Here is a 57314-nt window from a genome sequence, read left to right on the forward strand (position 1 = left end):
TATCTCCAATAATCAAAGAAGTATTTTGAAAGAATTTGTTTTAAGGGTTTATTTAAAGAACTCATCCCTATATGGTATCAAACTTGCAAGTACAAAAAAAGCTGCCCGTAGGCAGCTACTTTTTATTGGGATGTAACCTATCTCAGTCTTCATAATAGGGTGAGCTCAAAGCCCAAGCTGGCTGACCTGCAGAATTACTGCTACAGGATAAAGGTGATTCCATGCTCAGGAAGCATTGAGGGATTAGAAAAAGTATCTGCCACAACCGAGATCGGATAAAAAGTTCAGAACCAAAGAAAAAGTTCACCCTTTAAATATACCGTTAAAAGAGTTGCTATTTCAAGTAACGTTCTAATAAGCGGCATAAAAAATACAGTTTCTAAAAAAACGTTGATATTATCAATGATTAAAAACCTGAAGAAGTGGATAATTATTGTCTAGAGAATGGCATTGAGGGTAAAGACATTAAAGCTATAAAGGCTGTAACCATAGCCAAAGACAACAAAAGAAAGAAAAAGGAGGAGTAAGAATGGGTAAAGAGAGTAAAAAGAGGGCCGGAAAAGAAGTAGAGGCAGAGGGGTTTATATTAAAGGAGTATATTATGATGGCCATATCCACAGGAATCATCTTCGTAATAGCACATCATCTAATATAAAGGAGGTGTACAGGATGAAAAAAATATTTTTAGCTTTATTATTTCTCTTAGGGACAGCTGCCCTAGCAAGTTGGAAAGAGGTAGATATCGGTAAATTAGATGAGAACCTTTATAGGGTTAGTTTTTTTCACGAGGAAGATCCTCATTCTTTCAAGCTTAAACTAGATACAACTGACAGCAGCTTCAAAAAGCATAAGCTTTACTTTTCCACTGACGAGGAAGTTCCAGTAGCGCAACTGCAAGGAGTATCTGTAGTGGTTTGGGAGGACGGCCTTGGGGGATATATCTACAGAGAAAAGGTTTTAGAATCCTATTAGGATGGGGTATATACCTATTCAATATCTGCAAGTCCCAACTTGTTTTCAAAGAGAGATTTTCACGCTAAGCCAACTGGTGTACAAGTTATCCCCAGTGTAATGATAAATGATGTCTATGACCTAGGCTTGGAAATTGCTAAGGTTAAAACTAGGATAAGGGAAGGAGCCTACAGTGAGGAAGTTTAGGCTGATATTAATATTTGTTTTAATGATAGGAATCTATTTGGGAGCAGAAGCCCAGGGAGGTAATCCAGAGGGGATGGAGAGGGTGTCATTGGCAGGTAAGAACTATTCAGAGATCCATCAAAGAGGAGAGTATTATATAAACTTGGTTATAGAGACCAAATATAGAAGGGGTATGTATACCGATTTTGGAATTGAGTCCAATACGGGGGCTACAGTTAGAACTTATGGAGATGATACTTCTACCTATACTAACATAGCTTACGGTGTGAGACCTAACGGACTTAAGGACAGGTATAGAGTGAGGATAGATCTTAATCAGAGAAACTATTACACAGGACATGAAATTAGGAGGTTGTAATGAAGAAATTCAGGAAGAATATAAAACCAGTATCGGTTGTATTAGCGGTACTGACTATAGCTCCTCTATTTTTAGAGGCAGGGGAGAATTATAAAGAGGTGGGCTTGATCACAATAGGGTTTCTAGGGGCTTTCTGGGCTTCCTATAAGCTATATGAGGAGGTAGTAGTCAATGCTGGGTTTGCTTGTCGCACTGACAATGAGCGATAGAAGAAAGGATATTACAGAACAGGATTTTAGGTATACAAGGACAGGACCTTTGATTGTGTGGGCAGTCATTATTATGGCGCTGCTGTGCTGGGCAACGTCGGATAACTTTAATGGTTACATAGGATGGGCAGGAGCAGCTATAACTGGAGTGATCTATATGCTGGATAATATTCAAGCAAATAAGAAGTTTTTAAAGTATCTAAGAAGATAAAAGGTCCTTAAGTGAGATGGGAGTAAGGAGGAATCTGCAACCACTTACTTATCAGATCATGGCTTAAGAGGAGCTAAGGATTATATCGGTTGGAAGGATGCCTTGTGTGCTTGGGAGAGTTTGTATGGCTCTTGAAAATATTTTATTTTAATTGACATTATCAACGGAATTGTTGGAAGAATGCTGATAAAATACACCGTAAATTTACTAGGGAGGAGTGGAGATATGTGCAAAAAAGTTAAGAGAGAGGAAATGAACTATAACAAAGCTAAGTGGGTTTGTAGTAATTGTGAGGTGTCAAACAGAGTTGTTGGTCAGAGTTATTATGTTTGCCATAGGATGGCTTAAATTTAAAGGTGTAGATGGTGCAATTATCAAAAGAAGATTGTACCAAAGGAACGACACAAAACAACTATACTTCAGATACAAGGGACAGGCAATGCCCCACTATGAATATTAAGGAGGAAGATGAAGAAATTAATATTAGTGGCGGTGTTTGTATTGAGGGTAACCACTCATAGCAGGTTATTGGTAACCGATATAGAGGGAGAGGAGAGGATATACGCAAGGAACACTCCCCAGGGCACCAGGTACTACCCGCATTTCAGATCGGAAAAACAACTTGCAATTTTAATAGAAGACAACAAGATCCACTACCTCTATCCAAATGATAGAAGGAGGAGACCTGAATATAATATAAGAGCGACCCGAGGTGGTGCTATAGTGTATGAGGGCAGAAGCAGAAATAATCCCCTGCACAATTCAAGAGAGGTTAATGGCGTACTGAGGATCTACACTGGAGGAAATAAGGCAAACCACATTTATACATTAAGGAACAATGGCAATACCTGGCTGCTTTATAGAGGCAGCAGCGTGTCAAACCCAGTGGCAAGGTTAGAAAGGCAAGGAGGGAGACACACTCCAGTACATCTAATGAGTGCATTGGTTCAGGCAGGATACTTAAAAACTTAAGGAGAAGCTTATGGATGATCTAACTGCAGCAATATTAAAGGGAGAAAGGGGTATGACTTGTGGTGTGGTTTTGAATGCAAAGAGGGGTAGACCAGAGGATTGCACTGAATGCAGAAAGAAGGATGTTTTTAGAAGGACATGGGAAGAGAATGAGCTAAAAGGATTGAGGGCTGTCAGCAGATTGGCGAGGAGGGCAGGATGACATTAATTCACAGAGAGATGCAGTTTATAGAGTATAGAGATGGTGAGGCGCTGTTCCTTAACCCTGATGGTGAAGTGCGGTATTTTGGTTATCCCTGTGACAACAGCTGCCCTGGCAGGGAAGAAGAATTAAACCATCTACAATGCTGCCAAGTGGGGAGCAAAGGGGTTCCTTGAGGGAGTAAGGGATGTGGCCGAGGAGATTGTTCATGTAGGCCTTAACCACAGGATGGTAGTCTCAGACCTTATTATCAACAGGAGAAGGTAGAGGTGACTCCTTCCACTCCGGCAGATAGTAGCAGTAAAATTATTATTTAGAGCAGGTCTCTAGAGGCCTGTTTTTTATTTGAAAATATTCCGAGAAGAAAAAGGTTTAAGGATCATAGACCTGTTTTTCTTTTATACAATTGAAAAGGGAGCCCTTTAGGGGCTCCCCTTCAGCAATGAAAAATCATAACAATAAATTAAAACAACCTACTTGATCTCAATATCAATAACCTCATCTTTGGTAACTTTAGACTTCAACTTAGGTACTGATATAGTTAGAATTCCATCGGTATATACGCTTGTAATTTTATCGATGTCAACATCTTCAGGAAGGTTTATGCTTCGACTGAAGGATCTGCTCTGGAATTCTCTTCTGTGATAGTTCTTATCCTCATATACCTTCTTATCACTTTGTTCATAGGAGATTGTAAGGATATTTTTCTGTCTTTGTATCTTTATATTATCCTTCTCAATTCCAGGAGTAGAAACTTCCACAGAATATCCATCTTCGGTTTCCCATATATTAATAGGTGGAGTTATTCTTCTGTGGAAAAAACTGTCTGTTAAAAAATCATCTTCAAAGAAATCTCTAAAGAAACTAGGATTAAAAATTTCATGTTTTTTAATTAGATTTGTCATATCAACCACTCCTTTTTTAATAAAACCAGTGATAATAAAACCAGTATCTTCAAAAGTTAAATTTTCAACTAACTAAACCTATCAAATTTTATTTAAAAAACATGCTATCCCTTATGAGCTTTTTACATCATTCCGGGCATTCCCATTGGCGGCATCTCTTTATTGCTGTTTTTCTCCTTCTTCTCAGCAACAACTACTTCTGTTGTGAGGATTAAAGCTGAAATTGATGCTGCATTTTGAATTGCTGATCTTGTAACCTTTGCCGGATCGATTATACCCTCCTCAATCATATCAACATAGGATTCATTTGCTGCATTGAATCCATAGCCTTCTGGGAGCATCTTTATCTTCTCTACTGCGACTCCTCCATTTAAACCTGCATTTTCAGCGATCTGCTTTAGCGGAGTATGAAGAGCTTTCTTCAATATTTCTACTCCGATTCCTTCTTCACCTTTAAGAGTAAACTCCTCCATGTCTGAAGCAATCTCAACTAATATTGTTCCTCCTCCAGGTACGATTCCCTCCTCTACTGCAGCTTTTGTGGCATTTAAGGCATCTTCAATTCTTAACTTCTTTTCCTTCATCTCAGTTTCTGTGGCAGCTCCTACTTTTATTATGGCCACTCCCCCTGCTAACTTAGCAAGTCTCTCCTGAAGCTTTTCCCTGTCATAATCTGAGTTACATTCCTCCATCCTCTTTTTAATCTGTGTAACCCTTTCATCGATCTTCTGCTGAGTTCCAGAACCATCGACAATAACACTGCTGTCCTTACTTACCTTAACTTTTTTAGCTTGTCCCAGACTATGAAGAGTAGTATCCTCCAGTTTCATTCCCTTCTCCTCGGAAACTACCTCTCCTCCTGTGAGTATTGCAATATCTTCCAGGATCTCCTTTCTTCTATCTCCAAAGGCCGGTGCTTTAACAGCTACCACATTTAAAGTTCCTCTCAGCCTGTTTACCACAAGGGTTGTGAGAGCCTCTCCCTCTATATCATCTGCTATTATGAGAAGGGGGCTAGAGGATTTCATAGTCTCCTCTAAGATAGGTAGGATATCTTTCATGCTGCTTATTTTTTTATCGGTAATAAGGATGTAAGGGTTTTCGAGGTTTGCTTCCATCCTTTCCATGTCCGTTGACATATAAGGTGAGACATATCCTTTATCAAACTGCATTCCCTCTACAACATCTAAGGTAGTTTCAAGGGATTTAGCTTCCTCTATAGTTATAACTCCTGTTTCTCCCACTTTATCCATTGCCTGGGCAATGAGCTTTCCGATCTCTTCATCTGCAGCTGAGATAGATGCTACCTGTTCTATCTCCTCATTCCCTTCAATTCTTTTAGCTCTGGCTTTAAGGTGCTTGACAGCTTCCTTGGAAGCCTTCTCTATTCCTCTCTTTATAAACATGGGATTAGCCCCGGAGCTTACCATCTTAAGGCCTTCCTTGACTATTGCCTGAGCAAGAACTGTGGCAGTAGTTGTACCATCTCCAGCCACATCATTGGCCTTGGTAGCCACTTCTTTTATGAGCTGAGCACCCATGTTTTCAAACTGATCGTCTAATTCAATCTCCTTTGCTATGGACACACCGTCATTTGTTATAAGGGGAGCCCCAAATGATTTTTCAAGGACAACATTTCTTCCCCTAGGTCCCAGTGTAACCTTTACAGCATTTGCAAGGGTATCTACCCCTGCCTCCAGTTTTTTTCTAGCCTCTTCATTAAATTTTAATATCTTAGCCATTGTCTACCTCCTCCAATTACTCTGCTACAGCCAAAACATCTTCAATTTCAAGAATTAAGTATTTTTCTCCAGAATCAATAACCTCTGTTCCTGAGAACTTTTTGTAGATGATTTTTTCACCTAGCTTAACTTCATCGATGCCTCCCAAGGCAACTACCTCTCCCATATTTGGGAGGGTCTTGTTTTCAGAACCTGGTAAAATAATCCCACTAGAAGTTTTTTCCTCCATTTTCAAAGGCTTTACCAGGAGTCTTTTTCCTATTGGTTTGATGTTCATCTAAAACCTCCTCAAATTTTTATTGGCACTCACACTCATGGAGTGCTAACGATTATTTAATACACCTTTTTTTGAAAAAAGTCAAGTTTTTTTTGTTTTTTTCTTAAGAATTATAATATCCCCTCCTCTAAACCCTGAAATAATAGGGCATCTATAAAAAAACATAAAAAAAGTTCCTCCAGACGGGAATGATTAAAACTTAATTCATCCAACTTCCAGAAAAACCCTTCTTGAATCTTCTCCAGGAATAAAAAAGAGGTACTACTCATTTATGACATTTATAATCTCTGAGATATATTGATATATAAATTCTATAACCTTTTCACTTTCAAACTTCTCCAAAACCTTTTCTTCCATCTCCTCTATTTCAGATATATTGTATATCTCATAGTCATTTTGTAGCATATAACGTATTAACTCTATAATCTTGTCATCATCAATCATTATCTTCATATTTCCTCCTGATTTCTTATTGATATGGTGGGAGCTTTTATACATATTATGCAGTAGCAAGATGTCTGTTAACTTCAAACTTCTTGAGAGTTACCAGGCTATATTCAAAGGAAAAGGTTCCTATCTGCTTTATAAAAATCTAATAAAGATTTTTCATAAACACCTCCCTTACTACAGCTATATATGTCTTTCAAACTTAAAAAGCACTTTCCTTTCTCTCCCTCTTAAAGATATAGTTTTTTACACTACTTAATTACCTTATAGTAGAGCACTTTTTTACAATGGCGAATATAGAAAGCTCTGTAGGATTTAATTTGAAAAAACTGTATAAACCTTTGTAGGGTTAATAACTATAGAGCATAAAAGTATTGAAAAGGAGAATAGTAGTTTCATAAAGAGAGGAGGCAGGTAAAAAATGACATACAGACTGATAAGTGATGAGGAACTTGAAAGGCTGGGCTTGGATCCTGATAACTATAGGGAGCCCATATGGTATTTTACAGAGGAAAAAGCCCAGAAGATATATACAGCTTCTATTCCTGATGAGATCTCCCAGGAGGAGGTGGAAGAGTTCACTGACTACCTAAAAGCATTTATAAAGGTAAGTCCGGAGGAATTAAGTGTTTTAGATGATTACCTCACCGCCCTTATAGGAAAAGTGGAAGAGATGTATAAGGATAAATAGTTTCAGCAGAGGATAAATATTTTTTTGAAGATTATATATTCTCTGAGCTTTATAAGAACTATATATTTTATCAAAGGAATTTTATGGATCTCTCTGTTTAGGTTAAATATTTTCTACCCTTCTATTGATTTTTTTGACAAAGTAACCAGAGAGTTAATATGCAATATTCATTTAAAATTTGGAGGAGCTACCTATGATTAAATTTGATGATAAATTTATTGCTGAAATGTCCATGGGAAGATATAAGACTTGGAATGAAGTTAATAGTTTAGCTATAGAAAAGGGGATCTATTTTCAAGATAATTTCTCAGTTGGAATGAGCAATCCATCTGATTCGGATCTAAATGATTTTCTTAGTGATTCATTCCCTTTAATTCTAGATGGAAAACTTTTAGAAGGAAAGGCATTAAATTTAAAAAATATCTATGATTACTACCAAAATGTATGGATTTCTCAAGAAGATAATGAAATTTATGAAATTGTAGTTAATCTTTTCAAATATTTTCTTGAAATAAGCGGTTCTACAGCTGAAGAACTAGAAAAAACAAACGATATAGAGCTTTTGATTGAAAAAACAGTAAAATTAGCAAAAAATCTAGCTGAAAATACAGTTTATGATCAAAATAAATATAATGAACTTATGGAATTGGCTAAAATTTATAAGCCTGATAAAAAGTAATTTTTCAAAATATTGTTTTGATATAAATCTAATATGAGTATTAGGACTAAAATATCTATGATTTTTTTATGTGAGGTGAGTCAATGTATCGACTGAATCAAAAAGAAACTCCTATTTTCAGTGTATTGAAGGATGTGTATGTAGCAAGAAATGTAATTCCCTTCCATGTGCCGGGACATAAGCAGGGGGCTGGTATAGAAAAGGAATTTTATGAATTTATGGGGGCAAATCCATTTAAAATAGACGTTACCATCTTCGAGATGGTAGATGGTCTTCACAACCCAAAAACTCATATAAAGAGGGCTTTGGAGCTGGCTGCAGATGCCTATGGCGCAAAGGAAAGCTTCTTTTGTGTTAACGGAACATCTGGAGGGATTCAAGCCATGATAATGTCTGTGGTAAAAGCTGGAGACAAGATACTTGTCCCCAGAAATACACATAAATCGGTAAATGCAAGCGTTATTCTCAGCGGAGCTCAGCCGGTATATATGGAACCAGAGATAGATATGGAGAACGGGATAGCCCATGGGATAGCTCCAGAGACAGTTGAAAAGACTCTGAGGGAAAACCCAGATGCCTCAGCAGTCCTCATAATAAATCCCACCTATTACGGCGTGGCAACGGATCTGCGTAAGATAGTAAAAGTAGTTCATGATTATGATATTCCCCTTCTCGTAGACGAGGCACACGGACCTCATTTAAAGTTCTCAGAAAAGCTTCCCGTTTCAGCTATGGAAGCTGGAGCAGATGCCTGTGCCCAGAGTACCCACAAGATAATAGGGGCAATGACCCAGGGATCTATCCTTCACATACAGGGAGACAGGATCAGTGGTAGCAGGGTAAGACAGGTACTGAGCCTTTTACAGACTACCTCACCCTCATATATACTGCTGGCTTCCTTGGACTGCGCCAGAAAGCAGATAGCACTGGAGGGAAGGGATCTCATCCAAAAATCAATTGAAAGAGCAGACTACCTCAGGGAAGAGATAAATAAAGTTAGCGGCTTCAAATCTTTTGGCAGAGAGGTCCTTGATGGAAGAGGGAGATACTCCTTCGATCCTACCAAGGTAACTATAAGTGCCCGTGAGCTTGGCTATACAGGATATCAATTGGAAAGGATTTTGGTGGATAGATATAATATCCAGGTGGAGCTTTCAGACTTTTATAATGTACTTTTAGTTACCACCTACGGGGATACAGATGAGAGTATCGCCAGTGTTATATCTGCCATAAAGAATATTTCAGCTGAAATGAAACATCGAGAAGATATTCCAGCTTTTAAGGATATGCCTGAGATTCCAGAGATGGTACAGATCCCCAGAGAATCTTTTTTTAGTAGGAAGACAAGAAAACACCTAAAGGATGCCATAGGTAACATAAGTGGAGAGTTTATAATGGCGTATCCTCCAGGGATACCGATAATATGCCCTGGGGAGAGGATATCTGAGGAGATAATCGATTATGTAGAAGACTTAAAGAATGCCGGTTTGAGTGTACAGGGTTTAGAGGATGCAAATATTGAAAATATAAATGTCATCGAAGAAGAAAATGCAGTTTACATCCATGTAGAGAAGATGCAGAATTTTATCCTGGGGGTCCCCTTTAATCTAGGAGCAGCTGTTACAGGTCCAGAGTTTGCCATAGACTACCTCTTCGGTGAATATCCTGAACTCAAGAACACCATAGAGGTTATAAATCCTTTGCGTGAAGAGGAGGACCTCCTTGACATTAAACGAAAATTTATAAATTCAGTAACTGCTACCGGGAAGGTTGTTTCTCAGAGGGTGAGAGAATTGGTTTCAGATGGATACAGACCTATCGTAATTGGAGGAGATCACTCTATATCCCTGGGAAGTGTTTCAGGGGTCCTTGCAGAAAAGGATGCAGGGGTAATCTGGATAGATGCCCACGGAGATCTCAATACCACAGAAACAAGTCCAAGCGGAAATATCCACGGGATGGTTCTTGCGGCTCTTATGGGACATGGAGATACAAAGCTTACTCGTTTGAATAAAGGAAAGTTTCTGAAACCAGAAAAGGTCTTGCTCTTTGGAGCCAGGGATCTGGACCCTGGAGAACAGAAGTTTATAGAAGCGAATAATGTCAATGTAATTACCTACAATGAAATCCGTGAGCAGGGCTTGGAGGCTTCCTTAGAAAAGGCAAGGGAGATTTTACAGGTAGAGGAACTGCATATAAGTTTTGACCTTGACTCTGTAGATCCACAATATTCTCCAGGAGTGAGTGTTCCTGTAGAGGGAGGATTTAATAAGGAGGAGATATTAGAAATTTTTTCTGCTCTCTTTGAATATTACAAGATAACCTCCGTAGATTTGATGGAGCTCAATCCCCTTACAGATAAAGACGGAATAAGTGTGGACTTTGCAAAAGAGCTCATAGACTTTCTAAATGGAATATAAAAGCAGTTAATGAGGTATTTGCTCTATTGAAAATATTGATAAATATATAGCTGATAAAAAATATATTTGCAAATATTGGGGAGGTTACATGATTAAAAATTATTCTGAAGGAAGGGGAGTTAGGGGGTGTAAAGGATGAAGAACTATAGGGGACGATTTAAGAAAATTAAGACACTTTATGACAATTATACTCAGGATACCTTTCATGAACAGCTTGATGCAGGAATACTGGACAATCAGTTTGAATACATATTTAAAGAGAGCTCATGGCTGGAGAAGCTTAAGAGGGTGTCGGAAAACAAGGATCAAATTAAGCAACTAATGGAGATGCTTTTAAATCTAAAGGAAAGAATAATTGAGTTTTATATCAATTATTTCAAGCATAATAGGTATATAGGAGGAGAACCTGAAAATTTTAATCCAGATATAATAATAGGACTCGGTTGCAATAATTCCTTGGGGCTCCTTGATGAAAGGATAGATAGGATAGGGGAAATATCCAAGATATATTCCAATGCAAAAGTACTTCTATCTGGCGGTGGGTTTGAACTGGATGGAAGTGAAGCGAGTATAATGGCCAGAAAACTTATTAATAATTACTCATTTGATGGAGACAGACTCATCCTAGAAGAAGATTCTATGGATACAGTGGGAAATGCTTTATTTTCAAAGCTTCTTCTCAGGTCTAGGAAGGAGTTAGAAGATATTAGAGATATACTAGTTGTTACCTCTCCCTTCCATGCAGTAAGGGCTAGGGCTCTATTTCGTAATATCTTTGGAAATGATTTCAAAATCTTGGTAACTGGACACCCCTATCACCTTACACAAGAGAACTTTAGTGGATATTGCGATGTGGGTATGAATGAAGGTCATAGAAAACTCATAGAGAACCTGGGAGAAGAGTGTGATATAGAAAATATAAGAAAGACTATTGCAGAACATGAGATAAGGGCTCTTTACCGTTCCAATAAATTTTTTATAAATTTAGGGGAGAACACAGGGGATGAAACTTCTATCTTCTATGAACTTTTTCTTTATGACAGCATATACAGCAACAGGTATGACATACTTAGAAAATACAGGCATGTCCTTGAAAAAATTCTTACTTTAGAGGAGGGGTAGCAGAGATTTAAAACCAGACTTTTATGGAAAACTTTTATTTGAAAAATTTAGTTTAACGTTTCATAAATTTTTGAAATATATTTAGCTGACTTAGGAGTATTCCACGGAGAAGGAAAGATGCTAGATTTATTTATTTATTTATTTATTTATTTATTTATTTATTTATTTATTTATTTATTATGTTGTTTGGATTTATTCCGCTAATCTGCGGAGCAAATTTTCTTGTAGATGGCTCTTCATCTTTGGCTAACAAATTTAATATCCCTAATATAGTAATCGGTCTTACAATAGTGGCCTTCGGTACATCTTCTCCTGAATTAATTGTAAACATATTCAGTTCCATAAACCAAAATCCAGATATAGCCATTGGAAATGTCACCGGCTCTAATATCTTTGATATACTTTTCATACTTGGCTTGTCTGCGGTTATTCAGCCGATCCCCCTAAGGGAAGGTGTAAATTCAGATATACTTTTTAGTTTGTTTCTAAGCTTTATCCTGTTTTTATTTGTATTTACGGGAAGGTGGAGAAAAATTGAAAGGTGGGAGGGTTTTGTTCTAATTACTAGCTACATTGTATACCTAATACACCTTATAGACTGATAATTGTATTTAATTTCGCTACATACAATTAGGTTTTGATTACCTAGTCAGTTATCTACCTCTATTTAGAGACACCTCACAGGAAAACCATTAACCTGAAGGTGTATTATTTATATAGGAAAATGACGATTTATGGAGGAGGTTATTATGAGCTTAATTTTTTTTATACAACCTTTGATTGTAATCTTACTTTCATTCATGGTTTTGTTTTTAACCCATTATTATTTTAAAAAATCAACCCATGATGGTACAAATATAAAATTAAACTCTCAAATCATAATGTCTGCTGAAGTTTTCATTTTCTTGTTTTTATTCATAATACTTCTTCCTCTTAAGGATAACCTCAAGGGACAAATCCTAAGCTTCCTAGGGATTCTTCTAAGTGCCACCATTGCTATAAGCTCAACTACCGTTTTAGGAAATATAATGGCTGGAATTATGCTCAGAAGTATAAGTTCCTTGAAGATGGGAGATTTTATAATAACAGGTGATTATTTAGGAAGAATATCTGAAAAAGGACTCTTTCATATTGAGATTCAAACGGAGGATAGAAACCTTGTCACCATACCAAATATTTTTCTTATAGCTAAACCTATCAAGGTAATTCATTCTTCAGGAACAATAATTTCCTCTGAAATTTCCTTGGGATATGATTTACCACCTGATTTAATAAAAAACCTGCTTATTGAGGCTGCAAAAAATTCTGGCTTGAAGGAACCTTTTGTATACACTGTCAATTTGGGTGATTTTTCAATACTATACAGAGTCAGTGGCCTCCTTTCAGAAGTAAAATATTTAATTTCAGCCAACTCCAAACTAAATGATGAGATCCTCCGTATTCTTCACAAAAACTCCATTGAGATTGTATCTCCCAACTTCATGAATACCAGATCTGTAAATGATTTAAAGTTTATTCCTAAGGACTCTCTTGAAAATGAGGCTCAGAATCTTGAAGTAATTCCTGAGGATACTGTCTTTGGGAAGGCAGACATTGCAGAAAGGTTGGAGGATAAGATCAAGCAGCTCGAAGATATTAAAAATAAAATTGATGAAGTCGAGAAAGTGATGGGATCAGTATCAGAGGAGATAGATAAAAAAACCTTTCAAGACAAACTTAACCGATTAAAGGAGTTTGAAATTCGATTAAATGCAGAAATAGAAAGGAGTAAGAACGATTTGAACAAAGAAGATAGTTAGTTACTGAGGAGGTTTATTATGGAAGCAGATAATAACCACGAATTGATCTTTTCCCTTTTGCTGGATGGAAAGGGAGGAGCTGTAAACTATGGCTGGGATGAGATTAATACCTGGTCCCCTGATAAGGGAACCCTTTGGATGCATCTATCTCTTCCTGAAGATACAGAGGATGGATGGATCGACAAAAAAAGCGGGATCTCAGAAAATATTTCAGAAGCTTTGTTAAGCAGGGGAGACAGGCCTCGGCTTCTAAAGGAGGAAGACAAGCTCTTTCTATCATTGAGGGGGGTAAACTTCAATCCTGGAGAGGATCCCGACGATATGGTATTTCTTCATATCTACATGGAGGAGAAACGGATAATTACAATTCGTCATAGGAAGGTTTTGGCTGTAGACAACATTAAGTCTTCCCTTGAAAAAAACACCGGACCCAAAGACTCCTATGAATTCCTGTTGGAAATTTTAATGAAGATATCCCACAGGATAGGGGAGATAACTCAGAATATCGATGATCAGATAGATGAGATAGAGGAGCTGGTAGTGGATAATGCAGATATTAAGCTCCGATCTGTCCTTTCCTCTCTGAGGAGGCAGGCGATCAATATCCGTCGTTATCTCTCTCCTCAAAGGGAAGTGTTAAACAATTTGGGAGGAATTGAGATATCATGGTTTAAAAGAAAGGAGATATACAAGATAAAGGAACTTACAGAAAAATATATTAGGTACCTAGAAGATATTGACTCAGCTAGGGACAGGGCAGCCATAACCCATGAAGAGATTAACAGTATCTATAGTGAGCAGCTCAATAAAACCATGTATGTGTTGTCCATTGTAGCTACAATCTTTCTGCCCTTGGGCTTTCTTACTGGCCTGTTGGGAATAAACGTAGGAGGAATTCCCGGAACCGATAACTCCCTGGCCTTCTTAATGGTATGTATTATCCTGATACTTCTAGGTGTTGTGGAGCTTTTAATCTTTAAAATTAAAAAATGGATTTAGCCACAAATAATATTTGAATTTAATTATGATAGCAGAGCTATGGAGTTAAATTTACATGGAGCGAAAAAATATGATGTGGTTATAAGGACCTTAAAAATTTAAAGGCAGACCTTAAACAGGTTCTCTATTCAGTACGGGACAGACTTATTCAATGGAATATAATTTACTTGGAAGGAAGTGATGAGTATGATTAGGATTAAAACCCTCATCTTGCTAGTTTTATTGAGTATCTCTTCTCTAGGTAATGAAGAAAACTTGAAAGTCTTAAAAAAATACCAAAATAAGATACCAGATGAAATACAGTTGGAGATTAAATATGAAGGAAGCCTTCCCTCCTTTTTCAGCTATGTATTTCCACAAAAAAACAAAGTCAACTTAAGGGAGAGGCCAAGTTCAAAAAGTTCTTTAAAGGGGATTGCAGATTACTTGGAAAAGATGGCTGTTTTAGAGGTTGTGGAAAATTCTCAAGGTGAAAAATGGTATAAGGTATTAAATCAAAAAGGAGAGGAGGCCTTTGTCCACTATGATATTGTAAAGTTTATGGAGTTTAGATTTGATAATATGAAGGAAGAGATCAATAAACTGGAGGAGTTCATAGAGAGAGAGGTCTCCCATGGAAGAACTCTAAGTGCTGTCGATGCATATCGTCCAAATCCAAGTAATAAAAATGCAAAAAAAAGAAGGGATAGGTATGGAAGTGTAGAGGAGCAGAGCGCAGTAGTATCTTATAAGGGAGAGGTAATATTTGTTCCCGACGGAAGACTTCTTTCTATTTTAAAGAACGATAAAGAACTATCCCTAGTAAAAACCCTTGGAATAGCTGAATCCCCTTTAAAAATAAGCAATAAACTTTTAAATAAAAACTTAAGAATAAGGGAAGTCCCTCAAAAGATTATCGTTGTTGATATTAAAAATCAAAATTTTGGAGTTTTTGAAAGGGTAGCAGGTGAATGGAAGTTAGTTTCTTACTCCTATAGTAAAACCGGCAAAGAGAATCATATTGGATATGAAACTCCCAAAGGTGTCTTTGTGGTATCAGAGGTAAAGAAAGTAATGACCTATACAAATGCTCAGGGAGAGATAGTAGGGTATGCTAATAATGCCCTCCGTTTTTCCGGCGGTGGCTATATCCACGGAACTCCTATTAATTATAAGGATAAATATCTGACTGCCTACCTAAAAGATATAAAAGAGGCTAAAATGGGAACATACCCTGAAACAAGAAAATGTGTCCGAAACACTGTAAAGCATTCTGAATTTTTATTTAAATGGATATTAAATGGTAAAATTAAAAAAGGAAATAGTCAAATACCTGAAAATCCGGCGCTGGTTATAGTAATGTAGAAAGGGGCTCAAAAGCCCCTATTTTTTCATCACAATGGTCCTGTAAGGGTATGGTACCTCTATTCCCTCAGCATCGAAACGTTTCTTTACAGAGTAATTGAGATCCCACAGAAGCTGACGCCCTACTGTGTTGTCCGGTGCCCATACCCATGCTTTCAAGTTGACGGAGGAATCTCCGTAGCCATTAACCTTAACTGTTACAGGGGGAAGGGTACCGTCTCTTATTTCTGCCTCTGTCCTGTTGTCAAAGTAATCCTTATGACTGAGTACTTCCTCCCTTATTATATCAATTGCCCTATCTACATCTGAATCATAACTTATTCCTATCTCAAAAAACTTACACACCTTTCCCTCTATGATGTCTACATTCTCAATAAGCTCATTACTCATAGTGGCATTGGGGATGATGATTCTTTTATTTTCATATGTTCTGATAACAGTATGCCTCAGGGTGATATCCTCCACAACCCCAATTGGAGTTTTTCCCAGAACAGTTATACGATCACCTATTTGAAAGGGCTTAAAGAGTTCTATGAGTATACCGCTTAAGATATTGGATAAGGTCTGCTGAGATGCAAATCCAAGAATAACAGCTAAGATCCCAGATCCTGCAAAGATTGACTGGGAAACACTTTTAAAGATAGGAATAAATGACAGTGCTATTCCCATCCCCAATATATACAGTACTCCTGCAATGGAATATTTAATAAAATTAAATTTTGCAACTTCCTGATTTGCCTTTTTCAGAAGTTCATTGATAATCTTTTTAATTAACTTTACCAGGTAAAAAGTAGTAATCATGGTCAATGCTGCAAAGATGAATGGTGTAAAATGATTAAAAACCTCCATCAAACTCTCCACCCCCTATCTCATCATTTTTTTGAAAAATACTCCTCCTTCAGCCTGTAGTACTCATCCAAATTACCCCCGCACTCCTCTATGTTTTTTCTTTTAAAGTCTGCATAGTTTTTTCTGGCTTCTTCAGAGGTGGAAAGAAGTCTTTTCTTTTCCAGTTTTTTTCTCCACAACCTTCCATTTACCTTAACAACAAGAGCCGTAAAAATCCTTGTACCACTGTCATCCTCCTTTATGAAGAGGCAACGCTCGCTGAGCTCTAGATGATTGATCATTTCACGGTATCCATTGTCCTTTAAAACACGTTTAACATTTTTTATACCTCTATCAAATTCCGTCAGACCTATCATCATATCTATAGTAGGTACGGCCTCCATTCCTACCACAGAGGTGCTTCCAATATGCTCTATCCTTATACCCTCTTCCTGAATTTCATTTAAGAGTTTCTTTCTTTCCTCAATAAATTTTTGATTCCATTCAGGATTGTATGAAACTAAAATATCCGCTTCCATTTCTTTCATAAAATTCCTCCGTTAAAAAATATTTCATAGAACTCTTTCATAAATATATCTTACTTTTCTTTACTATCCTTTCCTTGATCACTGACATTGTTGTTTCTTTTAAAGATGTCCTCAAGATCCTTCAATAAAAAATGGTTAAGAGTAGTTCTGATTGCAATTATTGCTGCCAGCTGCCCTATATCGTCCCAGTTGGGAGTAATGATGGTCTTTAAAATACTGGCACCTATGAGAAAGGCCAATCCCAAGGAGAAGGAGTGCCCTATCTCCAGTCTGCTCTCCTGGATTGCATCTAGAGATTTTTCTCGATATAAGATATCTCTTGCATAGATTAAGATGGCTTTGACTACACCTAATAATATAACTATGGAAGCCAGAAGCTGACACATATTAATAATAATTTGATTGATATCTCCTATAAAGTTTTGCATCTTATTTTCTCCTCCTTTAAGTCATTAAAGAGTGAATACTTTACAAGATATTTATGCAATTCTATTATTCGATTAAAACTTTTAAAATCTTTTTATTTTATGGAGATATCATATATAGAGAGCAAACATTGGAGAGAAGAAGCCACTTTATAAGAGAAGCCTCCTAGTATAGGAGGCTTTGGTTTAATTAATTATTTTTTAGGAGGATTATTACCTCTTCCTCCTCCAGAAGGGTTACCAGTACGACTTGGCAGTTGGGGCTAGACTTTCCTGTATTATTAGGTGCTCTTTTTTTACTCATACTACAGCCACCTTTCAAAATACCCTAATATTCTTTAAAACCTCTTTCTCCTGCTGAGAAGAAGAACATCCTTGAGGTAGTTTTCATTTTTAGCCTTGATCCACTGGGTTTTGAAATGCTTCTCCTGGATGATATAGGCGATGGAAGCCAGAGCCTTCAGGTGAAAGAGGACATTTTCTTTCATTCCAGAGAAGACAAAGATTGCCTTGACCATGGGAGCTTCATCTGAAAATCTTATTCCCTCCTGACACCTTACCATGAGCAGGTTGAACTCGGAAGAGCCTTCCAGGATGACGTGGGGGATGGCTACAAAGTCTGAAACTACACTTGTAGATTCCCGCTCCTTATTTGAAAGGATCTCATAGGTTGTCTTCTTGTCTTGTCCAGTCATTACCTCCAGCTCCTGAGAGATTCTTTCTATGAGTTCCTGGAGTTCTATAGTTCCGTTTATATCGATTACCCTTGCCCTTTCCACAAGGTCGTCAAACTCATCTGTTCCTATCTCATCTCTGGCTTTAATTATCTCCTTAAGCTCGGTTTCCAGGTTGTGGGTGGTCAGGTCCTTATCCAGTATCTTTTCTACTATGTGGAGGAGGGCATACTCCTGTTCAGTCCTCTTCTTACCGTAGAAGAAGTACACTCCCAGGCTAAGGAGGAGCATGGAGATACTTATCTCTGCAGCTTCAAGACCCAGATCTGCGATAAAAAAGGTAAAGATGAATATGCTCACTATCTGGGGCAGGGGATAGAGTGGAGATTTAAAGCTAGGCTGATAGTTTAGTATCTTACTCTCTCTTAAAATTATTACCGAAAGGTTGGTAAGGACATAGGAGGTGAGGACAACTGTTGATGCGATCTTTACCAGAACTTCCAGCGGGAAGAAGAGGGATACCCCTATAAAGATACCTGTGAAAACTATAGAGGTAACCGGAGTGTGAAGCCTGTTATTTATACGACTTATGAAGCTAGGTAAGAGGCTGTCCCTACTAAGGGCCATGGGATATCTGGATGCTGCCATTATTCCAGCAAGGGCTGTGGTTACAAAGGCAAACATTGCAGCCACAGTTATGGCAAGATATCCGAAACCTCCCATAAACCTTCTGCTGGCATCAGCTATGGGAGTCAGGGAGCCGCTCAGCTCCTCTGCCGGAAGAACACCTACGGTAACTATGAGCATAAGGGTATAGATTACAGTTATTACAAATATTGATGAAAGCATTGCAAGGGGGACTGTTTTCTGGGGGTCCTTTACCTCCTCAGCTATACTGGATATATTCAGGAGACCCCCAAAGGAGATGAATATAAACCCTGAGGTTATAAGGATGGTGTTTGGGTTCTCGGGAAGAAGAGGGACAAAAGCACCTCTATCCACAGAAAATGCCCCGAAGAGGATGTAGATCACCATCAATGCAAGAAGCCCCACAACCAGCATTACCTCAAGCTTGGCCACCCCCTTTACCCCCACAATATTTAAAACTACAAAGAAGAGGCAGACCCCAAGGGAGGTCAGGAGAAGGTTTAAGCCAGTGGTGATATAGATCACCTCAGCTATACCAAATATTGCAAAGGCACTCTTCAGTGAGAGGGCAAACCAGCTGAGGAATCCCGCTACCGTTCCTATCATGGGCCCCAGGGTCCTTGAGATATAGTAGTAATCCCCTCCGGCCTTGGGCATGGCGGTGGAAAGCTCAGCCACACTGAGTATTCCAATGAGGGCAAAGATACCAGCTAAAAAATATGATATAAATACCGCCGGGCCTGCATAGGAAAAAGCTATACCAGGAAGAATAAATATTCCTGAACTAATCATGGCTCCCGTGGCTATACTGAATACATCAAAAAAAGTCAGATCCTTCTTCAAGCTCATCTATCTCTCCTCCTTTACAGAAATTCTTATAATGAATTTATAGAAATTTTGGGGTAAAATAATATATTAAGGCAGACAGCCTTAACTAGTTTTAAATACTTTCAAAAGATTAATTTTAATCCCTTAGAAAAATTAAATTTAAGTAACATTGGGAGGTAAGATTGAAGAATATAATTCCTTACTTGGAAATAAATACTATGAAACTGGTGCTTAAAAAAATAGCGATCTTTGGGGGGTTTGATGATGATCAGCTCTATAAGATATTCTCGGTCTTAGAGGAGGCGAGATACAGCAGTGGAGACCTTATCTTTAAGGAGAGAGAAGCTCCCACCTACATCTATCTGATCCTTAAGGGAAGGGTGAGGTTTCAAAGGGGAACCCACAAGATATTTGAGTTTCATGAGGGGGACTGTATGGGGGAGGAGTTTGTCATAGGACTGCAGCCCTACAGCCTCTCAGCTGTAGCTATGGAAGATGTCGAGTTAGCCATAATCTCCAAGAAAGCCCTTCTGGACTTCTATGAAACGGATATGGAGCTCTTTGGACACCTGATGATCAATATCTCCAGGGAGATATCCAGAAAGCTCAGTATGACCAATGAGCTGCTCTTTGAGTGTATGGATAAAGGCAATCCAAAGGATACTACTTTGTAAGCTTTTAAATTTATAGAAGATAAAAGGACTGAGAAACTCTCAGCCCTTTTTTATTTGTTTTAATGCATCGCTTTTATAGGAAGATTTCTTAGGAGAGGTGGGCAGGGTAAGCTCCTCATAGGAGTAGTTCTCCGCATAGTAGTTGTAGTTTACCTCGGCCTCCATGAGACGCCTGTACTCCCTCAGCTTTGCCTTTCTGTCGGCATTCTGGAAGAAGAGGATGGTGAATACCTCCCACATAAACACCCATCCCCCTATAAAGAATCCCTCTGGAAGAAGGGAGAGGTAGATCAGGTGCTCTATAAACTTCTGGAGAGTGAATGCGATCATCACAAGGACGGAACCAGTAAGGGCATATTTTGAGGCTCTTATTCTATGCTTTGCTATATCCCCCTCAACTTTGTAGAGCATATACTTGAAGTAGTTGTTCAGGCCTGCCTTACTCCTCTTCTCCTTCTCCAGATCCCTCATATCAAGGGGCATAAAAAAGTTGATGATGACTTTGTACCTCAGGGGGATCTCTTCGGAACACTCCTCGATAAATAAAACCAGGTCGGTGTCCAGGTCCCGCCTCTTAAAGGGGGAGAAGTCCCAGTCGTTGTATAGGTCCCGGTAGTAGTCTATGGATATGTCTATAATATAGGCATTTTTTTCCCTATTAAATCTATAGAGTTTTCTCAGATCCAGTTTTTCCATCTTAGACTTAAACAGCATATGCATCGCCTCCAGGGGTCATTGTATCTTTAATCTAATATAAGGATACTTTAAAAAAGCACCCCTGTCACTAGAGGGGTGCTCTATAAAGTTAAAATCTATTCAGCTGTCATCTGGAAGAGGACCTTATTCATCCTCTGGATTCCCTCTACGATCTGCTCCTCATCAGCAGCAGCAAAGCTCAGCCTGAAGTGGGTTACCCTTCCTTCATTGAGGAAGAATACATTTCCAGGGAGGATGGAGATACCAGCCTTCTTACAGTTGAGGTAGAAGATATTTCCGTCTATACCCTTTGGAAGGGCGATCCACACATAGAATCCCCCCTCTATATCATAGGTGATGGTGAGGTTGCTGTCCTCTATGGCCTCTCTTACTACCCCATACCTCTTCTTATAGAGCCTTCTCAGCTTATTCAGGTGCTTGTCAAAGGTACCGCTCTCCAGAAACTCTAGGAGTATCCTCTGGTTGAGCCCCGAGGAGGAGATATCCGAGGTAAACTTAGCGGACACGATCTTTTGGGTAAGTTCATCTGGAAGGATCATATATCCAAGCCTGATCCCTGGTACCAGTGCCTTGGAGAAGCTCTTTATGGAGATAACATACTTGTTCTCCCTATCCAGGGACTTTAATGGAAGTTTTCTCTTGTGGAAGTAGAGATCTGAGAGGCAGTCATCCTCTACGATATAGGTGTTGTATCTCTCAGCCAGCTCTATGAGCTTCTCCTTCTTCTCATCGCTCCATGAGATCCCAGTAGGGGACTCGAAATCCATCATGGTGTAGATGAAGGCGATATTCTCCTCCTTGAGGATCTCCTCCAGCTCCTCTAGGTCAAAGCCGTCCCTGTCCATTCCCACGCTGTAGATCTTACACTCCTTCCTGAAGGTGTTCAGGGCTCCGTGGTAGGTAGGCCTTCCCACAACAACCTTGTTGTTCTTCTGGGAGAGGAGAACTTTCAGGATGAGGTCTAACCCCTGCTGGGCTCCTGAGGTTATCTGGAGGTTTCTCTTGGAGATAAAGATATCTCTGGACTTAAGCCTCTCGGTGATGTGGGCCCTCAGCTGATCATATCCCCTGGTGTTGTGGTAGGTAAGGAGGTCTACACCGTCCCTTTCCAGAAGTTTTATGGAGATATCCTTAAACTCATCAAAGGGAAGGATACTCTTAGAAGGAGTTCCGCTGACAAAGTCGATGGTGTCCTGTACAACAGTTTCCCCTCCCTTAAAGCTCTCAAGTACATCCTTTGGAGGCTCAAAGTAGAGGGAAAGCTCCCTCTTTTTTACAAAGACTCCCGATCCCTGCTTCTTATAGATATACCCCTTGCTTTCCAAGAGGTTGTAAGCCTTGAGGATAGTGAGGTTGTTTATCCCCAGCTGCATAGAGAGCTGCCTTATAGAGGGAAGCTTGGTATTCTCAACAAGCTCCGCCCTGTCTATCCTTTCCTTTATCTCCTTGTAGATCTGTTTGTAGATAGGTGTTTTATCCGATGGATCAATATTTATGAGGTTCTTCTTCATATCTCCTCCTTAAATGTTCTGAAATTAAAATAATTGTGTTTTTAAAATGCATAACTGTGGTATAACACTTTTTGAAATATAACATTGACATAAGTGTTATATGAAGTTAAAATAAACATATATTATAAAACAGTTACGAAAGTGTTGTATAACACTATTATAACTGTTATTTGAAAAAAATCAAAATTAAATTTTATCGAGATGCTTAATTTTTTACGAGGTGAGAAAAGATGACAATAAATAATGAAACTATCGAGAAGGTATTAACTATATTAGAGGAGGAGATTGTACCTGCAGAGGGCTGTACAGAGCCTATTGCCATAGCTTATACAGCAGCTAAGGCAGCACAGGTGCTTGGAGCTACTCCAGACAGACTGGATATCTATGTATCTGGAAACATGATAAAGAACGTAAAGAGTGTTATCGTACCAAACAGTGGAGGTATGGTAGGAATCGAAGTATCAGCTGCAATGGGAGCTATTGCAGGGGACGCAGAGGCTGAACTTCTTGTAATCAGTAATGTAGAGAAGGAGAAGCTGGCTGAAGTAAGAGAGTTTATGGAAGCTGGAAGAGCCCACGTATACCACGAGGACAACGATGTAAAGCTTTATGCTAGAATCGTAGCTCACGCTGGAGAGGAAAGTGCAAGTGTTGAGATAAAGCACGTACACACAAACATTACTACTATTGAGAAGAATGGTGAGGTACTTGTAAGTCAGCCATGTAACGATGCAGACTTTAACTCAGCTCTTTCAGACAGAGAGATGCTAAGCATAGAGTTAATCTACAACCTGGCTAAGAATATAGATATCTCTCTAATTGAGCCTATCTTCGGAAAGATAGTAGACCTTAACTCTTCAATTGCAGAGGAGGGACTGAAGGAAACTTACGGTGTAAATGTAGGATCTATGATCAAGGAAAACATAGCTAAGGGGATCTATGGAGACGACCAGAGAAATAGATCAGCAAGTTATGCAGCAGCTGGATCCGACGCCAGAATGAGCGGATGTCCACTGCCTGTAATGACTACATCTGGATCTGGAAACCAGGGAATGACAGCATCACTTCCTATTATCAGATACTGCATGGACCAGGGGCTTGACAGAGAGGCTCTTATAAGAGCACTATTTGTATCCCACGTATCTACAATCCATGTAAAGACAAATGTAGGTAGACTATCTGCTTACTGTGGAGCTGTATGTGCATCTGCAGGAGTAAGTGGAGCTCTTGCATTCTTAGCTGGAGGAGACCTTCAGGCTGTGGGAGATGCTATTACAAATACTCTTGCAAACGTATCTGGACTTATCTGTGACGGTGCAAAGGCTTCATGTGCTGCTAAGATCGCCACTGGAGTATACACTGCATTTGACTCTTGCATGCTTGCAATGAACAGCAGAGTATATGCTTCTGGAGACGGAATTGTTGGAGAGGATATAGAGAAGACTATTAAAAATATCGGTAGATTAGCTCAGGAGGGAATGGCAGGAACTGACCAGACAATCCTAAAGATAATGACTGGAAGATAGGAATATGGAGGAAGGTTTATATAAACCTTCCTCTTAATTTATTGAGAGAATTGAACTCTGGAAAATGAATGTGAACTTATGATAAATATTATTTTTATTAAAGAGGGAGATCTTCTAGACTATTCTTCATTTCTTTTTACACCAAAAAGAAACGAAGCAAAGAAAAGGTGTCCCTCTTTATAATTTCTTATGAGTAGAATTATTAATCTACGGCCTTTTGAAGCTACAGTCCTCCCTTTTGATGTAATACTTATGGCTTATCGGTGCGGAACTTATCTTGTTGTACGGCCTAGCTAATAATCCAAGTACAAAGCTAGATCGATATAAAAGAGGGAAGTAGGATATAGGTAGAGGTATAGGGTTTTATAGCTAGTGACTATAGATTCCATTTTTAAATTGTTATAAATGATTTTCTGGAAAGACTTATTATTATGTATAGAGTTAAGATTAAAATGCCAAGAGGCATTTTTTGAAATCTGTTAAGTTATCAGGTAGCATTTAATAAAAAAGGGGGAGAGAGATGAAGACTATAGGTTTAATTGGTGGCATGAGCTGGGAGTCTACCCAGGAGTACTATAGGTTTTTAAATGAGGGAGTCAAGGAGGAGCTGGGAGGCCTTAATTCAGCCAAGATACTTCTCTACTCCTTCAACTTTCAGGATATCGAGAAGCTTCCGCACAGAGGTCGGTGGGAGGCCTTGACCCATGAGATGGTAGAGGCAGCCAGGAAGCTTGAGCAGGGGGGAGCAGACCTCATAGCTATCTGCACAAATACCATGCATAAGATGGCTCCAGAGATAGAGGAAGCTCTAGATATTCCACTGCTTCACATAGCCGATGCTGCAGGAAGAGAAATAGAAAGAAGAGGTCTTAAAAGAGTTGCCCTTCTGGGGACTAACTTTACAATGACCGAGGACTTTTACAGGGGAAGACTTTTGGAGAAGTTTGGGATAGAGGTGGTAGTTCCGGAAGAAGGTGATAGGAAGCTTGTTCACAACATAATCTATGATGAACTCTGTAGAGGGATAATCAGGGAGGAATCCAGAAGGGCCTATATGGAGATAATAGAGGGACTTAAGGGTAGAGGTGCTGAGGGGGTTATCCTGGGGTGTACCGAGATTCCTCTTCTCATTGGAGACGGAGATGTTTCTATCCCGGTCTTCGACACCACAAAGATCCACTCTGCTGCCCTTGTGGCTGAAGCAACAAGATCTGAGGACTAAAAGAAAAACCCATTACACGGCTTCTGCCATGTAATGGGTTTTTAATAAATTAGAAGTTTTTAGCCTGAATCTTAAAGTGAGCTTTTGGATGGTCACAGACTGGGCACATCTCAGGAGCTTCAGTTCCCTCGTGCAGGTGTCCGCAGTTTCCACACTCCCAAACTACCTTCTCCTCCTTGGCAAATACCTTCTCCTCTTGAAGGTTCTTAAGAAGCTGCAGGTATCTCTCCTCGTGCTCCTTCTCGATCTTACCAACAGCTTCAAAGAGATAAGCTACCTTATCAAAACCTTCAGCCTTTGCTTCCTTGGCAAAGGTTTCATACATATCAGTCCACTCGTAGTTTTCCCCGCTAGCAGCATCCTTTAAGTTTTCCTCTGTAGAAGGTACTCCGTCGTGAAGCAGCTTAAACCAGATTTTAGCGTGGGCCATCTCATTGTGAGCAGTTTCCTCAAAAAGGGAAGCGATCTGGTGGTAGCCGTCCTTTCTAGCTTTAGAAGCATAGTAAGTATACTTGTTTCTAGCTTGCGACTCTCCAGCAAATGCTGCCATTAGGTTTTTTTCTGTTTTTGTTCCTTTTAAATTCAATATTCTACCCCCTGTTTTATGTAATAAAAGATTGACCTATTTTAACATAGAATAAGTAAGTTTTCAAAATCCTGGATCATTTTATAAGCCTCTATAAAAAAAGATTAATTAATCTATAAGCTTTCTTTCAATAAATAGAAATGGATCTACAAAGGTATTTCCCACACTCATTGTAAAGTGGAGGTGGGGTCCCGTGGAGAAGCCGGTATTTCCGCTCCTTCCTATAACTTTCCCCTTCTCAACTATATTACCTGTCTCTACTTCTCTGCTGTCCATGTGGGAGTAGCTGGAGTAGAGGTTTAACCCGTGATCTATAATAATAGTATTCCCCGTGGATTTGAGGTACATGGAAAGAACCACCCTGCCCCTGTTGGTAGCCAGGACAGGAACTCCCACAGGAACGGCAAAGTCCACTCCTGAGTGGTAACCGCTTAACTTGTTGTTTACATACCTTGTGGCTCCAAAGGAAGTGGTTATCCTTCCATTAAGGGGATAGATAAACTCTCCCTCCCAGAGCTTTATCTGGGAGGAATCCTTCCTTGCCTCTCTGGCATAGTTCACCATGACCTCTACATTTTTCTTGGACTTCTTTTTTTTGGTAGCAGAGGTCACTCTGATATAGCTCTTTTCAAACTCCCCATCCTTAATCTCTACCTCTTCCTTCAGAAGAAACTCTCCATCTCTCTCTACTTTAAGGGGATAGCTTCCTGGAGGAGTTGAGTAGTGAACCGGTACAAAGGCAATCTCATAATCCTCCCTGGGAAAGGTTCTTATAGGTGTCCTCCCCTGGGGGAAGGTAATCCGATAATCTCCTGTCTCAGGAAGAGTTAGGATAAAAAACTCCCCCTGCTTTACCTCCTTAGAGGAGAGCTTAGGTTCCCTACCAAAGAGAGTAGAGGTTAAAATAAGAGACAGGATCAGGATAATACTCCTCACAGGAAAACCTCCTTTACTTTGAAACAACGGTTAAATTTAGGAGTTCAGGATGAGCTCCTTGAGCTCCTCTAGGGACCTCACCTCATAGGTAGGAGTTATTCCCCTTGTATTTTCCTTGGCATTAGGGTTGTACCAGCAGGTGTCGATTCCGTAGTTGATCCCCCCCTGGATATCCGATACCAGGCTGTCACCGATCATGAGCACCGATGATTTATCTCTGTGGTTTATCCTCTCCATTGTTAGCTGAAAAATTTCCGGGTCCGGCTTAACAATATCAACCTCCTCGGAAACTATGATCTCCTCAAAGTGGTGACTTATAATAGACCCCCTTATCCTCTTATCCTGTACCTTGGAAAGACCGTTGGTGATTATTGCCATCCTCGTACTTCTGCTGAGCTCCTCTACTACCTCCTTGGCGTTGTCTAGAAGAAAGGATCCCTTTCCCAGGGATTCCATGTAGATATTGGCAAAGTCCATGTGGTCAAACTCCACTCCCAGCCTGTCAAAGTATCTTCTGAACCTCTCAGTTTTTAGCTTTTTAAGGGCAATTTTTCCCTCCTCCAGCTCCTTCCAGATCTTACCGTTTATCTCCTTGTAGTGGGAGAGATGGAAATCTCTCTTATAATCTATCCCTATCCTTCTCAGGGCGTCCTCTAGGGCAAACTCCTCTGTCCTCTTAAAGTCAAAGAGTGTGTCATCAGCATCAAATAATAGTACCTTATACTTCATCCTACCTCCATCTATAGGTGGTTTGTGAGCCACCCCTTAAATTCTTCCTTGGGAAGCTTCCCTCTTATCTCATCTATCTTAACTCCATCCCTATAGAGAAAGATGGCGGGAACCCCCATTACCTTGTGCTTCCTTGCAAGGAGTGCACTTTCCCTTGCATCTATCTTTACAAACTTAATCCTTCCCTTGAAGGTTTTAGCCAGCTCTATTAACTCCTCACCGAGGGTTACACAGTGGGGTCAGGTATCTGCAGAGAAGATGACTCCCACAAGACCGGTCTCCTGGAGAACCTCCTTCTCAAAGTGAAGCTCCCCAATATTAAGTGGCGAGTCCAGGATAGTGAGTCTTTCCCTGCAGTGTCCACAGTTCAACTTTGAGTCTATATTCTTAAGGGCAATCCTATTTTTCTTACCGCACCTCCGGCATCTGATTATAGTAGTGTCCATAGTACCTCCTTACTTTAAGAGTAGTGTATACAGTCTCTTCTCCAGGTGAAGGATCTCCTCATCATAGAGGTTTCTCTCCTCCTTGGGAATATGGATGTCAATTGTATCTGCAATCCTCATGGGATCCTTCTCCATAACGTAGATGGTGTCAGCCATAAGGAGAGCCTCCCTGATATCGTGGCTGATAACTACCATGGTTTTTTTATACTCCTTTAGAGCGGTGTTGATCTCCTCTATAATCTTTAGCTTAAGGGAGAGGTCCATAGATCTCAGAGCCTCATCCATAAGAAGGGTGTTGCTTCTGTGAAGAAAAGCCCTGGCTATGGAAAGCCTCTGCTTCTCTCCGCCGCTGAGATCCCTGGCCATGGAATCTCTCCGATGACTCAGGTGAAACTTTTTCAGAATATTCTCCAGGGCATTCCTATCTCTGCTCTCTCTATCCTGGACTAATTCCAGGTTCTCCCTTGCTGTGAGCCACGGGATGAGTCTGTCCTCCTGAAAGATATAACTCACCCTGTTGTCTATGGAGATCTCTCCCCTATAGTCTCTGTCGAGACCTGAGAGAATATTGAAGAGAGTTGTTTTTCCGCACCCGGAGGGTCCTAGGATTACAGAGGTTTTACCTGCTGTAAACTCTATACTGAAGTCTGAGATTATTTTCCTCTCAAAGGATTTAGAGAGGCCTCTTACCTGAATCATAGATACCTCCTAAAGGTTTTTGACATAGCTGTGGAGATACTATCCTCCACTATATTTGTAAGGAGGACCAGATAGATGGTCCATGCCAGAAGGGAAGCTGTATCTATATTCAGCCATGCATTGTTCATGCTGCTTCCCATTCCCTCTGGCAGCCTTCCCACAATCTCAGCGGTTACCAGCACCTTAAGGGCTGAGTTGGCTGAGATCTTCATACCTGCTCTCAGGTAGGGAAGGGCAGAGGGAAAGTATATCTTGGAAAAGGTATCCCTTCTGCTGAATTTATACACTCTGGCCATCTCAATTAACTTTTCATCGGTGGCTGTGAGTCCCTCATACATATTTATAGTGATGATGGGAAAGATAAAAACCCACAGTACAAAGAAGGGAATAAACCCCGAGGAGAACCAGAGAAGGGCCAGGAGGATCCAGGATATTACAGGAGTGGCCTGAAGAGAGGTGATAACAGGCCATATTCCATTCCTTATCCCTCTATACCTAAAGGCTACGACTCCCATAAGAACTCCAGAGGTCACAGAAATAGTGTAGGAGGATATAAATCTTCCCAGGGTCTCCCAAGTTTCCATAAGCCCTCCCAGGGTGAGGATCTCATTCTTAAACACACCAGCTACCTCCACCGGTGATGGAAGGATGAGGCTGCCCACTCTGGCTGAGAGGAGGGCCCATACTCCCAGAAGAATGACATATGAGATCCTACCAGGCATAGAAGTCATCCCCTACCTCTATATTCAGCTTCTTCAGGTAGTTGTCCATACTCTTCCTGTCCCTTTCAAAGGTTAGGTTCATATACTCCAGAGAACTTTTGAACTCCTCTACACTCATCTTAAGGTTGAATTCATCGATGGCTCTCTCTATATCCTCTGTGGAGATGGATTCTAGAGCTTCTTTATATCCCTCTATGAATTCTATTACCTCCTTCTCCTTGGTCTCCAGGGAGCTTCCCAGGACAAATATTCCCACCTGGGGGATGGCCTCTCCCGGCCACAGATCCTTTAGTTCCTCTACCCTCTGAATATTTGGATTCTTGGCAAGAACCATAGTTGCCAGGGGTTCAGGAAGGATAGCGTTCTGAATTCTTCCTGTGATAAGAAGCTTGGCTATCTCTGGGGAGGATCTGTAGAGGATATCCGCCTCTATACCCCTCTCCTCCATGATGGTTCTTGTGATTACATCGGGAGATGACCCCTGTCCCCCTATATAGAGCTTTTTACTTTCCAGCTCTCCAAGATCCTCTGCCTCAGAGGAGAGGAGAGAGAGAAGCCCCTCACTGGTAGCCCCAAGAAATTTTATGTCAGCTCCCTTGTTGTAGAGCTTGGCTCCTACATTAACTGGGAGGATGTAGATATCACCCCTTCCCCTTACTATGGCAGGGATTCCCTCTGTGGAAACATCCTGATAGAGGGTGAGGTCGATATCCATTCCCAGCAGTGGTATGCTGGGAGGGGCTTTTGGGGCAGCCACCTGAATAGCCCAGATGTTAAGCTGCAGAAAGGTAAAGGTTAGAAGTATTATCTTTTTCATAGTATGCCCCCTCTTAGGGACAGGTATTCTGTCCCGGTTCTATTTTTTAAGGGTAAAGTAGAACTCTACACCCTCGTCTAAGTTTTTTACACCATAATCTGAATCGTGCTTCTCCAGTATCTTGGCGACTATGGAGAGACCAAGGCCGGTGCCTCCATACTTTCTGTTACGTGATTCCTCTATCTTAAAGAAGGGCTTCCAGATGGCTTCCAGCTTCTCTTGGGGAATCCTTTCACCGTTGTTTCTTACTACTACCCTTACTCTGTCTCCCTCCTGTATTCCCTCGAGATCGATCCTTCCCTCTACAGGGACAAAGTTCACTGCGTTACTGATAAAGTTTTCCAGCACCCTCTCTATGAGTTTTATATCTCCTAGAACTGTGAGGTTATCTATCCGGAAGTTAACATTAACCTTCTTTTCTACAAAGTCCATTCTGAACTTGGAGAGAACCTTCTTTCCCAGCTCGGTGAGGTCAAAGGCTTCTATCTGGGGCTTCTTATACCCTGCATCTATCTCTGAGAAGTAGAGAAGCTCCTTGATTATCCTCTCCATGTTCTCCACTTCCTCCACTATAGTGGCACAGTAATCCCCTATCTCCTCTGGCTCAGCTACCCCCTCTGTTATCCCTTCAGCATATACCTTCATAATAGTCAGGGGAGTCTTCAGCTCGTGGTTAACACTGGAGATGAAGCTCTTTCTCATCTCCTCCAGCTTCTTCTCCTCTATGAGGTCTGCATGGAGTTCCCTGTTGGATGCCTTGAGGTTTTCAATGGCCTCCTCCAGCTTCCTGGACATGAGGTTGATGCTCTCTCCCAGACTCTCGATTTCATTTCCCGTATGGAGTTCGATCTTCTCGCTGAAGTCCAGCTCGGAGAGGCTCTTGGCCTTTTTATCCAGTTCGATTATAGGTATACTTACCCTTCTGGAGAAGATATAGGATATAACCAGTGAGAGAAGGGCCATGATTATAAAGCTGTAGAGGTAGAAGCTCATACTTACCTTTACCGCGTCCTCTACCGAGGATACAGGGGTGGTGATAATGAGGTAAAGGTTTCCTGTGATCCTGGTTATATTCATAAGAAGGCTTATCCCCTGTCCCTTCTGATAGGTGATCTGTCGGCTCTCTCCCAGCTTTATACCGTCCCAGTAGGTGTTGTCCAGGGCTCCTCTGATGTCCTCGTCCAGCTTGTAGCTGTATTTGTTGTCCTTATCAAAGAAGTAGATCTCCACGTTCTTTTCCCTCTTTATTCTGGGGATATCCCCCTGTCCCGATCCTTGGGTAAGGGAGTAGGAGATCCTGTCAAGCTCCTTCCACTTCATCTTGATGGAGTAGCTGTCAAGAAGGGTCACGTTTAGGAGGTATATAATGATAATGGGAGCCAGAGCTACCACAATCATATACTTAAATATATCTGTACTCAGCTTTGTCTTCATCTACTCACCCTCAAATCTATACCCGATACCCCTAACAGTCTTTATATACCTGTTATCCAACTTCTTTCTCAGCTGCTTCACATGGGTGTCCACAGTTCTCAGGTCCCCGTAGTAGTCGTAACCCCATATTTGGTTGAGGAACCTCTCCCTTGTAATGGCAGTGTCCTTGTTCTTAACCATAAAGAGGAGCATCTCATACTCCTTTGGAGTGAGGTCCAGTATCTCCCCCTTGTAGGTTATCCTGTGACTCTTCTCATCGATGTGGATATCCCCTATGATGAGGCCACCTCCGTCTCCCCCGGATTTCCTCTTTAGGAGGGATTTGATCCTTGCCAGAAGGATCTTCAGACTAAAGGGCTTTGTGACATACTCGTCGGCTCCCAGATCGAAACCAAAGAGCTCATCGTCCTCTGTACTCCTTGCAGTAAGCATGATGATGGGCAGATCCGATTCCTTCCTTATCATCCTGCACAGGGTCCAGCCGTCGATTTTTGGCATCATTACGTCTAAAACTGCCAGGTCAAAGTTCCCGGTTTCAAAGGCTGTAAGCCCCTCTTCACCGTCGGCAGCTTCAGTGACCTTGTACCCCTCCTTTACAAGATAGTTTTTTATTATTTTTCTCATTTTATCTTCATCTTCAACTAATAATATTTCTTTCATATGGCCTCCTATTTTCCTAATAATTATATAATAGAATGAAACCTCTTGCAAAACTTCTTTACAGAATATGTAAATAATTTTAAAACTTTATTTTTGTTTACTTTTAAATCCTTGTGAAATTAGAGTAAAAACTATAAAAAATTACAATAGATAGAAAATCCCAGATCTTTCAAGTATAATAGAAAAAAATCCAGGAGGTATTTAATAGATGAAATTTTCAAAAAAGGAACTTTTATATATGAACATCTCCTTTTTTATATTTTCACTCATCCTTATGGGAGCCCTTCTTACCCTTGAGAAAAGCTACCTCGATGAAACTCTTGAAAGGTCCAACCTTCAGATGGAGAGCATCCTTCCCAAGGACTATCACTACAGATTCCACCTGCCCGCAGGGATCTCCAAGGTGGAGTACAGAAGTCTGTTGGCAGAGGTAAGAAAGTACTGCACCATAAAGAAGGTCGATCTCTTCTGGATTCTGGAGGTAAGGGATAAAAAGCTTGTAAAATCCATGTGGCTTCCAAAATCAGACTTTGAAAAGCTCAATCCCTATACCAGTCTCTACTCCAGGGAGGTGGAGAATGAGAGACTTCTGAATATGAGTATGGACCTTGTAGCCTCAAGGAAGATAGGTTCACGGAATGAGGGCTATATCCTTGTGGAGGGGGAAAAATATATTGTGAACCTGACCTACAACAGGGATTACTTTGGCAATGAGTATATCCTGGGAGTAGGGCGATCCTTCAAGAGATTTCTTTTAAAGGGTATTCGAAGAACTCTCCGTACCTTTGCAGTGGTCCTTGCTGTTGTTGCACTGAGCGGAGCAGGAACTGTTCTTCTTATGAAGAGGGTAAAGGAGAAGGAGATCCTCTCTGCAAGGGACGAGCTTACAGGTTTCTATACCAGAAGGTACCTCAAGGTAATCGAGGAAAGGATCAGAAGATCGGGGAGAAGCTGCTGGGGATTTATATATACCGATCTGGATAACCTGAAGGTTGTAAATGATCGTCTGGGTCATGAAGCAGGAGACAGGTACATACTCTCCTTTACCCGTCTCTTGAGTACCTCCTTCAGAAGGGATGAGGACTACCTGGTCAGGATGGGAGGAGATGAGTTCCTTGTGGTAACCCTCCTGAAGAACAGGGAGGAGCTCTCCCTTCTCACCAAAAGACTCAAGGGTAGAAAGTCCAGGGAGCTCATGTTCTCCCTGGGAGCAGCATATATTAAGCCAGAGGAGGCCTCTACCTTTACCTTTGACCATCTTCTAACTGTGGCAGATAAAAAGATGTATGAGGATAAGAAAGGAAACAGGAATAAGGCCTTTAGGCTCTGTCCTGCAACTCTTAAAAACACTTAAAGGGAGCTCTAATAAAGGCTCCCTTTTTGTTAGTTTAAAGCTGAGTGGATCCTTAAACTACGATATGCAATTCTTCCCTTTAACCTTCCGATCTCGTTTGTTATCTCCTCCAGCTCATCCAAGCTTCTTGGTAGTTTTGCCCACTCATCTGCCCTTTCCTGAAGAAGAGCCAGATCCCCATAGAGCTGTTCCAACTCAGGGTCTCCCAGTTCCCTTACCTCATCTATGACACAGATACCCTCTATATTCTTCTCATAGGCAGACTGAAGGTCATCCATCTCCTCTCCCGACTGAATAATCTCTGCAGCGGAATTATTTTCAGTTACTTCTGCAACCTCTACCATGGTTCCCTCCTGGGAAGGAGTCTTTCTAACCTCCTCCTTCTTCCCACCACATGCAGTTAGCGAAGCTATTGCCAGTAGTATAAATAATGCTTTCTTCATCGTAAACCTCCCTAATTAATTTCTAGATAATATAATGTACTCCAGCTCACCCTTAAGCTCTCCGCCTTCCAAAGTTAGTCTCTGTATCTCATCCCAGTTCTTGTCTTCCCTGTTGTACTCCTCTTGGAGCAGGTTTTCATTTTCACTTATCCTCTGGATGATATCCTTTACCTCATTTTGAGGATCGGAGTCATATCTTTCAACAATCTTTGGGGTACATACAGGGATATCGCTGCTAAGGTTGAGATCTCCCCCTGCAAAGGCTACGCTACCCAACATTAAAGCTCCGATAAATAGTATTCTCTTTTTACTCATAACTTTGCCTCCTTCACTTGTATATGGGGATAGAATACTCCTCCAGTGTGATGGAAGTTTGATGTTTTTTTAAGGTTTTAGCTTTTTATTTGTAAAATCTCTCTTTTTCTTATAGAATATAGGCAAGAGAACTAGGAGGATAGATTATGAGATGGATAGTTAGCGTATTTTTGCTGGTAATGACTGGATGCATGAGCCTTACCCCAGAAAGAGGGGAGAAGGATGAGACGAAGAAGAGGATAGAAACCCAACAAGTAGAGATGGATAAAAAATTAAAGCTGGATAACAGCTACAAGATAGATGGAAGATATATTTATTTTTACTCGCCCCAAAAGAAGCTGGTAAAAAATATAGATGTTCTTACAAGAAATGAGTTTTACTTTGATGAGGATGAAAGGCTTATAGAGAAGAGGTACCACCCAAAGAGGGAGGTTAAGAGTCTGGGAAGGGGAATGGCCTTCCAGGAGAATGAGAACTACTACAACACCCTGGCTCTTCTTACAAGGAGTGAGGTATGGATGTACGGTATATACAACAACTCGGTAACCTATACCTACGATAAACTTCTGAGGCTCACTGAAGAGGTGTATAGAGATGCCAAGGACAAAGTATACACTATTAAGAAGTACTCCTATAAGGACAGCTTCTATATAGATAAGGTCTCTACCTACGATGGAAACAATAAGCTTGTAGAGGTAGAGGAGTACAGCTACAACAGGGGAAGGATAACTAAGGTAGTCTATAGAGATGGCAATGGAAAGGTGAAGAGACAGGAAAAGTATACCTACCAGGGAGACAGGGTGGCAGAGAAGTCCTATGGAACCACTGTGGAGAAGTATATCTACGAGGGAGATCTCCTTGTGAAGATGGAGGAGTATGAAAATCAGGTTTTAAAGGCATATGATGAGCTAACCTATGATAAGAGCGGAAGAGTTGTGAAGAGGGATACCTTTACCAGTGAGGGTGTTCTTACCATGAGAAATGAATACAGATATTAAATAAAATAGGTGTGCCTTTAAGCACACCTATTTATATTTTTTGATTTAGGAAAGTGGAGAAAAGCTTTTAGTTTAGAAATTGGAAAGAATGGTTTTAAAAGCTCAGATTACTTCTAACTTTTTTTAGACCCCTGTTTATTGTGTTCATTTCTTTTGTCACCCAAAAGAAACGAACCAAAGAAAATGTGCCCCTCTTTATAAATTCTCACGAGAAGAACTGTTAATCTACGGCCTTTGTAAGCTACAGTCCTCCCTCCTGATGTAGTGTTTATAGTTTATCGGTGTGGAACTTATTCTGTTGTACGGCCTAGTTAATATGTGGGTTTAAAGTTGAATCGACATAAAGAGGGGAGGCTTGTTCTTACTTTATATGAATTAGTGTAGTACTGTAAATGAAGTAAAGAAGTTCCTTCGGGGAAGTCGCCACTTTTATTAAGGATAAATTTTAAATAAGTATATATCTTCTCTTAGAGTTGTCTGATGACATCCTCTAGGGGCTTACGGGGCCTGGCATCAGGAGCTTCGTCGGGGTATCCCAGGGATACAGCAGCGACCATTTCTCCCTCCTCACCCAGCCAGGTGCATAGCTCCTCATAGGCATAGAAGATATTGCAGATCCAGAGGGAGCCAACTCCCAGTTCCTGGGCAGCTAAAAGCATATTCTGTATAGCTGCTCCTGCAGACTGTATATCCACAAGGTTTTCAAAGCTCTCCCTTACAGAGTGTGGCAGCCATGGGGCCTTGCCATAGGGGTTGAAGATAAATATAGTAACAGGAGCCTCCTCCATTATATCTGCAGACCTCTCGCTGCTCCCTACATCCATCCCAGATTCCTTCATCTTGGATATTCCCCGACGCATGGTATCCACCATTTCCCTCCGCTTATCCTCCCTTACAAGAATGAACTTCCAGGGCTGGCGATTCTTACCAGAGGGAGCCTGGGTTGCTGCTTTCAGTATTATATTTAGCGTCTCCTCTGGCAGGGGAAGATCCTTAAACTTACGAATGCTTCTTCTTTTTGAAATTACTTCCAGTGTATTCATCTTACCTCCTAATCTAAAGTTGTTAAAGGTTACTATCTAAGACTTCACTATAAACTCTTCCTTGTCAAGAGGGAGTGCTTTTCATCGTGAGTTTAAGGAGTAGAGAAGTAGCAAAAATTCATGGGATAACTAAAAAAAGCACTGTGGAGTGCTTTTTTAGAGGGGTTTTACTCTGAAGATGATAATCTCATTTTCCTCGGGAGTGGTGCTTATAAAGTCCAGGGTATTGCTGTCCTCATACTTTACTCTGGTGACTCGACCTATAAACTTACTCTGATTATCCAGGGTGATGACAAGAAGGTCATCTATCTCCTCTACCCCATTGACAATCCCCACAGAATCAAACTCCAAGAGCTCCCACTTTCCCTCGATAAGAACTCTTCTTCCCTTTAAAAGTTCTCTCAGCTCATTTAGATTCATACTCCACCTCCTTGTATAAACTTACTATCCAAAGGGTTTAAATCCTTTTTAGTTACTTAGTGAAGAAGATTCTTTAGGTATTTCATGCAAAAACTAAACAGAGTTAGAGAACCTAAAATGGTCGACTGCAGATGGTCGTCCCACGTCACTTATTATCTCTGCTTCGTTTCGTCATACAGAATAGGTTCTATCCAGAGCCCACAGAAGAAACGGAAAATAAGTTGTACTCTCTAAGACTATTATCGGAAGTCTTGATCTTTTAGGTACCTTTTGTATCAAGATAAAAGGTACAAGGAGTAATTTGTAATTAGAGTTAAGGTTTGAGGTTAACTTTGAGATCTCTCTAATAACTTGAAGCAAATAAAAAAGCACCCATTTGGGTGCTTTAACTTTATTTTATTATGCAGATACTGCCTGAGGAGCCTTCTTATAGAATACAAGTCCTCCAAGAGTTGCTGCTATAGAGATCAGCATGTAGCTTGGGTTTGAGATAGTAGCATAGATTCCTATGGAAAGTCCTCCGATAATTGCCAGGATAGGAATTACTGGGTATAGAGGAACCTTGTATGGTCTCTCTAGGTTTGGCTCCTTCTTTCTCAGGATAATTACACCCATAAATACAAGGGAGTAGAAGACCCAGAAAAGCGCCACTGGAACATCTCCAAATACATCTGCATTACCTGTAACAAACATAGCTGCCAGGTAACCCATTACCAGTATAAACATAAGTCCGCAAGATCTCATAGGCTGCTCTGTAGCCTCATCTATCTTTGAGATATACTCGCTTGCAGGGAAGTGTCCCTCACTTGCAAGGATATATGGTACTCTTGTAGATACAAGGGTAAATCCATTAAGTCCTCCAAAGGCTGATACCATGATTCCCAGGAATACAAACTTTGCACCAATAGGACCAAGAAGCTGATTAGCTACTCCGAACATTCCCTGTTCCACAAGCTGCTCAGCTGGGAATACCTTTAAGAGAGCTATATTAAGTAGTGTATAGATTAAAGTGATGGATCCAAGTCCAAGGATGATGGCCTTAGGGAGATCCTTCTTTACATTTTTAAGTTCTCCAGAGATGGTACCTACATAGATCCAACCGTCGAAAGCAAACATTACAGGTACAAGAGCCATACCAAATAGTAAAAGCGGAGACTCTGTAGAAGTTTTTGCTGCTTCAGACATTGCAAATACACCCTCTGGGTTGTTGTTTGACATAAATCCAAATATAGTTATAACTGCAAGGGGAACAATCTTAGCTGCAGTAGCTATAGTCTGCACAATTCCACCAGCTTTTTTTGTAAATGTGTTTGTGGCAAATACAACAAGTATCGCCGCCACAGAGATTCCCATATGAAGGGTAGTAGTTGCTTCTACTCCCATGAACTCCATGGTAAATACTGCAAAGTAGTATGCCAGGATAGCTACAATTGCAGGACAGTAGATAACAGCCTGAGCCCAACCTACCATATATGCTACCTTATCACCATAAACTCTTCTTATCCATGCAATGATTCCGCCCTTTTCAGGAACTGCTGCACCAATCTCAGCTGCTGTAAGTCCTGAAAGGATTGAGATAACCCCTGCTGCAACCCAAGCGGCTACTGTAATCTTAGGATTCATACCTGAAGCCACGATTACCGGTGCTGCCTTAAAGAAGATTCCGATACCAATTACAATTCCTACTACCATTGAAAAAGCTACAGAAAATCCGTACTTTCCCTTTAACTTTTCTGCCATACTTCCATCCTCCCATATTCTCTTTTAAGTAACTACCTACCCTGGTTCAACATCTGACTTCTTCTCTACTTGTCACCTCTGTGACGCTACACTATCATTATAGATGTTGACCTGCAAAATAAGTATTGTAAATTATTTCTACAATATTATCATAAAAGCTGGAAAAAATCAAGAAATAGCATTTAAATTATTCATAGTTTCCAAGTACAACCATTTAAAAAATTAATAACATGTTTATATTACAGACAGTTAAATAGAAACGCTTGTTCGGAAGCTGGAGATAAAAATATTTGTTGTTGTAATATCAGAGGGGAGTGCTATAATCATAGCCAAGGTTAGAAAGTTATTTTTAAGGAGGAAGGATGAAAAGAGTTATTTTGATGTTGGCGATGGTTGTATTGGGAGGGTGTATGAGTAGAAATGCCGTAGACACCAAGGAGGCCGATATAGTCATTAAGAATGGAACGGTGCTTACTATGAACGGAGAGAGAGAGGTAATATCAGAGGGAGTAGTTGTAGTTAAGGGGAACAGAATAGTTGAGGTAGGGGGAGCGGACCTTGCCAAGGAGTACTCGACTAAGGAGGTAGTAGATGCAGATGGGGGAATAATAATGCCTGGAATGATAAATACCCATACCCATGTATCTATGACGGTATTTAGAAGTCTGGCTGACGATGTCCCTGACAGACTAACCAGATATATCTTCCCACTGGAAAATATGATGGTATCAAAGGAGATGTCATACCTGGGAGCCCTTCACGGAAGTATAGAGATGGCCAAGGGGGGAGTAACTACCATGGTAGATATGTACCTCTATGAGGAGAGTGCTGCAGAAGCTGTAAAGGAGATCGGCCTTAGGGGAATAATGACACAGAATATAATAAAGTATCCTACAGCTGACGGTAAGGATGGTGCTGCTAAGATAGAGCTGGCTAAGGAGTTTATAGAAAAGTATAGAAATGATGAGCTTATTACTCCGGGATTCGGTCCCCATGCACCACACACTGTAACCAAGGAGGATCTGGAGATCATAAGGGATCTTTCCAAGGAGTACAACCTTCCAGTTTCCATGCACGTAGCTGAAACACAGAAGGAGTTTGATAAGTTTAAGGCGGAATACGGTATGACACCGGTAGAGTACCTGGATTCCATAGGTCTATTAAATGAAAGGTTTATAGCAGCTCACTCGATCTTTGTGACGGACTCGGATATAGAGCTTATGAAGAAGAGGGATGTGGGGGTAGCTCACAACATGGTTGCCAATATAAAATCAGCTAAGGGAGTATCTCCGGCACTTAAGATGCACGATGAGGGTCTAAGGGTTGGTCTGGGAACAGACGGTCCTATGAGCGGAAATACACTGGACATAATAGGGCAGATGGGATATGTGGCTAAGGTGCATAAGCTTGCAAACAAGGACAGATCTGTAATGCCTCCTTTAAAGGTAGTGGAGATGGCCACAATCGGAGGAGCCAGAGCAATCCACAGAGAGGATGAACTGGGGTCTCTGGAGAAGGGGAAGCTAGCAGATGTAGTTATAGTAGAGACAAAGTCGGCTAATATGGTCCCTATCTACAACCCATACTCAGCACTAGTTTACTCAGCTAATGCCTCCAATGTAGATACAGTTATTGTAAATGGTAGGGTTGTAGTGAGAGGGAAGGAACTTATTACATATGATGAGAGAAAGTCCAGAGAGATGATGAAGGAGTTTAGTGAGAGGGTAGAGAAGATAGCTGAAACTCTTTAGTTAACTTCTTCTTATCCTTAATAGAGGATAGAAAGATTGGAAATAAAAAGGTCCGGAGATTATTCTCCGGACCTTTTTGGTTGAGTGTTTATTTTTACATATTTTGAATAAATTCTACTTATCGGTTTTTATGGCAATTCTCAGGCAGAAGGCAAAACCACCCCAAAGAATAGACATACTTATAAGAGCTGTTATAACTGCATCGGTACTCATAGACTTCCTCCTCTATATAAAGAATTAATTTTAGTAGTGATTTAAATCTCCCTTCCCAAAGGGTCGGTAGCAATACTCTCCTCAAACTTCTGGGAACCCTTTTTGGCTGTAAGGACAAAGGCTCCTATAATCATAGCTGCCATTACACCCACGCCGTAGATTCCGAGAACCGTCCATGAATATCCTCCATAGGGACTCTTCACCTCGTTGACTATCTTAAGAATTAACATAACACTCAGGATAATCGAAGCAATTCTTATACAGATAGTCCACCACTTACCCACACCAAAATCCGAAAGGTTGTTGGCATATTCTCTGATGCTCTCTGTGTTAAAGAACCACCCCAGAATAACAAGCTCTATGATTCCCGCAATGATGATCCCATATTGGTTTGTGGAGTAATCCACTACATCCAGAACGTAGAGACCTCCCTTTGTGGCAACTATAAGGGAAAGAGGAGCAGCCAGGGCGATAAATCTCACAAGGGCCTGCTTCCTTGTAACGTTAAACTTATCTGAGATAGCTGCAGTTATTGGTTCCATTATAGAGATGGTGGAGGACAGACCTGCAAATATCAGAGACATAAAGAAGGTAACCCCTACAATGGTACTACTGATGCCAGGAAGAGCATTGATAGCCTTAGGGAAAACCACAAAGGCAAGACCTACCCCTGCAGAGGAAACTTCTGCCACACCCACACCCTGGGAGTAAGCCATATAACCAAGGATACTGAATACTCCTATACCTGAGATGAGGCTGAAACTACAGTTTCCTAAGGCTGTAATAAAGGCATTGTTAACAATATCCGAGTCCTCTGGAAGGTAGCTTGAGTATGCAAGCATAATTGAGAAGCAGATACTGAGGGAGTAGAAGATCTGCCCATAAGCTGCCAGCCATACCTTGGGATCGGATAGCTTTGAGAAATCAGGCTGAAAGAAATACTGAAGACCATCTACAGCTCCCGGCAGTGTAACTCCTCTCACTACAATGATCAGCAGGGAGATAACAAGGAGGGGCATAAATATCTTATTGGCCTTTTCCAGTCCGTCCTTAATTCCAAGTTTTAAAACAATATAGTTGATACCCCAGACAATTAAAAGGGGTATAAGGATCTTAGTGTTGATCCCTCCCAGGTGGAGGGGTGAATCTGTCAGCTGAAGATAGTTATTAAATAAAAAACCTTCTGGGTCCTGACCCCATGCTTTTTTTAGGGCGAATGCTGCATAACTCATTGCCCAGGCTGCAATTACCACATAGTATGTGGAGATGAAAAAAGTAATAAGGGTCTGAAACCAACCTAAAACTTCATACTTCTTGTTTAGCTTTTTAAATGCCCCTGGTGCACTGAGCTTAACCCTGTGTCCCATGGCAAATTCAAGGATAAGGATGGGAATACCTGCTGTTAAAAGGGCTACAAGGTAGGGAATGAGGAAGGCTCCTCCTCCATTGCTTGCGGCGGTATAGGGAAACCTCCAGATGTTACCAAGACCAACTGCTGACCCGATGGCTGCAAGTACAAAACCAGTACGGGAACTCCATTCACTTCTGTTTTTACTCATGACAAATCACCTCTTCTGTTCTTCTATTGGTTGTATTAACTATGGGTAGTGAAAATAGTTAATATTTTTTATAATTTTATAAACGTTAAATACGTTTAGTTTACAAAATCTATAATCAAATAATTTATTAAAAATAAAATTCAATTAGTAATTATTGTTAACTTTAATTAAACTTTAGAAGAGGATACTACAAATTTGATATAAATGTAACCATAAAAAAGTATTGAGTTTTTTTTAGTTCGGTTATATCGAACAAATTAATGTTGATATTATTTAATTAAATCCTTTAAAATATAGTATTTATATAATAAAAAACCGAACATATTTTTTAAAATATTGGAGGGTAATAACTTCTTGAGTTTCCTGAAAAATTGTTATAAAAGTCCAGCATAGGATGACAGAAAATAAAAAAAAGACCCCCACCCTAGGTGAAAAGGTCTCTCTAATTTTAGTGGCAGTGCCCCTCAACGTGAACGTGTCCGTGCTCTAGCTCCTCCTGAGTAGCCTCTCTTACATCAGCTACCTTTAGGTCAAAAGTGATAGTCTTTCCTGCAAATGGGTGGTTACCATCAGCAACTACAGTATCCTCCTTTACCTCGATGATAGTCAGAGGAATGATCCCTTCGTCGGTTTCAGCCTGGAAATCAAGCCCCTCATAGATATCCTCGAACTCAGCAAAGTCTGACTTTGCCATCTCGTAGATAAGCTCCTCGGAGTAATCTCCATATCCCTCCTCAGGGGTAAGGGTAAATTTAGTTTCATATCCCTTTGTCTTTCCCTCAAGAATTTCCTCTACCTTTGGAATGAAATCTCCCATTCCGTGGATATATGCAAAATCTCCTACTTCCTTTGTATCCTCAAGGATCTCTCCCTTTTCATCTGTAAGAACAAAGTTCAGAAATACAACTTTACCTTCTTCAATTTTCATCTTTTACTTCCTCCTTTTAGGCATTTACTAATTCCTATTAATAGTAGCATATCCTGGACTATTTTCATATTTAAATTTGCCCCAAGGACAACTATAACTATTTACCTTCCCTCTCTGTGAATCCTTTATTTTTCTCCCCTCTTTTACGGGAAGGAGAGAGAGGTGTTTTATTATAGGGGGAATTTATAGTATAATAGAAGAAAGTATCCCCAAGGGGAAGTTCTACTTTTTAAAGAGAGAGGTAAGGCAAGGGCTTGAAGGAGGCAAATATGAAGGCAGCATTTTTTGATATCGACGGGACTATATACAGAGACTCCCTTTTAAAGGAACACTTTAAAAAGCTTATAAAATACGAACTGTTTAATATACAGGAGTATGAGAACAGGGTAAAGGAGTCATTTAAAAAATGGGATGAGAGAATGGGAGACTACGACATGTACCTCATGGGAATGGCGGAGACCTATGTAGATGCCATCAGAGGACTTTCACTAAAGTACAATGATTTTGTGGCAGACCAGGTGATGGAGCTCAAGGGCAGCAGGGTATATACCTATACCAGAGACAGAATAAAGTGGCACAAGGAGCAGGGGCATAAGGTGATCTTTATCTCGGGAAGCCCGGATTTCCTTGTATCCAGAATGGCTGAGAAGTGGGAAGCAGATGATTTCTGTGGTTCCAAGTACCATGTGGAGGAGGGAAAGTTCTCTGGAGAGATATCTCCCATGTGGGATTCGGCAAACAAGATGAAGGCCATAAACAAGTTTGTGGAGAAGTATGATCTGGATCTGGCTGGTTCCTATGCCTATGGAGATACCATGGGGGATCTGAGTATGATGAAGCTTGTGGGGCACCCTACAGCTATAAACCCTTCCAAGGAGCTTATAGAGGTTCTTAGAGAGGATGAGAGCCTGAAAGAGAAGGTCGACATCATAATAGAGAGAAAGGACGTTATCTATAAGGTGGATCCAAGTGTGGAAGTGCTTTAGGATAGGTTGAAGATAAAAAAGATAGAAGAGCTATAGAGGTTTAGGAGCAGCTGTATTTTACAGCAGCTCCTTTTTTATATCTATGTATTAATTTCTACCCTCAGGTAACCCCAGGTTATCCCTTATTATATTCATAGGGAAGTTTTGGTAGATATTCCCCTTGGTCAATGGAGTGATATTAAAGCACACTAATTGCGATATAGTGTATTCGGATAATGGGGCTGAAGGATAATTGGTGTAGTGGTATACCAGAGGAAGAGTAGGTAAAACTTCAGAGGAGTTCTTTCAACAATATAACAGGGGGTATAACAGCCGCTTCGTGAAGTCCGTTGTAAAAAGACAGAGTTTGCTGTAGCAGGATTATTTGGTGGGTAAGAAGGTGTTAAAGGCAGATGGATTGTGAAGTATATGATGTTTTAATTATATTTTATATCAATTTACGATCACTTTTATTAATAAAAGAACATAAGTCTCCTTAGATGGACGCAAAAAACTTAAAAAACTCAAGTTTTTTTTAGAGCCTGAAATTCAAGGGCTAGAGAAGTTTTTAGTATACTGTGGTTTAATTTTTTAAGAAAACGGTGTTGACACATTGTTCACTTTGTCATATAATTCACTCAAGTTCAATAACAGAACGAAAATTATTGATTTCAAGACAAAACAAACAGTTACAACTCGAGAGGTTTTTTGGGAGATTAAGAGAGAACACTAAATAGAACAGTTCTACTTGCACACATAAGACTTTTTTGGTGGTACTTTAATTTTAAGGATGGTGGATGAAGTGAAAAAAACAAAATTTGATTGGTTGGTAATAGGGTTGGCATTGTTTTCAATGTTCTTTGGTGCAGGAAATCTGATATTTCCTCCTAGTATAGGTCTTGCTATGGGAGAAAACTGGATAACTTCAGCCATGGGATTTGCTCTTACGGGAATTGGTTTACCGGTACTTGGTGTTCTTACTATGAATAAGGTTGGTAACTTTGAAAACTTTGCAGGAGGGGTATCTAAGTTATTCTTCACTATGTACTCTCTTCTACTTATGGCATCTGTGGTATTTACAAATACTCCAAGAACAGCAGCTACAGCTTATGAGCTTGGATTACTTCCAAACCTTGGAGGTTTCCACATAAGCCCTGTAATCATATCGATAATATTCTTTGGTGTGACACTGTATATGTCTATCAATCCTTCTAAGGCTATAGACAGAGTTGGTAAGATCCTTACTCCTACAATTGTTACTATTGTACTGGCTATGATATACCTAGGAGCTACAAATAAGATAGCTGCTCCGGGAACCCCTCATGTAAGCGATAACGCCTTTGGATTTGGATTCTCACAGGGTTATCAGACGATGGACGGAATCATGGCAGGACTATTCAGTATGGTTATACTTGCAGAGTTAACTGTAAGAGGGTATAAGAAGCAGGAGGAGAGAGCTTCTATCATCAAGAAGGCAAGTATCGTAACTGGAACGGGACTTTCAATTATCTACCTTGGACTTTTCTACCTGGGAGCAACAGCAAACCAACACTTCCCAGCAGATATTTCAAGAGCAGCTCTTGTTGCTAACTTCGTAACACTATTCCTTGGAAAGTATGGAAACCTGATCTTCGGAATCTGTGTAATAGCAGCTTGTCTATCAACTGCAATAGCTCTTACAATGGTTGTATCTGAGTTCTTCTCAAAGACATACAAGATGGACTATAAGAAGGTGGCTGTAGTATCGTGTGCACTGTCTGCATTCATGGCAAACTTTGGAGTAGATAAGATAGTAATAATCGCTGAGCCGATTCTTGGAATTCTTTATCCAATAACAATAGTTCTTATCTTCCTAGGAATCCTTGGAATTGATGTACAGGCTGTAAGACGTAGCTGTGTAACTGTAGCTGGAATCCTAGCTTTACTTCAGATCATTGTTGATGGTACAGATATAGCTGTAATGGAAGCAATCTACAGAAGCATTCCACTTTCATCACAGGGATTTGTATGGGTGGTACCTACAGTAGCAATTGGTGTAGTGACTCACATTATGACAAGAAAGCAGGCAGTACTTGCAAGTGCATAGTTAGATTAATAGGTAGAACCCCTTCGGGGGTTCTTTTTTTATTGCTTAATTATTCATTTCTTTTGTCACCCAAAAGAAACGAATCAAAGAAAATGTGCCCCTCTTTAATAATTCTCATAGGGTGATATTGTTAATGTTCGACCTTGGTAAGCTACAATCTCCCTTTTAAGAAGTACAACATACTGTACAGCAGTCGATAAACTTAATTTGTGTGGCGGCCTAGTAGATGATTGAGTACAAAGCTATATCGATTTAAAGAGGGGGGAGTAAGGATTAGTGTAATTCATGACTGGTTTAAAGAGAATCTCTGTAAAACTTTGAGGTCGCTGTATTTTGTGAGGGATGCCTCTTTTCATGTTTTCTTTCTGACTGAGTAGAAATAGAAGGTAGAGGAAGGAACGATAAATTAAAATAGGTGACTGCAGGTGGTCGTTGAGCTTCACAGTATATCTTGCTTCGTTTCGTCATACAGAATAGGTTCTATCTAGCGCCTATAAAAAGAAACGGAAGCTCTGACGCCGCTAAGGAAGACTATTACTGGAGGTCTTGATCTTCTTTGGTTCGCTTTACCTTTATTCTTAGTTTGCTTTAGTAAACTTTAGAAAAATGGCATATCAAGACAAGAAATGAACGTAGATGACCTTAAACTTTTATTCCGAAAAAAGAGAAGGAAAAGTTAAGTTGAACAAATCAACCTATAAAAGTATACTTTGTACAAGAATTAATGAGGGAGGGATTTGTTATGAGTAGCGAGGCACTTAATGTAAAGGGGGCTGAAAGGAGCAGGGTAAGCGGCTGGGAGTTTTTTCAGAGTCTAGGTAAGACATTTATGCTTCCAGTGGCACTTCTTGCAGCCATGGGGATATTGCTGGGAATAGGAGCTGCATTTACTGGAGGAACAACTATAGAGATGTTTCCCTTTTTAGGGAATCCAGTACTACAGTTTATATTTAATTTTATGATCAAGGTGAGTCTGGTTGCCTTTATATTTCTACCACTGATGTTTGCTGTGGCTATCCCCTTGGGAATGGCAAGGGAGAATAAGGAAATAGCAGCCTTTGCAGGGCTTATTGGATATATATCTCTTCAGCTGGGAGTGAACTTTCACCTTACAGCCAGAGGAATTATGGATGTAACAGATAAAAAGATGATAATGGGAATTGAGAGTATCGATACTGGAGCTCTGGGTGGGCTTATAGTTGGTATACTGGTTTACTTTATCCACGAGAGGTTTCAGTATATAGAGCTGCCAGATGCATTCTCCTTCTTTGGAGGAACGAGGTTTGTAGCAATAGCAACTGTAGTGGTAATGTCGGCAGTGGGGCTTACAGTACCTCTTATCTGGCCATACTTTGCAGCAGGAATAGGAGCAGTGGGAGCTGGGATACAGAAGGCAGGGATCTTCGGACCATTCCTCTTTGGAGCGGGGGAGAGGCTACTACTACCATTTGGACTTCACCACATCCTGGTGGCTACAATAAGGTTTACTGAGGCAGGAGGACAGATTATTACAAGCAGCGGAGAGACAATATCCGGGGCACTGAATATCTTCTACAATCAGTTTGCTCAGGGGCCGTCCCACGTATCGCCAGAGTATACTAGATTTCTTTCCCAGGGGAAGATGCCTACCTTTATCTTTGGTCTGAGCGGAGCAGCACTGGCTATGTACAGATCAGCATTTGCTGAGAACAGAACTAAGGTCAAGGGACTTCTAATATCAGCAGTTGTAGCAGCAGCAGTAGGGGGAATAACTGAGCCTATCGAGTTTATCTTCCTCTTTATTGCACCGGCACTCTACCTCTTCCATACGGTGATGACTGGTCTTGGATTTATGGTGATGGGACTGCTGGGAGTAGCCATCGGAAATACAGACGGAAATATCATAGACTTTCTTGTGTTTGGGGTACTTCAGGGGATGTGGACAAAGTGGTATCTAGTGATTCCAGTGGGAGGAATCTGGTTCGGGATATACTATACGGTGTTTAAGTGGTATATAGAGAAGTACAATATCCTCACTCCTGGAAGGGATAACTCGGATCAGGCAAGTAATGCTGTGGACAGCGGGGATATGGCGGGATATACAGCTAAGATCATGCTTGAAGCCCTGGGAGGAAAGGAAAATATAGTAACGCTGGATAACTGTATCACGAGATTAAGACTTGTGGTAAAAGATGCAAATGTAATACATGTAGAGGCTGTTAAATCAGCTGGTGCTGTAAATGTGGTAAAACTTAGCGACACCAATGTTCAGGTAATTATCGGTACCAAGGTACAGGTAATGAAGAAGCAGATGCAGAAGCTCATCTAAAAAGAAGGAGCAGTTAAATAGAAGTAGAATAAGCCGCTGATTGAAGCTAATTTTGGAACTGAGTGGGAAAGCTTTAATGCTCATCCCTTGAGGAGTTCGAAAAATTAGTGGAGATTGGTGGCTCATTTCTTTAAAGGAAGGATCAGATGGGTAACGGAGGAAGTAATGAATTTTGACAAGGTGGTAGACAGAAGGGGTACCTATTGTACCCAATGGGACTATATAGAGGACAGGTTTGGAGAGGGAAGTGGTGACCTTATCCCTTTCACTATTTCAGATATGGATTTTGAATCTCCCAAGGAGATTGTAGAGGAGCTGGCAACCAGGGTGGATCACAGGGTCTTTGGTTACTCCAGGTGGAATCACACCGAGTATAAGGGATCTGTAAGGGGCTGGTATGGCAGCAGGTGCGGAGCGGAGGTAGAGGAAAGCTGGGTGGCTTATTCACCCTCAGTACTCTACTCTGTGAGTCTTCTTTTAGAGATGATACTAGGTAAGGGCGGCAAGCTTATGACCCATACTCCAAGATACGATGGTTTAACCAAGCTGGTAAAACCCTATGAGCTCTATGAGGTGGAGTTGAAGGAGGGAGAGAAGGGAAGGTTTGAAACGGACTTTGAGAGGATAGAGGAGGGATTTAGAGAGGGGGCTAAGGCTTTTCTTCTGTGTAATCCCCAAAATCCCACGGGAAAGGTATGGAGCAGGAAGGAGCTTCAAAGGCTGGTGGATCTCTGCAAGAGATACGGTGCCTATCTTATCTCAGATGAGATACACATGGATGTGACCAGAAGGGAGTTTACCTCGGTGCTGAACGTAGATACTTCGGTGTCCATAGTAGCCTCATCCCCATCAAAAACCTTTAATATTCCTGCCCTGGGCGGATCCTATGTTATCATTCCCCAGAGGAGAATAAGGGAGGAGTTTGTGGAACACACAAGAAGTATAGATGGTGTATCTACAGCCTCAATATTTGGTGTGTTGGGAACAATTGCAGCCTATAACAGGTGTGAATACTGGCTAGACGGTCTCAATGATTATATCAATGAGAATCTGAGGGAGGTAGCTGAGGAGTTGGATGGCTACAGGGGACTTGAAGTATATATCCCAGAGGCTACCTACCTTATGTGGATAGATTTTAAAGGGACGGGACTTGAACCTGAAGAGTTTCAGAAGCTTTTAATCGAGAGGGGGCGTGTGGCCATAATGTCCGGGGAGCTTTACGGAGATCCCTACAGGATAAGACTCAATGTGGGATGCAGCAGAGAGAAACTCAGAAGGGGAATAGAGGGAATAAAAAAAGCCCTGGATACAAAAAAATAGTGTATAATCCCTCATAGGGGGAGAGATATGGGAGTGAAAAGAAAAGAGATAGATATACTTTTGAATATAGTGGATACCCCACTTACTGTAAGGGAGCTCTCAGAGAAGTTGGGTGACAGCGAGAGGAACCTCAGGTACAGTGTAGAGAACCTGGACTACTACCTGAAGAGATATACAGGTATGGAGATAATGAAAAAAAATAAGAAGCTGTCCGTCTCTCTTACAAGGGAAGAGGCGGATGGTTTTTTGTGTTCCCTGGAAGATGGGGAGTATATATATAGTAATGAGGAGAGAAGAGAGCATATAATGAATACCTTTCTCTTTAGTGAAGAGCCTAAGCTCAGCTACCTGGAGAGGGAGCTGGATGTAAGCAGGACGACTATTAAGAAGGATATGTCGGAACTTCAGAGGGAGCTGGAGAGGTATGGCCTCTCCTTTGAACATGAGGGCAACAGGGTGTTCATAGGGGGGAATGAGAAGAAGCTGAGACACCTTATGATGATGAAGATGATGAAGTATCTGGATAGGTCTGAGAGTTCTCCCTATCCTTTGGAGAAGAGAATAGTAAAGTTGATAGAGGGTAGGAGGAGAGGGCTTCAGAAGAGGGCTCAGGAGGTACTGGAGAGGATAGAGGGGGAGCTTCAGGAGGAATTCTCCTCTGAGTTTAAGAGGATAATGAGGTACTACCTATGGGCTACCCTCTTTAGAGTGGGGAAGGGCAGGTATATACTCAGGAAGCACAACAGTGAATTCCTCAGGAAAACCAGCCAGTTTACCGAGATAGAGAAGGTGATGAAGGAGTATATAGGGGAGGGGTTGGAGTATGAGACCCTTCACCTTACAGAGTACTTTTTGAGCGGGTCCTCCAAGGGGGATTACTATGAGGAGAGAGTAGCCATAGAGCTCTTTACCCTGGGACTCTTGAGGGAAGTGGAGAGAAGTTTAGGTGAGAAGATCTTCTGTGAAGAGGTCTTCAGAGAGATAACCGGTTACCTCACATCTGCCCTCTACAGGATGAAGAATAACTTTGTTCTGAAGTCTGAAGGGGACTTCGCACCTGTGGGGGATGTTGGAGAGATTATCTACAATGTATGTAGGGAGGATGAACTTCTCAGCGAGAGGCTGAGGGGGGAGGAGATGACCTATATCAAAAACCTTATAGAGGATCAGCTAGAGCAGGTGGGTCACAGGGTTATTGAGCTGGAAAAGCTCATGGATATAATTAAGGGAAGTGCAGAGAAGGTGGATGAGGGGAAGCTCGCTCATGAACTTTTAAGGGAGTATGGCAGGTGGATCATACCTTACAAGTCGGAGGAGATGGTGAAGCTGGAGGACCTCCTTCTGGAAGAGAAGGTCTCTGGAAAGAGTGTAGAGGAGGTAGTGGAAGCAGGGGGCGGTATCCTTGCTGAGAAGGGGGTAATCAGGAAAAGAGTAGATTTTTCCTGTTATATCAAGGCCAATGCATTTAAGGGAAGGGAGCTCTCCTGCTACTATATAGGGGATGAAAATATCGTGGTGAAAAGCGGGATACTGATAACTCCTCTCAGGGGCGGGGAGGAGAACGTGATTATCCTGGCTCTCAGGGATGAAATTACCTACCTGGATGCCCTGTGGAAACTGAAGAAAACAGTGGAAAGGGACCTGGCAAAAAACCTCGTTAAGCGTTGAAAATTAAGTACTTGACACTGTATAGATAAATATAGTAAAATTTCTCGTTGATTGTTGCAAAATCATTTTTATATGGTTGTTCAAAAGACCTATAAGAATGATTTTTTTATCTTAAAAGTTTAATAATATTAAATTTCAAAATTGATTTTATACGAGGTATAAATCCCATATAATTGATATTTAAGTGTTATGTTTTGAAGGATCGACAGTTTTTTTTAATTTTAAGTTTATAAATATTAATCTTAGAGGTTAATTTTATATTAGTTTGGAGGAAGAATTATGGGAAAAGGAAATATAAGGATAGATTCTGTAAGGAAATCCTTTGACGGAGTAGAGGTACTAAAAAACGTAAGTTTTGAGATAAAGGGAGGGGAATTCTTCTCTATACTGGGACCTTCTGGGTGTGGTAAAACTACTCTTCTTAGGATGATAGCAGGATTTATAGAGGCGGACAGCGGAGCTATATATCTTGGAAAGGAAGATATTACCCACCTCAGCCCCAATAAAAGAAATGTGAATACGATCTTTCAGACCTATGCACTTTTTCCTCACTTAAGTATATATGAAAATATAGCCTTTCCCCTTAGACTTAAGAAGATAGCTAAGGAGAAGATAGACAGAGAGGTAATGAAGTATCTGGAGATGGTAAAGCTCTCGGACCACGCTAAGAAGTATCCCCACCAGCTTTCTGGAGGACAGAAGCAGAGGGTTGCCATAGCAAGAGCCCTTATCAACAAGCCAAAGGTTCTTCTTCTGGATGAGCCACTTTCAGCTCTGGATGCCAAGCTGAGACAGCACATGCTTATCGAACTGGATACAATCCACGATGAGGTGGGGATCACCTTTGTATTTGTAACTCACGATCAGCAGGAAGCTCTCAGTGTGTCGGACAGGATAGCTGTAATGAAGGATGGAAACGTACTCCAGATAGGAACTCCAAATGAGATCTATGAGAGCCCTGCTTCAGCCTTTGTGGCGGACTTTATCGGAGAGACCAACTTCATCGAGGGAGAGGTTGTAGAGATAGAGGAGGAGTTCGGTTATATGGAGTCTCCTAACTACGGGAGGATAAAGTTTGAACTGGATAAGAAGGTAGAGGTAGGAAACAGGGTGAAGCTTACCATAAGACCGGAGAAGGTCAAGATATCCAAGGCTAAGCCGAGATATCTTGACGGGAACGACAATATCTTCAAGGGGAGGGTAGAGGAGGTTATCTACTCAGGATTCCAGAGTAAGTTCTTTGTTACAGTTGGAGAGAAGACCTTTAATGCCTTTAAGCAACACGTAGACTTCTTTGAGGAGGATGCAGAGACTATCCACTGGAAGGATGAAGTATATGTGGTGTGGGACTCTGCAGACAGCTTCCTTGTAGAGGTGATGTAGATGAAGGAAAACAAGAGGACAAGCTTTGCCTACTCTACTCCCATAACTCTGTGGCTGACCACACTCTTTGTGCTGCCAACCTTAATTGTAGTAGCATACAGCTTCCTTAAGAAGGGGCTCTACGGTGGAGTGGAGTGGATCTTTTCAGTAGAGGGGTATAACTTCTTCAAGAGTTCATACTTCCTTAAGATAACGTGGAATACCCTGGAGATATCTGTGGTGGCAACGGTTCTTACTGTGCTTATAGCTATACCGGTGGCTCTCTATATAGCCACATCTAAGTATAAGCATATGCTTCTCTTCCTTATAATAATACCCTTTTGGACAAACTTTCTTATAAGGATATACTCCTGGATAGCTCTTCTGGGAAACAATGGACTGCTGAACAACCTTCTTATGAGGCTTGGATTTGAGCAACATCAGTTTTTATACAATAAGTTTGCAGTGGTGCTGGTAACGGTATATGCCTACCTCCCCTATGCTATATTGCCCCTCTACTCTACAATAGAGAAGTTTGACTTTTCCATTATAGATGCAGCGAGGGATCTGGGAGCAACAAGGTGGGAAGCCTATATGAAGATATTTCTTCCCAATATAAAACCGGGAATAATAACGGCGGTACTATTTACATTTATACCTGCCCTTGGTTCCTATGCCATACCACAACTTGTGGGAGGGAATGACTCGCAGATGCTGGGAAATATAATTGCAAGGGAGCTGACAATTACGAGGGACTGGCCTAAGGCAGCTGCCATATCCACAATTCTTATTGTGGTGACTATAGGTCTGATACTCTACTTTGCAAAATACGACAAGGAACATCAGGAGGTGTAGGATGAATAAGAAAAAGTTTTCAATGACTATGTTTATACTGACCATAATATTCTTCTACCTGCCCCTTGTGGTACTGGTGGCCTACTCCCTTAACGGTGGAAGGGGAGTAGCATGGGAGGGATTCTCAGGTAAGTGGTATGAGGAGCTCTTCCTTCACTCTGAGAGACTGTGGACCTCCTTTAGATACAGTATTATAATTGCCCTTACATCGGCGGGGCTTTCAACAGTTATAGGTACCCTGGGAGCGATAGCTCTTCACTGGTATAACTTTAAACATAAGAAGTACCTTCAGGTAATATCCTACCTGCCCCTGGTACTTCCAGATATAATAATGGGGGTATCCCTCCTGATACTCTTCAGTACTGTGAAGTTTAAGCTGGGACTTATGAGTATCTTCCTGGCTCACACTACATTTAATATCCCTTTTGTATTGTTTATAGTGCTGTCCAGACTCCATGAGTTTGATTTCGCTGTGGTGGAAGCAGCCTATGACCTTGGAGCTACTGAGAGGCAGGCTCTGACAAAGGTGATACTACCTACGCTGATGCCTGGAATAGTTTCAGGATTCCTTATGGCTATTACACTATCTCTGGACGATTTTGTAATAACCTTCTTCGTGGCTGGGCCTGGATCATCTACACTGCCGCTGCACATCTACTCTATGATTAAGTTTGGGGTGTCGCCGGTGATCAATGCACTGTCGGTGATTCTGATTGCAGGTACTGTGGGACTGGCACTCTCAACAAAGAAGATACAGAAGTATATGTTGAGTTAAGTTCATTTCTTGTCATGACACAAGAAACGAACCAAAGAAAGTCTAGTCCTGCGCAATGTCTACTTAAGCAAGTTGTTAATATACGACCTTTGAGAGCTACAATCTTCTTTTTAAGAGGTACAACATATTGCGTAACAGTCGATAAACTTAATTAGTTTAACGGTCTAGTAGGTTTAAAAAGTACAAAGCTACATCGACTACTTCGGACATCTTAAAAAAATATAATCTCTAATAAAAATGTGATGATTCTTAGGTTTATAGAGAAGTATTTGAATGGCCGACTGCAGATAGCTTTTAGGATAGACAATTGAAAATTAAAGAAGAAAAAATAAAGAATGGAGGAAAAAGATTATGAAGAAGATATTATTGGTACTATTTACCCTTGTTCTGCTTACAGCGTGTGGCGGAAGCAAGGAGAAGAAGAATGAGCTTTACCTGTTTAATTGGTCGGACTATATCCCAGATGAGCTGATAACTAACTTTGAGACTGAGACTGGGATCAAGGTTATAACGGACTACTTCTCATCCAATGAGGAGATGTATGCCAAGGTAAAGGCCGGAGGAGCTGGATATGATATCGTGGTTCCGTCTACAGACTACGCAGAGATCATGATGAACCAGGGGATGTTAGAGAAGCTGGACAAGTCTAAGCTGTCTAATATAGATCAGCTAAATGAGGAGCTGGCTTCCAAGATCGTATTTGACAAGGAACACGACTATGTGATTCCTTACGCTGTGGGAGCTACTGGAATAGCTGTAAATACTAAGTATGTAGAGGACTACCCTAAGTCATTTGATATCTACAACAGAGAGGATCTTAAGAACAAGATGACTCTTCTAGACGACATGAGAGAGGTAATGGCAAGTGCTCTTATTATTGCAGGACACTCACCAGAGTCTTCAGACCCTGTAGACCTTGCAGATGCCAAGGAGATCATTTTAGGATGGAAGAAGAATATCCTGAAGTTTGATACTGAGAGCTTTGGTAAGGGGTTTGCCAACGGAGAGTACTGGGTAGTGCACGGTTACTATGAGAATATCATAGCTCACCTAACAGATGAGCAGGCTGAGAATGTGGACTTCTTCCTGCCGGAGAAGGGAGCTCAGATGTATATCGACAGTATGGCTATCCTTAAGGGTGCTAAAAACGTGGAGAATGCCCACAAGTTTATCAACTACATCCACAGACCAGATGTATATGTACAGATAGTTGATTACCTTGAGACTCCGTCTATCAATAAGGGAGCAGCTGAGATAAGGGAGACTACACCAGTTTATACAGTAGAGGATCTGGCTCATGCAAGTCTTATGAGGGACCTGGGAGAGGCTCTTGCGGTTCAGAGTGAGACATGGAATGAAGTTCTAACGCAGTAAAGCCCCACATATATTAAAAAATCTAAAGAAGTCTTAGTGATAAATAAGAGTAATAAATGTTGGTTGATAGAAAAAAAGATGTCCTTTGGGGCATTTTTTTTGTAATAAGGAATTATTGAAGATATACTTTCGATTACAGGAAGTGCTAGAATAACACAGAAAACAATAAAAAAATGATAAAAATGAACTAAATATACAAAATTATAGATGGAAGAGAGACATAAAATAATAGAATTAAATTTTAAATCATAGTGAAAAAATATGATGAAGCGCAATATTTTCTTTAAAGTAAAGAGGAGGGCAAAGGGGCTTAGTAATAAAGTGGGTGACAAGATTAAAAAATTGAAAAAACGTGAAAGGTGAATAGGTGAGATAGTTGCCTTTATTGGAAATAAAGGTTTAAATAGAGAATTGAGTAGAATAGAAACTCATTTTTAGAATATTATAGTTATACCTTAGAGGTTTTGAACGGATAAAAAACAAAAAAAGGTTCTAGACAGTTTTGTACTTAAAAATACATTAAAAGTTTAGAATATTAGAAAAAATAGGCTGAAGAAGGGGAAAATAAATTTTGTAATAGAGGAGTTTTCTGATAAAATATTAAGGTTAAGTAAAATATAGAAGAATTAGCTATATAAATGTAAGTAAGGGAGGGATAATATGGGGGAACCTTTAGTTAGTATTATAATGCCATGTTATAATGTTAAAAAGTTTTTAGAGGAAGCGATTGTAAGTGTATTGGAGCAGACCTATAAAAATTATGAACTGATTGTAATAGATAATGGGTCTACAGACGGAAGCCTTGATATTATTCACAGGTATGAAATAGAACATGAAAAAATAAAGATCTTTAAGGCAGATAAGAATCGAGGGGTAGTGGGAGCAAGGAACATAGGTATAAGAGCAGCTCAGGGGAAGTATATTGCTTTTCTTGACTCAGATGATGTTTGGCACTCAGATAAACTTTCCAGACAGATAGGATTCATGGAGGAAAATGCAATCAACCTAAGCTGTACCAACTATAATATTATCTCTGAAGAGGGGGATGATATTTTGGATTTTATCCTGAGGGTTAAAGAGATAGATCATAAAGAAAACCTTAAATATAATCATTTGGGGTGTTCCACGGTAGTTTACAATCAGGAGACGCTTGGAAAGCAGTATTTCTTCAAGAAAGCAAAGTATAAAGAGGATTATGGATTGTGGCAAAAAATACTAAAAAATGGAGAAAAAGCTCATGTATGTGAGAAACCACTGGTAAAATACAGGTTGAGGGAGAATTCAATATCGGCCGACAAGGTGAAGATGGCAAGGGAGCAGTGGAGATTTTACAAGAGAGTAGAGGGGTTTGGGAATGTGAAAACGGGCTACTACTTCTCAGCTTACACTCTTAAGAATATAGGAAAGAATCTAAGTATAAAATTTAAAAATAGATTTAATGGAAAGGGATAATTATGTTAAGGACAGTTAATAGATTTATAGGGGATTTAAAAAAATATAAGGAATATATAATTTATTCAACAAAATCAGATTTAAAAAGACAGGTAGCAGGAACACTATTCGGATATTTGTGGTGGCTGCTGGATCCACTTCTTCATATGTTTGTATATACTATCTTAGTTACAATTATTTTTAGAAGGGACCAGCCAGCGTTCCCTCTCTTTGTATTTTG

General features: G+C 40.6%; 61 protein-coding genes and 1 pseudogene (1 of these 62 running past the window's edge). 34 read left to right on the forward strand and 28 right to left on the reverse strand.

Translation table 11 applies throughout. From position 1 onward, the window contains the following. The first annotated feature begins 529 nt into the window (after positions 1–529). The 9 genes from QMG11_RS11230 to QMG11_RS11270 all read left to right on the forward strand — a co-directional run bounded on the left by QMG11_RS11230 (position 530) and on the right by QMG11_RS11270 (position 3286). On the forward strand, positions 530–655 hold the full coding sequence (locus tag QMG11_RS11230; protein ID WP_281836041.1) for a hypothetical protein: 126 nt from the start codon (positions 530–532) through the stop codon (positions 653–655). Positions 656–669: 14 nt separating this feature from the next. After that, positions 670–972 (forward strand): hypothetical protein, encoded by a 303-nt coding sequence (locus QMG11_RS11235; protein ID WP_281836043.1) that lies wholly within the window; start codon positions 670–672, stop codon positions 970–972. Positions 973–1144: 172 nt separating this feature from the next. Beyond that, positions 1145–1516 (forward strand): hypothetical protein, encoded by a 372-nt coding sequence (locus QMG11_RS11240; RefSeq protein ID WP_281836044.1) that lies wholly within the window; start codon positions 1145–1147, stop codon positions 1514–1516. Further along, a complete protein-coding gene (locus tag QMG11_RS11245) occupies positions 1516–1725 on the forward strand; it encodes a hypothetical protein (RefSeq protein ID WP_281836046.1) in 210 nt (69 codons plus the stop codon). The genes QMG11_RS11240 and QMG11_RS11245 overlap by 1 nt, the downstream gene beginning before the upstream one ends. Next, on the forward strand, positions 1688–1936 hold the full coding sequence (locus tag QMG11_RS11250; protein WP_281836047.1) for a hypothetical protein: 249 nt from the start codon (positions 1688–1690) through the stop codon (positions 1934–1936). The genes QMG11_RS11245 and QMG11_RS11250 overlap by 38 nt, the downstream gene beginning before the upstream one ends. Before the next feature lie 307 nt (positions 1937–2243). Beyond that, complete coding sequence (locus QMG11_RS11255; RefSeq protein WP_281836049.1) at positions 2244–2396, forward strand: hypothetical protein; 153 nt, start codon at positions 2244–2246, stop codon at positions 2394–2396. Positions 2397–2404: 8 nt separating this feature from the next. Further along, positions 2405–2908 (forward strand): hypothetical protein, encoded by a 504-nt coding sequence (locus tag QMG11_RS11260; protein WP_281836051.1) that lies wholly within the window; start codon positions 2405–2407, stop codon positions 2906–2908. A gap of 10 nt (positions 2909–2918) precedes the next feature. Continuing rightward, entirely contained in the window at positions 2919–3110 is a 192-nt protein-coding gene (locus tag QMG11_RS11265; RefSeq protein ID WP_281836055.1) for a hypothetical protein, read from the forward strand. Further along, a complete protein-coding gene (locus tag QMG11_RS11270; protein ID WP_281836057.1) occupies positions 3107–3286 on the forward strand; it encodes a hypothetical protein in 180 nt (59 codons plus the stop codon). Before QMG11_RS11265 ends, QMG11_RS11270 begins: the two co-directional genes overlap by 4 nt. Before the next feature lie 297 nt (positions 3287–3583). On the opposite strand, the gene QMG11_RS11275 is transcribed toward QMG11_RS11270, so the two are convergent. The 4 genes from QMG11_RS11275 to QMG11_RS11290 all read right to left on the reverse strand — a co-directional run bounded on the left by QMG11_RS11275 (position 3584) and on the right by QMG11_RS11290 (position 6487). Continuing rightward, positions 3584–4015, reverse strand: coding sequence for an Hsp20/alpha crystallin family protein (locus tag QMG11_RS11275; RefSeq protein ID WP_281836058.1), 432 nt, complete (start codon positions 4013–4015; stop codon positions 3584–3586). Between the two features lie 122 nt (positions 4016–4137). Beyond that, complete coding sequence (gene groL / locus QMG11_RS11280) at positions 4138–5757, reverse strand: chaperonin GroEL (RefSeq protein ID WP_281836060.1); 1620 nt, start codon at positions 5755–5757, stop codon at positions 4138–4140. 16 nt (positions 5758–5773) lie between these two features. Continuing rightward, complete coding sequence (locus QMG11_RS11285; protein ID WP_281836062.1) at positions 5774–6034, reverse strand: co-chaperone GroES; 261 nt, start codon at positions 6032–6034, stop codon at positions 5774–5776. A 261-nt stretch (positions 6035–6295) separates the two neighbouring features. Next, the gene (locus QMG11_RS11290) at positions 6296–6487 is read right to left on the reverse strand and encodes a hypothetical protein (RefSeq protein WP_281836064.1); all 192 of its coding nucleotides are present in this window, start codon (positions 6485–6487) and stop codon (positions 6296–6298) included. Between the two features lie 415 nt (positions 6488–6902). Between QMG11_RS11290 and QMG11_RS11295 the strand changes: the two genes are divergently transcribed. From QMG11_RS11295 to QMG11_RS11330, 8 genes are all read left to right on the forward strand, one after another. Further along, on the forward strand, positions 6903–7172 hold the full coding sequence (locus QMG11_RS11295) for a hypothetical protein (RefSeq protein WP_281836065.1): 270 nt from the start codon (positions 6903–6905) through the stop codon (positions 7170–7172). 193 nt (positions 7173–7365) lie between these two features. Beyond that, complete coding sequence (locus tag QMG11_RS11300) at positions 7366–7851, forward strand: hypothetical protein (protein WP_281836066.1); 486 nt, start codon at positions 7366–7368, stop codon at positions 7849–7851. An 83-nt stretch (positions 7852–7934) separates the two neighbouring features. Beyond that, positions 7935–10271, forward strand: coding sequence for an aminotransferase class I/II-fold pyridoxal phosphate-dependent enzyme (locus QMG11_RS11305; protein ID WP_281836067.1), 2337 nt, complete (start codon positions 7935–7937; stop codon positions 10269–10271). 135 nt (positions 10272–10406) lie between these two features. Further along, the gene (locus tag QMG11_RS11310; RefSeq protein ID WP_281836069.1) at positions 10407–11393 is read left to right on the forward strand and encodes a YdcF family protein; all 987 of its coding nucleotides are present in this window, start codon (positions 10407–10409) and stop codon (positions 11391–11393) included. A 179-nt stretch (positions 11394–11572) separates the two neighbouring features. Then, a complete protein-coding gene (locus QMG11_RS20050) occupies positions 11573–11995 on the forward strand; it encodes a sodium:calcium antiporter (RefSeq protein ID WP_373877231.1) in 423 nt (140 codons plus the stop codon). 147 nt (positions 11996–12142) lie between these two features. Further along, positions 12143–13192 (forward strand): mechanosensitive ion channel domain-containing protein, encoded by a 1050-nt coding sequence (locus QMG11_RS11320; RefSeq protein WP_281836071.1) that lies wholly within the window; start codon positions 12143–12145, stop codon positions 13190–13192. Positions 13193–13210: 18 nt separating this feature from the next. Then, positions 13211–14191, forward strand: coding sequence for a zinc transporter ZntB (locus QMG11_RS11325; protein WP_281836072.1), 981 nt, complete (start codon positions 13211–13213; stop codon positions 14189–14191). 186 nt (positions 14192–14377) lie between these two features. Next, positions 14378–15535 (forward strand): L,D-transpeptidase family protein, encoded by a 1158-nt coding sequence (locus tag QMG11_RS11330; protein ID WP_281836074.1) that lies wholly within the window; start codon positions 14378–14380, stop codon positions 15533–15535. Positions 15536–15553: 18 nt separating this feature from the next. On the opposite strand, the gene QMG11_RS11335 is transcribed toward QMG11_RS11330, so the two are convergent. The 4 genes from QMG11_RS11335 to QMG11_RS11350 all read right to left on the reverse strand — a co-directional run bounded on the left by QMG11_RS11335 (position 15554) and on the right by QMG11_RS11350 (position 19507). Continuing rightward, a complete protein-coding gene (locus QMG11_RS11335; protein ID WP_281836076.1) occupies positions 15554–16384 on the reverse strand; it encodes a mechanosensitive ion channel family protein in 831 nt (276 codons plus the stop codon). 23 nt (positions 16385–16407) lie between these two features. Then, positions 16408–16911, reverse strand: coding sequence for a GrpB family protein (locus QMG11_RS11340; RefSeq protein WP_281836078.1), 504 nt, complete (start codon positions 16909–16911; stop codon positions 16408–16410). 50 nt (positions 16912–16961) lie between these two features. Beyond that, the gene (locus QMG11_RS11345; protein ID WP_281836080.1) at positions 16962–17339 is read right to left on the reverse strand and encodes a DUF1622 domain-containing protein; all 378 of its coding nucleotides are present in this window, start codon (positions 17337–17339) and stop codon (positions 16962–16964) included. 335 nt (positions 17340–17674) lie between these two features. Beyond that, entirely contained in the window at positions 17675–19507 is a 1833-nt protein-coding gene (locus tag QMG11_RS11350) for an amino acid permease (protein ID WP_281836082.1), read from the reverse strand. Positions 19508–19668: 161 nt separating this feature from the next. Here QMG11_RS11350 and QMG11_RS11355 point away from each other — a divergent pair, with 161 nt between their 5' ends. Beyond that, positions 19669–20160 carry a Crp/Fnr family transcriptional regulator gene (locus tag QMG11_RS11355; protein ID WP_281836083.1) on the forward strand — a complete coding sequence of 164 codons (492 nt, stop codon included), beginning with the start codon at positions 19669–19671 and terminating at the stop codon, positions 20158–20160. Between the two features lie 39 nt (positions 20161–20199). Here the strand turns inward: QMG11_RS11355 and QMG11_RS11360 are convergent, their stop codons facing one another. Further along, positions 20200–20874: a hypothetical protein gene (locus QMG11_RS11360; RefSeq protein ID WP_281836085.1), complete on the reverse strand. Its 675-nt coding sequence runs from the start codon at positions 20872–20874 to the stop codon at positions 20200–20202. A 98-nt stretch (positions 20875–20972) separates the two neighbouring features. Beyond that, a complete protein-coding gene (gene pdxR, locus QMG11_RS11365; protein WP_281836086.1) occupies positions 20973–22388 on the reverse strand; it encodes a MocR-like pyridoxine biosynthesis transcription factor PdxR in 1416 nt (471 codons plus the stop codon). A gap of 230 nt (positions 22389–22618) precedes the next feature. On the opposite strand from pdxR, the gene QMG11_RS11370 reads away from it, so the two are divergent. Beyond that, entirely contained in the window at positions 22619–23914 is a 1296-nt protein-coding gene (locus tag QMG11_RS11370; protein WP_281836087.1) for an L-cysteine desulfidase family protein, read from the forward strand. A 520-nt stretch (positions 23915–24434) separates the two neighbouring features. Further along, positions 24435–25136, forward strand: a complete 702-nt coding sequence (locus tag QMG11_RS11375) for an aspartate/glutamate racemase family protein (RefSeq protein ID WP_281836089.1) — start codon at positions 24435–24437, stop codon at positions 25134–25136. Positions 25137–25185: 49 nt separating this feature from the next. Here QMG11_RS11375 and rbr read toward each other — a convergent pair whose 3' ends face one another. From rbr to QMG11_RS11425, 10 genes and pseudogenes are all read right to left on the reverse strand, one after another. Continuing rightward, positions 25186–25722 carry a rubrerythrin gene (gene rbr, locus QMG11_RS11380; protein ID WP_281836091.1) on the reverse strand — a complete coding sequence of 179 codons (537 nt, stop codon included), beginning with the start codon at positions 25720–25722 and terminating at the stop codon, positions 25186–25188. A gap of 108 nt (positions 25723–25830) precedes the next feature. Continuing rightward, positions 25831–26658 carry a M23 family metallopeptidase gene (locus QMG11_RS11385; protein WP_281836092.1) on the reverse strand — a complete coding sequence of 276 codons (828 nt, stop codon included), beginning with the start codon at positions 26656–26658 and terminating at the stop codon, positions 25831–25833. A 36-nt stretch (positions 26659–26694) separates the two neighbouring features. Then, positions 26695–27387 (reverse strand): YjjG family noncanonical pyrimidine nucleotidase, encoded by a 693-nt coding sequence (locus QMG11_RS11390; RefSeq protein ID WP_281836093.1) that lies wholly within the window; start codon positions 27385–27387, stop codon positions 26695–26697. Between the two features lie 11 nt (positions 27388–27398). After that, a pseudogene (locus tag QMG11_RS11395) lies at positions 27399–27611 on the reverse strand (thioredoxin family protein); the annotation flags it as partial. Between the two features lie 15 nt (positions 27612–27626). Next, entirely contained in the window at positions 27627–27833 is a 207-nt protein-coding gene (locus QMG11_RS11400; RefSeq protein WP_281836095.1) for a hypothetical protein, read from the reverse strand. A gap of 9 nt (positions 27834–27842) precedes the next feature. Beyond that, positions 27843–28532 carry an ABC transporter ATP-binding protein gene (locus QMG11_RS11405; protein WP_281836097.1) on the reverse strand — a complete coding sequence of 230 codons (690 nt, stop codon included), beginning with the start codon at positions 28530–28532 and terminating at the stop codon, positions 27843–27845. Next, positions 28529–29254 (reverse strand): ABC transporter permease, encoded by a 726-nt coding sequence (locus QMG11_RS11410; protein WP_281836098.1) that lies wholly within the window; start codon positions 29252–29254, stop codon positions 28529–28531. The genes QMG11_RS11405 and QMG11_RS11410 overlap by 4 nt, the downstream gene beginning before the upstream one ends. Continuing rightward, positions 29244–30071 (reverse strand): ABC transporter substrate-binding protein, encoded by an 828-nt coding sequence (locus QMG11_RS11415; protein ID WP_281836099.1) that lies wholly within the window; start codon positions 30069–30071, stop codon positions 29244–29246. Before QMG11_RS11415 ends, QMG11_RS11410 begins: the two co-directional genes overlap by 11 nt. 39 nt (positions 30072–30110) lie before the next feature. Next, on the reverse strand, positions 30111–31505 hold the full coding sequence (locus QMG11_RS11420; protein ID WP_281836100.1) for a sensor histidine kinase: 1395 nt from the start codon (positions 31503–31505) through the stop codon (positions 30111–30113). Further along, a complete protein-coding gene (locus QMG11_RS11425; RefSeq protein WP_281836104.1) occupies positions 31506–32165 on the reverse strand; it encodes a response regulator transcription factor in 660 nt (219 codons plus the stop codon). Between the two features lie 208 nt (positions 32166–32373). Here QMG11_RS11425 and QMG11_RS11430 point away from each other — a divergent pair, with 208 nt between their 5' ends. Beyond that, complete coding sequence (locus tag QMG11_RS11430) at positions 32374–33519, forward strand: GGDEF domain-containing protein (RefSeq protein WP_281836105.1); 1146 nt, start codon at positions 32374–32376, stop codon at positions 33517–33519. 29 nt (positions 33520–33548) lie between these two features. On the opposite strand, the gene QMG11_RS11435 is transcribed toward QMG11_RS11430, so the two are convergent. Next, positions 33549–33962, reverse strand: a complete 414-nt coding sequence (locus tag QMG11_RS11435; protein ID WP_281836106.1) for a hypothetical protein — start codon at positions 33960–33962, stop codon at positions 33549–33551. A 15-nt stretch (positions 33963–33977) separates the two neighbouring features. Then, the gene (locus tag QMG11_RS11440) at positions 33978–34277 is read right to left on the reverse strand and encodes a hypothetical protein (RefSeq protein ID WP_281836107.1); all 300 of its coding nucleotides are present in this window, start codon (positions 34275–34277) and stop codon (positions 33978–33980) included. A 146-nt stretch (positions 34278–34423) separates the two neighbouring features. Between QMG11_RS11440 and QMG11_RS11445 the strand changes: the two genes are divergently transcribed. Continuing rightward, positions 34424–35275, forward strand: coding sequence for a hypothetical protein (locus QMG11_RS11445; protein ID WP_281836108.1), 852 nt, complete (start codon positions 34424–34426; stop codon positions 35273–35275). Between the two features lie 467 nt (positions 35276–35742). Here QMG11_RS11445 and QMG11_RS11450 read toward each other — a convergent pair whose 3' ends face one another. The 3 genes from QMG11_RS11450 to QMG11_RS11460 all read right to left on the reverse strand — a co-directional run bounded on the left by QMG11_RS11450 (position 35743) and on the right by QMG11_RS11460 (position 38478). Further along, positions 35743–36318, reverse strand: coding sequence for a nitroreductase family protein (locus QMG11_RS11450; protein WP_281836109.1), 576 nt, complete (start codon positions 36316–36318; stop codon positions 35743–35745). Positions 36319–36474: 156 nt separating this feature from the next. After that, positions 36475–36738, reverse strand: a complete 264-nt coding sequence (locus QMG11_RS11455; RefSeq protein WP_281836111.1) for a hypothetical protein — start codon at positions 36736–36738, stop codon at positions 36475–36477. Positions 36739–37137: 399 nt separating this feature from the next. Next, the gene (locus QMG11_RS11460; protein ID WP_281836113.1) at positions 37138–38478 is read right to left on the reverse strand and encodes an APC family permease; all 1341 of its coding nucleotides are present in this window, start codon (positions 38476–38478) and stop codon (positions 37138–37140) included. A 362-nt stretch (positions 38479–38840) separates the two neighbouring features. Between QMG11_RS11460 and QMG11_RS11465 the strand changes: the two genes are divergently transcribed. Then, positions 38841–40229, forward strand: coding sequence for an amidohydrolase (locus tag QMG11_RS11465; protein ID WP_281836115.1), 1389 nt, complete (start codon positions 38841–38843; stop codon positions 40227–40229). Positions 40230–40343: 114 nt separating this feature from the next. On the opposite strand, the gene QMG11_RS11470 is transcribed toward QMG11_RS11465, so the two are convergent. From QMG11_RS11470 to QMG11_RS11480, 3 genes are all read right to left on the reverse strand, one after another. Beyond that, positions 40344–40442, reverse strand: a complete 99-nt coding sequence (locus QMG11_RS11470; RefSeq protein ID WP_281836116.1) for a MetS family NSS transporter small subunit — start codon at positions 40440–40442, stop codon at positions 40344–40346. A 41-nt stretch (positions 40443–40483) separates the two neighbouring features. Beyond that, complete coding sequence (locus tag QMG11_RS11475) at positions 40484–42001, reverse strand: sodium-dependent transporter (protein ID WP_281836118.1); 1518 nt, start codon at positions 41999–42001, stop codon at positions 40484–40486. A gap of 448 nt (positions 42002–42449) precedes the next feature. Then, entirely contained in the window at positions 42450–42929 is a 480-nt protein-coding gene (locus tag QMG11_RS11480) for an FKBP-type peptidyl-prolyl cis-trans isomerase (RefSeq protein ID WP_281836119.1), read from the reverse strand. Between the two features lie 269 nt (positions 42930–43198). Between QMG11_RS11480 and QMG11_RS11485 the strand changes: the two genes are divergently transcribed. From QMG11_RS11485 to QMG11_RS11535, 11 genes are all read left to right on the forward strand, one after another. Continuing rightward, a complete protein-coding gene (locus tag QMG11_RS11485; protein ID WP_281836121.1) occupies positions 43199–43915 on the forward strand; it encodes an HAD family hydrolase in 717 nt (238 codons plus the stop codon). 781 nt (positions 43916–44696) lie between these two features. Beyond that, entirely contained in the window at positions 44697–45980 is a 1284-nt protein-coding gene (gene brnQ / locus QMG11_RS11490) for a branched-chain amino acid transport system II carrier protein (protein WP_281836122.1), read from the forward strand. Positions 45981–46722: 742 nt separating this feature from the next. Beyond that, positions 46723–48288, forward strand: coding sequence for a maltose/glucose-specific PTS transporter subunit IIBC (gene malX, locus QMG11_RS11495; protein ID WP_281836124.1), 1566 nt, complete (start codon positions 46723–46725; stop codon positions 48286–48288). A gap of 165 nt (positions 48289–48453) precedes the next feature. Then, positions 48454–49608: a MalY/PatB family protein gene (locus QMG11_RS11500; protein WP_281836125.1), complete on the forward strand. Its 1155-nt coding sequence runs from the start codon at positions 48454–48456 to the stop codon at positions 49606–49608. Between the two features lie 27 nt (positions 49609–49635). Then, positions 49636–51276, forward strand: a complete 1641-nt coding sequence (locus QMG11_RS11505; protein WP_281836126.1) for a helix-turn-helix domain-containing protein — start codon at positions 49636–49638, stop codon at positions 51274–51276. 279 nt (positions 51277–51555) lie between these two features. Continuing rightward, positions 51556–52659, forward strand: a complete 1104-nt coding sequence (locus tag QMG11_RS11510; protein ID WP_281836128.1) for an ABC transporter ATP-binding protein — start codon at positions 51556–51558, stop codon at positions 52657–52659. Further along, positions 52660–53493 carry an ABC transporter permease gene (locus tag QMG11_RS11515; RefSeq protein ID WP_281836130.1) on the forward strand — a complete coding sequence of 278 codons (834 nt, stop codon included), beginning with the start codon at positions 52660–52662 and terminating at the stop codon, positions 53491–53493. A gap of 1 nt (position 53494) precedes the next feature. Further along, the gene (locus QMG11_RS11520; RefSeq protein WP_281836132.1) at positions 53495–54268 is read left to right on the forward strand and encodes an ABC transporter permease; all 774 of its coding nucleotides are present in this window, start codon (positions 53495–53497) and stop codon (positions 54266–54268) included. 351 nt (positions 54269–54619) lie between these two features. Continuing rightward, positions 54620–55642 (forward strand): extracellular solute-binding protein, encoded by a 1023-nt coding sequence (locus tag QMG11_RS11525; protein ID WP_281836134.1) that lies wholly within the window; start codon positions 54620–54622, stop codon positions 55640–55642. 660 nt (positions 55643–56302) lie between these two features. Continuing rightward, positions 56303–57094: a glycosyltransferase family 2 protein gene (locus tag QMG11_RS11530; protein ID WP_281836138.1), complete on the forward strand. Its 792-nt coding sequence runs from the start codon at positions 56303–56305 to the stop codon at positions 57092–57094. 2 nt (positions 57095–57096) lie between these two features. After that, positions 57097–57314: the 5' end (the start) of an ABC transporter permease gene (locus QMG11_RS11535; RefSeq protein WP_281836139.1), read on the forward strand. 571 nt of this gene lie beyond the right edge of the window; only the first 218 of its 789 coding nucleotides appear in the window; it begins with the start codon at positions 57097–57099; the stop codon falls past the right edge of the window.

Source organism: Propionigenium maris DSM 9537, from assembly GCF_027925155.1.
Lineage (GTDB): Bacteria > Fusobacteriota > Fusobacteriia > Fusobacteriales > Fusobacteriaceae > Propionigenium > Propionigenium maris.

What these genes read in the sequence shown, in the direction of transcription:
- pdxR (WP_281836086.1), bottom strand. Translation starts at nt 22,388, where the DNA reads ATGAAGAAGAACCTCATAAATATTGATCCATCGGATAAAACACCTATC.
- QMG11_RS11260 (WP_281836051.1), top strand. Translation starts at nt 2,405, where the DNA reads ATGAAGAAATTAATATTAGTGGCGGTGTTTGTATTGAGGGTAACCACT.
- QMG11_RS11435 (WP_281836106.1), bottom strand. Translation starts at nt 33,962, where the DNA reads ATGAAGAAAGCATTATTTATACTACTGGCAATAGCTTCGCTAACTGCA.
- QMG11_RS11350 (WP_281836082.1), bottom strand. Translation starts at nt 19,507, where the DNA reads ATGAGCTTGAAGAAGGATCTGACTTTTTTTGATGTATTCAGTATAGCC.
- QMG11_RS11420 (WP_281836100.1), bottom strand. Translation starts at nt 31,505, where the DNA reads ATGAAGACAAAGCTGAGTACAGATATATTTAAGTATATGATTGTGGTA.
- QMG11_RS11345 (WP_281836080.1), bottom strand. Translation starts at nt 17,339, where the DNA reads ATGCAAAACTTTATAGGAGATATCAATCAAATTATTATTAATATGTGT.
- QMG11_RS11445 (WP_281836108.1), top strand. Translation starts at nt 34,424, where the DNA reads ATGAGATGGATAGTTAGCGTATTTTTGCTGGTAATGACTGGATGCATG.
- QMG11_RS11325 (WP_281836072.1), top strand. Translation starts at nt 13,211, where the DNA reads ATGGAAGCAGATAATAACCACGAATTGATCTTTTCCCTTTTGCTGGAT.
- QMG11_RS11275 (WP_281836058.1), bottom strand. Translation starts at nt 4,015, where the DNA reads ATGACAAATCTAATTAAAAAACATGAAATTTTTAATCCTAGTTTCTTT.
- QMG11_RS11470 (WP_281836116.1), bottom strand. Translation starts at nt 40,442, where the DNA reads ATGAGTACCGATGCAGTTATAACAGCTCTTATAAGTATGTCTATTCTT.
- QMG11_RS11440 (WP_281836107.1), bottom strand. Translation starts at nt 34,277, where the DNA reads ATGAGTAAAAAGAGAATACTATTTATCGGAGCTTTAATGTTGGGTAGC.
- QMG11_RS11245 (WP_281836046.1), top strand. Translation starts at nt 1,516, where the DNA reads ATGAAGAAATTCAGGAAGAATATAAAACCAGTATCGGTTGTATTAGCG.
- QMG11_RS11520 (WP_281836132.1), top strand. Translation starts at nt 53,495, where the DNA reads ATGAATAAGAAAAAGTTTTCAATGACTATGTTTATACTGACCATAATA.
- QMG11_RS11530 (WP_281836138.1), top strand. Translation starts at nt 56,303, where the DNA reads ATGGGGGAACCTTTAGTTAGTATTATAATGCCATGTTATAATGTTAAA.
- QMG11_RS11270 (WP_281836057.1), top strand. Translation starts at nt 3,107, where the DNA reads ATGACATTAATTCACAGAGAGATGCAGTTTATAGAGTATAGAGATGGT.
- QMG11_RS11295 (WP_281836065.1), top strand. Translation starts at nt 6,903, where the DNA reads ATGACATACAGACTGATAAGTGATGAGGAACTTGAAAGGCTGGGCTTG.
- QMG11_RS11500 (WP_281836125.1), top strand. Translation starts at nt 48,454, where the DNA reads ATGAATTTTGACAAGGTGGTAGACAGAAGGGGTACCTATTGTACCCAA.
- QMG11_RS11235 (WP_281836043.1), top strand. Translation starts at nt 670, where the DNA reads ATGAAAAAAATATTTTTAGCTTTATTATTTCTCTTAGGGACAGCTGCC.
- QMG11_RS11515 (WP_281836130.1), top strand. Translation starts at nt 52,660, where the DNA reads ATGAAGGAAAACAAGAGGACAAGCTTTGCCTACTCTACTCCCATAACT.
- QMG11_RS11465 (WP_281836115.1), top strand. Translation starts at nt 38,841, where the DNA reads ATGAAAAGAGTTATTTTGATGTTGGCGATGGTTGTATTGGGAGGGTGT.
- QMG11_RS11330 (WP_281836074.1), top strand. Translation starts at nt 14,378, where the DNA reads ATGATTAGGATTAAAACCCTCATCTTGCTAGTTTTATTGAGTATCTCT.
- QMG11_RS11370 (WP_281836087.1), top strand. Translation starts at nt 22,619, where the DNA reads ATGACAATAAATAATGAAACTATCGAGAAGGTATTAACTATATTAGAG.
- QMG11_RS11335 (WP_281836076.1), bottom strand. Translation starts at nt 16,384, where the DNA reads ATGGAGGTTTTTAATCATTTTACACCATTCATCTTTGCAGCATTGACC.
- QMG11_RS11265 (WP_281836055.1), top strand. Translation starts at nt 2,919, where the DNA reads ATGGATGATCTAACTGCAGCAATATTAAAGGGAGAAAGGGGTATGACT.
- QMG11_RS11475 (WP_281836118.1), bottom strand. Translation starts at nt 42,001, where the DNA reads ATGAGTAAAAACAGAAGTGAATGGAGTTCCCGTACTGGTTTTGTACTT.
- QMG11_RS11505 (WP_281836126.1), top strand. Translation starts at nt 49,636, where the DNA reads ATGGGAGTGAAAAGAAAAGAGATAGATATACTTTTGAATATAGTGGAT.
- QMG11_RS11410 (WP_281836098.1), bottom strand. Translation starts at nt 29,254, where the DNA reads ATGCCTGGTAGGATCTCATATGTCATTCTTCTGGGAGTATGGGCCCTC.
- QMG11_RS11400 (WP_281836095.1), bottom strand. Translation starts at nt 27,833, where the DNA reads ATGGACACTACTATAATCAGATGCCGGAGGTGCGGTAAGAAAAATAGG.
- QMG11_RS11300 (WP_281836066.1), top strand. Translation starts at nt 7,366, where the DNA reads ATGATTAAATTTGATGATAAATTTATTGCTGAAATGTCCATGGGAAGA.
- QMG11_RS11510 (WP_281836128.1), top strand. Translation starts at nt 51,556, where the DNA reads ATGGGAAAAGGAAATATAAGGATAGATTCTGTAAGGAAATCCTTTGAC.
- QMG11_RS11290 (WP_281836064.1), bottom strand. Translation starts at nt 6,487, where the DNA reads ATGAAGATAATGATTGATGATGACAAGATTATAGAGTTAATACGTTAT.
- QMG11_RS11285 (WP_281836062.1), bottom strand. Translation starts at nt 6,034, where the DNA reads ATGAACATCAAACCAATAGGAAAAAGACTCCTGGTAAAGCCTTTGAAA.
- QMG11_RS11485 (WP_281836121.1), top strand. Translation starts at nt 43,199, where the DNA reads ATGAAGGCAGCATTTTTTGATATCGACGGGACTATATACAGAGACTCC.
- QMG11_RS11405 (WP_281836097.1), bottom strand. Translation starts at nt 28,532, where the DNA reads ATGATTCAGGTAAGAGGCCTCTCTAAATCCTTTGAGAGGAAAATAATC.
- malX (WP_281836124.1), top strand. Translation starts at nt 46,723, where the DNA reads ATGAGTAGCGAGGCACTTAATGTAAAGGGGGCTGAAAGGAGCAGGGTA.
- QMG11_RS11320 (WP_281836071.1), top strand. Translation starts at nt 12,143, where the DNA reads ATGAGCTTAATTTTTTTTATACAACCTTTGATTGTAATCTTACTTTCA.
- QMG11_RS11460 (WP_281836113.1), bottom strand. Translation starts at nt 38,478, where the DNA reads ATGGCAGAAAAGTTAAAGGGAAAGTACGGATTTTCTGTAGCTTTTTCA.
- QMG11_RS11450 (WP_281836109.1), bottom strand. Translation starts at nt 36,318, where the DNA reads ATGAATACACTGGAAGTAATTTCAAAAAGAAGAAGCATTCGTAAGTTT.
- QMG11_RS11360 (WP_281836085.1), bottom strand. Translation starts at nt 20,874, where the DNA reads ATGCTGTTTAAGTCTAAGATGGAAAAACTGGATCTGAGAAAACTCTAT.
- QMG11_RS11390 (WP_281836093.1), bottom strand. Translation starts at nt 27,387, where the DNA reads ATGAAGTATAAGGTACTATTATTTGATGCTGATGACACACTCTTTGAC.
- QMG11_RS11310 (WP_281836069.1), top strand. Translation starts at nt 10,407, where the DNA reads ATGAAGAACTATAGGGGACGATTTAAGAAAATTAAGACACTTTATGAC.
- QMG11_RS11340 (WP_281836078.1), bottom strand. Translation starts at nt 16,911, where the DNA reads ATGAAAGAAATGGAAGCGGATATTTTAGTTTCATACAATCCTGAATGG.
- QMG11_RS11415 (WP_281836099.1), bottom strand. Translation starts at nt 30,071, where the DNA reads ATGAAAAAGATAATACTTCTAACCTTTACCTTTCTGCAGCTTAACATC.
- groL (WP_281836060.1), bottom strand. Translation starts at nt 5,757, where the DNA reads ATGGCTAAGATATTAAAATTTAATGAAGAGGCTAGAAAAAAACTGGAG.
- QMG11_RS11305 (WP_281836067.1), top strand. Translation starts at nt 7,935, where the DNA reads ATGTATCGACTGAATCAAAAAGAAACTCCTATTTTCAGTGTATTGAAG.
- QMG11_RS11230 (WP_281836041.1), top strand. Translation starts at nt 530, where the DNA reads ATGGGTAAAGAGAGTAAAAAGAGGGCCGGAAAAGAAGTAGAGGCAGAG.
- QMG11_RS11430 (WP_281836105.1), top strand. Translation starts at nt 32,374, where the DNA reads ATGAAATTTTCAAAAAAGGAACTTTTATATATGAACATCTCCTTTTTT.
- QMG11_RS11455 (WP_281836111.1), bottom strand. Translation starts at nt 36,738, where the DNA reads ATGAATCTAAATGAGCTGAGAGAACTTTTAAAGGGAAGAAGAGTTCTT.
- QMG11_RS11525 (WP_281836134.1), top strand. Translation starts at nt 54,620, where the DNA reads ATGAAGAAGATATTATTGGTACTATTTACCCTTGTTCTGCTTACAGCG.
- QMG11_RS11250 (WP_281836047.1), top strand. Translation starts at nt 1,688, where the DNA reads ATGCTGGGTTTGCTTGTCGCACTGACAATGAGCGATAGAAGAAAGGAT.
- QMG11_RS11425 (WP_281836104.1), bottom strand. Translation starts at nt 32,165, where the DNA reads ATGAAAGAAATATTATTAGTTGAAGATGAAGATAAAATGAGAAAAATA.
- QMG11_RS20050 (WP_373877231.1), top strand. Translation starts at nt 11,573, where the DNA reads ATGTTGTTTGGATTTATTCCGCTAATCTGCGGAGCAAATTTTCTTGTA.
- QMG11_RS11480 (WP_281836119.1), bottom strand. Translation starts at nt 42,929, where the DNA reads ATGAAAATTGAAGAAGGTAAAGTTGTATTTCTGAACTTTGTTCTTACA.
- QMG11_RS11375 (WP_281836089.1), top strand. Translation starts at nt 24,435, where the DNA reads ATGAAGACTATAGGTTTAATTGGTGGCATGAGCTGGGAGTCTACCCAG.